The 57,037-nt window shown below is 27.7% G+C and carries 75 protein-coding genes (1 of these 75 cut by a window edge); 60 read left to right on the top strand and 15 right to left on the bottom strand.

Features of this window, described 5'->3' with window-relative positions; genetic code table 11:
* From IC219_RS18740 to IC219_RS18690, 11 genes are all read left to right on the top strand, one after another.
* Positions 1–332, top strand: partial view of a baseplate J/gp47 family protein gene (locus IC219_RS18740; RefSeq protein ID WP_227831798.1) — the 3' end only. 721 nt of this gene lie to the left of the window's left edge; only the last 332 of its 1,053 coding nucleotides appear in the window; its start codon lies beyond the left edge, outside the window; the stop codon is at positions 330–332.
* Position 333: 1 nt separating this feature from the next.
* Complete coding sequence (locus IC219_RS18735; RefSeq protein ID WP_227831797.1) at positions 334–951, top strand: putative phage tail protein; 618 nt, start codon at positions 334–336, stop codon at positions 949–951.
* Positions 952–1,731: a phage tail protein gene (locus IC219_RS18730; protein WP_227831796.1), complete on the top strand. Its 780-nt coding sequence runs from the start codon at positions 952–954 to the stop codon at positions 1,729–1,731.
* Between the two features lie 16 nt (positions 1,732–1,747).
* The gene (locus IC219_RS18725) at positions 1,748–3,556 is read left to right on the top strand and encodes a hypothetical protein (protein ID WP_227831795.1); all 1,809 of its coding nucleotides are present in this window, start codon (positions 1,748–1,750) and stop codon (positions 3,554–3,556) included.
* 15 nt (positions 3,557–3,571) lie between these two features.
* The gene (locus IC219_RS18720; protein WP_227831794.1) at positions 3,572–3,865 is read left to right on the top strand and encodes a hypothetical protein; all 294 of its coding nucleotides are present in this window, start codon (positions 3,572–3,574) and stop codon (positions 3,863–3,865) included.
* Positions 3,865–4,032, top strand: a complete 168-nt coding sequence (locus tag IC219_RS18715; RefSeq protein WP_227831793.1) for a hypothetical protein — start codon at positions 3,865–3,867, stop codon at positions 4,030–4,032. Before IC219_RS18720 ends, IC219_RS18715 begins: the two co-directional genes overlap by 1 nt.
* A gap of 147 nt (positions 4,033–4,179) precedes the next feature.
* Complete coding sequence (locus IC219_RS18710; protein ID WP_227831792.1) at positions 4,180–6,048, top strand: glycine rich domain-containing protein; 1,869 nt, start codon at positions 4,180–4,182, stop codon at positions 6,046–6,048.
* Between the two features lie 299 nt (positions 6,049–6,347).
* Positions 6,348–7,991 (top strand): glycine rich domain-containing protein, encoded by a 1,644-nt coding sequence (locus IC219_RS18705; RefSeq protein WP_227831791.1) that lies wholly within the window; start codon positions 6,348–6,350, stop codon positions 7,989–7,991.
* A gap of 136 nt (positions 7,992–8,127) precedes the next feature.
* Positions 8,128–8,358, top strand: coding sequence for a hemolysin XhlA family protein (locus IC219_RS18700; protein WP_227831790.1), 231 nt, complete (start codon positions 8,128–8,130; stop codon positions 8,356–8,358).
* A 12-nt stretch (positions 8,359–8,370) separates the two neighbouring features.
* Positions 8,371–8,628: a phage holin family protein gene (locus tag IC219_RS18695; protein ID WP_227831789.1), complete on the top strand. Its 258-nt coding sequence runs from the start codon at positions 8,371–8,373 to the stop codon at positions 8,626–8,628.
* A complete protein-coding gene (locus IC219_RS18690; protein WP_227831788.1) occupies positions 8,628–9,425 on the top strand; it encodes an N-acetylmuramoyl-L-alanine amidase in 798 nt (265 codons plus the stop codon). The genes IC219_RS18695 and IC219_RS18690 overlap by 1 nt, the downstream gene beginning before the upstream one ends.
* A 165-nt stretch (positions 9,426–9,590) precedes the next feature.
* Here IC219_RS18690 and IC219_RS18685 read toward each other — a convergent pair whose 3' ends face one another.
* The 5 genes from IC219_RS18685 to IC219_RS18665 form a co-directional block, all read right to left on the bottom strand.
* Positions 9,591–9,956, bottom strand: coding sequence for a hypothetical protein (locus IC219_RS18685; protein WP_227831787.1), 366 nt, complete (start codon positions 9,954–9,956; stop codon positions 9,591–9,593).
* Complete coding sequence (locus tag IC219_RS18680) at positions 9,956–10,762, bottom strand: ParA family protein (protein ID WP_021382772.1); 807 nt, start codon at positions 10,760–10,762, stop codon at positions 9,956–9,958. Before IC219_RS18680 ends, IC219_RS18685 begins: the two co-directional genes overlap by 1 nt.
* Positions 10,763–11,128: 366 nt before the next feature.
* Complete coding sequence (locus IC219_RS18675) at positions 11,129–11,572, bottom strand: hypothetical protein (protein WP_227437160.1); 444 nt, start codon at positions 11,570–11,572, stop codon at positions 11,129–11,131.
* A gap of 452 nt (positions 11,573–12,024) precedes the next feature.
* Entirely contained in the window at positions 12,025–12,729 is a 705-nt protein-coding gene (locus IC219_RS18670; protein ID WP_227437162.1) for a DUF4367 domain-containing protein, read from the bottom strand.
* The gene (locus IC219_RS18665; RefSeq protein WP_227437164.1) at positions 12,722–13,264 is read right to left on the bottom strand and encodes an RNA polymerase sigma factor; all 543 of its coding nucleotides are present in this window, start codon (positions 13,262–13,264) and stop codon (positions 12,722–12,724) included. The genes IC219_RS18670 and IC219_RS18665 overlap by 8 nt, the downstream gene beginning before the upstream one ends.
* Positions 13,265–13,555: 291 nt before the next feature.
* Between IC219_RS18665 and IC219_RS18660 the strand changes: the two genes are divergently transcribed.
* Entirely contained in the window at positions 13,556–14,068 is a 513-nt protein-coding gene (locus tag IC219_RS18660; protein ID WP_227831786.1) for a nitroreductase family protein, read from the top strand.
* Between the two features lie 45 nt (positions 14,069–14,113).
* Positions 14,114–14,425 carry a hypothetical protein gene (locus IC219_RS18655; protein WP_227831785.1) on the top strand — a complete coding sequence of 104 codons (312 nt, stop codon included), beginning with the start codon at positions 14,114–14,116 and terminating at the stop codon, positions 14,423–14,425.
* A 250-nt stretch (positions 14,426–14,675) separates the two neighbouring features.
* Here the strand turns inward: IC219_RS18655 and IC219_RS18650 are convergent, their stop codons facing one another.
* The 6 genes from IC219_RS18650 to IC219_RS18625 all read right to left on the bottom strand — a co-directional run bounded on the left by IC219_RS18650 (position 14,676) and on the right by IC219_RS18625 (position 21,159).
* Positions 14,676–15,059 carry a hypothetical protein gene (locus tag IC219_RS18650; protein WP_227829911.1) on the bottom strand — a complete coding sequence of 128 codons (384 nt, stop codon included), beginning with the start codon at positions 15,057–15,059 and terminating at the stop codon, positions 14,676–14,678.
* Between the two features lie 818 nt (positions 15,060–15,877).
* The gene (locus tag IC219_RS18645) at positions 15,878–16,027 is read right to left on the bottom strand and encodes a type I toxin-antitoxin system toxin (protein ID WP_227829910.1); all 150 of its coding nucleotides are present in this window, start codon (positions 16,025–16,027) and stop codon (positions 15,878–15,880) included.
* A gap of 204 nt (positions 16,028–16,231) precedes the next feature.
* Positions 16,232–17,446 carry a replication initiation protein gene (locus tag IC219_RS18640; RefSeq protein WP_227437176.1) on the bottom strand — a complete coding sequence of 405 codons (1,215 nt, stop codon included), beginning with the start codon at positions 17,444–17,446 and terminating at the stop codon, positions 16,232–16,234.
* Between the two features lie 106 nt (positions 17,447–17,552).
* Positions 17,553–18,698 carry an IS200/IS605 family element RNA-guided endonuclease TnpB gene (tnpB, locus tag IC219_RS18635; RefSeq protein ID WP_227831784.1) on the bottom strand — a complete coding sequence of 382 codons (1,146 nt, stop codon included), beginning with the start codon at positions 18,696–18,698 and terminating at the stop codon, positions 17,553–17,555.
* 1,310 nt (positions 18,699–20,008) lie between these two features.
* The gene (locus IC219_RS18630) at positions 20,009–20,203 is read right to left on the bottom strand and encodes a hypothetical protein (protein WP_227829909.1); all 195 of its coding nucleotides are present in this window, start codon (positions 20,201–20,203) and stop codon (positions 20,009–20,011) included.
* 248 nt (positions 20,204–20,451) lie between these two features.
* A complete protein-coding gene (locus tag IC219_RS18625) occupies positions 20,452–21,159 on the bottom strand; it encodes a hypothetical protein (protein ID WP_227831826.1) in 708 nt (235 codons plus the stop codon).
* A 654-nt stretch (positions 21,160–21,813) separates the two neighbouring features.
* On the opposite strand from IC219_RS18625, the gene IC219_RS18620 reads away from it, so the two are divergent.
* The 6 genes from IC219_RS18620 to IC219_RS18595 all read left to right on the top strand — a co-directional run bounded on the left by IC219_RS18620 (position 21,814) and on the right by IC219_RS18595 (position 27,132).
* Positions 21,814–22,332 carry an FxLYD domain-containing protein gene (locus tag IC219_RS18620; protein WP_227831825.1) on the top strand — a complete coding sequence of 173 codons (519 nt, stop codon included), beginning with the start codon at positions 21,814–21,816 and terminating at the stop codon, positions 22,330–22,332.
* Positions 22,333–22,489: 157 nt separating this feature from the next.
* Positions 22,490–22,885, top strand: a complete 396-nt coding sequence (locus IC219_RS18615; protein WP_227831824.1) for a hypothetical protein — start codon at positions 22,490–22,492, stop codon at positions 22,883–22,885.
* A gap of 306 nt (positions 22,886–23,191) precedes the next feature.
* A complete protein-coding gene (locus IC219_RS18610; RefSeq protein ID WP_227831823.1) occupies positions 23,192–24,553 on the top strand; it encodes a jacalin-like lectin in 1,362 nt (453 codons plus the stop codon).
* 349 nt (positions 24,554–24,902) lie between these two features.
* A complete protein-coding gene (locus IC219_RS18605; protein ID WP_227831822.1) occupies positions 24,903–25,712 on the top strand; it encodes a LytTR family DNA-binding domain-containing protein in 810 nt (269 codons plus the stop codon).
* A 421-nt stretch (positions 25,713–26,133) separates the two neighbouring features.
* Positions 26,134–26,757: a TetR/AcrR family transcriptional regulator gene (locus IC219_RS18600; RefSeq protein WP_227831821.1), complete on the top strand. Its 624-nt coding sequence runs from the start codon at positions 26,134–26,136 to the stop codon at positions 26,755–26,757.
* 6 nt (positions 26,758–26,763) lie between these two features.
* The gene (locus IC219_RS18595; RefSeq protein WP_227831820.1) at positions 26,764–27,132 is read left to right on the top strand and encodes a hypothetical protein; all 369 of its coding nucleotides are present in this window, start codon (positions 26,764–26,766) and stop codon (positions 27,130–27,132) included.
* Positions 27,133–27,817: 685 nt separating this feature from the next.
* On the opposite strand, the gene IC219_RS18590 is transcribed toward IC219_RS18595, so the two are convergent.
* Positions 27,818–28,201 carry a BlaI/MecI/CopY family transcriptional regulator gene (locus IC219_RS18590; RefSeq protein ID WP_227831819.1) on the bottom strand — a complete coding sequence of 128 codons (384 nt, stop codon included), beginning with the start codon at positions 28,199–28,201 and terminating at the stop codon, positions 27,818–27,820.
* 552 nt (positions 28,202–28,753) lie between these two features.
* On the opposite strand from IC219_RS18590, the gene IC219_RS21850 reads away from it, so the two are divergent.
* A complete protein-coding gene (locus IC219_RS21850; protein WP_255613047.1) occupies positions 28,754–28,876 on the top strand; it encodes a hypothetical protein in 123 nt (40 codons plus the stop codon).
* Positions 28,877–28,890: 14 nt separating this feature from the next.
* Here the strand turns inward: IC219_RS21850 and IC219_RS18585 are convergent, their stop codons facing one another.
* Positions 28,891–29,277 (bottom strand): helix-turn-helix domain-containing protein, encoded by a 387-nt coding sequence (locus IC219_RS18585; protein WP_227831818.1) that lies wholly within the window; start codon positions 29,275–29,277, stop codon positions 28,891–28,893.
* Between the two features lie 145 nt (positions 29,278–29,422).
* On the opposite strand from IC219_RS18585, the gene IC219_RS18580 reads away from it, so the two are divergent.
* From IC219_RS18580 to IC219_RS18565, 4 genes are read left to right on the top strand one after another with little or no spacing between them, the layout of a single operon-like run.
* Positions 29,423–29,599, top strand: coding sequence for a hypothetical protein (locus tag IC219_RS18580; RefSeq protein ID WP_227831817.1), 177 nt, complete (start codon positions 29,423–29,425; stop codon positions 29,597–29,599).
* Positions 29,580–29,795, top strand: a complete 216-nt coding sequence (locus IC219_RS18575; protein ID WP_227831816.1) for a hypothetical protein — start codon at positions 29,580–29,582, stop codon at positions 29,793–29,795. The genes IC219_RS18580 and IC219_RS18575 overlap by 20 nt, the downstream gene beginning before the upstream one ends.
* A 30-nt stretch (positions 29,796–29,825) precedes the next feature.
* Positions 29,826–30,692, top strand: coding sequence for a conserved phage C-terminal domain-containing protein (locus IC219_RS18570; RefSeq protein ID WP_227853369.1), 867 nt, complete (start codon positions 29,826–29,828; stop codon positions 30,690–30,692).
* Between the two features lie 12 nt (positions 30,693–30,704).
* A complete protein-coding gene (locus IC219_RS18565; protein WP_227483686.1) occupies positions 30,705–30,962 on the top strand; it encodes a hypothetical protein in 258 nt (85 codons plus the stop codon).
* On the opposite strand, the gene IC219_RS18560 is transcribed toward IC219_RS18565, so the two are convergent.
* Positions 30,955–31,143 (bottom strand): hypothetical protein, encoded by a 189-nt coding sequence (locus tag IC219_RS18560; RefSeq protein ID WP_227831814.1) that lies wholly within the window; start codon positions 31,141–31,143, stop codon positions 30,955–30,957. The two genes, IC219_RS18565 and IC219_RS18560, sit on opposite strands and share 8 nt — an antisense overlap.
* Positions 31,144–31,728: 585 nt before the next feature.
* On the opposite strand from IC219_RS18560, the gene IC219_RS18555 reads away from it, so the two are divergent.
* The 8 genes from IC219_RS18555 to IC219_RS18520 all read left to right on the top strand — a co-directional run bounded on the left by IC219_RS18555 (position 31,729) and on the right by IC219_RS18520 (position 33,973).
* Positions 31,729–32,043: a hypothetical protein gene (locus tag IC219_RS18555; protein ID WP_227437208.1), complete on the top strand. Its 315-nt coding sequence runs from the start codon at positions 31,729–31,731 to the stop codon at positions 32,041–32,043.
* Positions 32,030–32,245 carry a hypothetical protein gene (locus IC219_RS18550; RefSeq protein WP_227437210.1) on the top strand — a complete coding sequence of 72 codons (216 nt, stop codon included), beginning with the start codon at positions 32,030–32,032 and terminating at the stop codon, positions 32,243–32,245. The genes IC219_RS18555 and IC219_RS18550 overlap by 14 nt, the downstream gene beginning before the upstream one ends.
* 25 nt (positions 32,246–32,270) lie before the next feature.
* On the top strand, positions 32,271–32,546 hold the full coding sequence (locus tag IC219_RS18545) for a hypothetical protein (RefSeq protein WP_227437212.1): 276 nt from the start codon (positions 32,271–32,273) through the stop codon (positions 32,544–32,546).
* A gap of 16 nt (positions 32,547–32,562) precedes the next feature.
* Positions 32,563–32,727 carry a hypothetical protein gene (locus IC219_RS18540; protein WP_223195723.1) on the top strand — a complete coding sequence of 55 codons (165 nt, stop codon included), beginning with the start codon at positions 32,563–32,565 and terminating at the stop codon, positions 32,725–32,727.
* A 16-nt stretch (positions 32,728–32,743) separates the two neighbouring features.
* The gene (locus tag IC219_RS18535) at positions 32,744–32,956 is read left to right on the top strand and encodes a hypothetical protein (RefSeq protein ID WP_227437214.1); all 213 of its coding nucleotides are present in this window, start codon (positions 32,744–32,746) and stop codon (positions 32,954–32,956) included.
* A gap of 11 nt (positions 32,957–32,967) precedes the next feature.
* Positions 32,968–33,117, top strand: a complete 150-nt coding sequence (locus IC219_RS18530) for a hypothetical protein (protein ID WP_227437215.1) — start codon at positions 32,968–32,970, stop codon at positions 33,115–33,117.
* A 77-nt stretch (positions 33,118–33,194) separates the two neighbouring features.
* Complete coding sequence (locus IC219_RS18525; protein ID WP_227437217.1) at positions 33,195–33,428, top strand: hypothetical protein; 234 nt, start codon at positions 33,195–33,197, stop codon at positions 33,426–33,428.
* 104 nt (positions 33,429–33,532) lie between these two features.
* Entirely contained in the window at positions 33,533–33,973 is a 441-nt protein-coding gene (locus tag IC219_RS18520; RefSeq protein WP_227831813.1) for an RNA polymerase subunit sigma, read from the top strand.
* Between the two features lie 300 nt (positions 33,974–34,273).
* Here IC219_RS18520 and IC219_RS18515 read toward each other — a convergent pair whose 3' ends face one another.
* Positions 34,274–35,005 carry a hypothetical protein gene (locus IC219_RS18515; RefSeq protein ID WP_227437222.1) on the bottom strand — a complete coding sequence of 244 codons (732 nt, stop codon included), beginning with the start codon at positions 35,003–35,005 and terminating at the stop codon, positions 34,274–34,276.
* A 211-nt stretch (positions 35,006–35,216) separates the two neighbouring features.
* Here IC219_RS18515 and IC219_RS18510 point away from each other — a divergent pair, with 211 nt between their 5' ends.
* The 28 genes from IC219_RS18510 to IC219_RS18380 all read left to right on the top strand — a co-directional run bounded on the left by IC219_RS18510 (position 35,217) and on the right by IC219_RS18380 (position 57,030).
* Positions 35,217–36,356, top strand: coding sequence for a Fic family protein (locus tag IC219_RS18510; protein ID WP_227483677.1), 1,140 nt, complete (start codon positions 35,217–35,219; stop codon positions 36,354–36,356).
* Between the two features lie 316 nt (positions 36,357–36,672).
* The gene (locus IC219_RS18505; RefSeq protein ID WP_227437225.1) at positions 36,673–37,248 is read left to right on the top strand and encodes a hypothetical protein; all 576 of its coding nucleotides are present in this window, start codon (positions 36,673–36,675) and stop codon (positions 37,246–37,248) included.
* Positions 37,249–37,258: 10 nt separating this feature from the next.
* Positions 37,259–37,447, top strand: a complete 189-nt coding sequence (locus tag IC219_RS18500; protein WP_227437227.1) for a hypothetical protein — start codon at positions 37,259–37,261, stop codon at positions 37,445–37,447.
* Between the two features lie 252 nt (positions 37,448–37,699).
* On the top strand, positions 37,700–37,903 hold the full coding sequence (locus tag IC219_RS21845; RefSeq protein WP_255613048.1) for a BRO family protein: 204 nt from the start codon (positions 37,700–37,702) through the stop codon (positions 37,901–37,903).
* Positions 37,857–38,378, top strand: a complete 522-nt coding sequence (locus IC219_RS18495) for a BRO family protein (RefSeq protein WP_255613049.1) — start codon at positions 37,857–37,859, stop codon at positions 38,376–38,378. Before IC219_RS21845 ends, IC219_RS18495 begins: the two co-directional genes overlap by 47 nt.
* A 14-nt stretch (positions 38,379–38,392) precedes the next feature.
* Entirely contained in the window at positions 38,393–38,935 is a 543-nt protein-coding gene (locus tag IC219_RS18490; RefSeq protein ID WP_227437229.1) for a hypothetical protein, read from the top strand.
* A gap of 3 nt (positions 38,936–38,938) precedes the next feature.
* Positions 38,939–39,583: a tyrosine-type recombinase/integrase gene (locus IC219_RS18485; RefSeq protein ID WP_227831812.1), complete on the top strand. Its 645-nt coding sequence runs from the start codon at positions 38,939–38,941 to the stop codon at positions 39,581–39,583.
* Between the two features lie 203 nt (positions 39,584–39,786).
* The gene (locus tag IC219_RS18480; RefSeq protein WP_227437234.1) at positions 39,787–40,239 is read left to right on the top strand and encodes a helix-turn-helix domain-containing protein; all 453 of its coding nucleotides are present in this window, start codon (positions 39,787–39,789) and stop codon (positions 40,237–40,239) included.
* Between the two features lie 221 nt (positions 40,240–40,460).
* On the top strand, positions 40,461–41,018 hold the full coding sequence (locus tag IC219_RS18475; RefSeq protein WP_227483675.1) for a recombinase family protein: 558 nt from the start codon (positions 40,461–40,463) through the stop codon (positions 41,016–41,018).
* A 302-nt stretch (positions 41,019–41,320) separates the two neighbouring features.
* The gene (locus IC219_RS18470; protein ID WP_227831811.1) at positions 41,321–43,060 is read left to right on the top strand and encodes a hypothetical protein; all 1,740 of its coding nucleotides are present in this window, start codon (positions 41,321–41,323) and stop codon (positions 43,058–43,060) included.
* 22 nt (positions 43,061–43,082) lie between these two features.
* Complete coding sequence (locus tag IC219_RS18465) at positions 43,083–44,360, top strand: phage portal protein (RefSeq protein WP_227831810.1); 1,278 nt, start codon at positions 43,083–43,085, stop codon at positions 44,358–44,360.
* Positions 44,338–45,093 (top strand): minor capsid protein, encoded by a 756-nt coding sequence (locus IC219_RS18460; protein WP_227437242.1) that lies wholly within the window; start codon positions 44,338–44,340, stop codon positions 45,091–45,093. The genes IC219_RS18465 and IC219_RS18460 overlap by 23 nt, the downstream gene beginning before the upstream one ends.
* A 58-nt stretch (positions 45,094–45,151) precedes the next feature.
* A complete protein-coding gene (locus IC219_RS18455) occupies positions 45,152–45,754 on the top strand; it encodes a DUF4355 domain-containing protein (RefSeq protein ID WP_227831809.1) in 603 nt (200 codons plus the stop codon).
* Positions 45,755–45,778: 24 nt separating this feature from the next.
* Positions 45,779–46,702 carry a hypothetical protein gene (locus IC219_RS18450; RefSeq protein ID WP_227831808.1) on the top strand — a complete coding sequence of 308 codons (924 nt, stop codon included), beginning with the start codon at positions 45,779–45,781 and terminating at the stop codon, positions 46,700–46,702.
* Positions 46,703–46,713: 11 nt separating this feature from the next.
* Positions 46,714–46,995, top strand: coding sequence for a Rho termination factor N-terminal domain-containing protein (locus IC219_RS18445; RefSeq protein WP_169470313.1), 282 nt, complete (start codon positions 46,714–46,716; stop codon positions 46,993–46,995).
* The gene (locus IC219_RS18440) at positions 46,988–47,359 is read left to right on the top strand and encodes a phage head-tail connector protein (protein ID WP_227437250.1); all 372 of its coding nucleotides are present in this window, start codon (positions 46,988–46,990) and stop codon (positions 47,357–47,359) included. The genes IC219_RS18445 and IC219_RS18440 overlap by 8 nt, the downstream gene beginning before the upstream one ends.
* 11 nt (positions 47,360–47,370) lie before the next feature.
* The gene (locus IC219_RS18435; RefSeq protein WP_227831807.1) at positions 47,371–47,718 is read left to right on the top strand and encodes a hypothetical protein; all 348 of its coding nucleotides are present in this window, start codon (positions 47,371–47,373) and stop codon (positions 47,716–47,718) included.
* Positions 47,718–48,074, top strand: coding sequence for an HK97 gp10 family phage protein (locus tag IC219_RS18430; RefSeq protein ID WP_227831806.1), 357 nt, complete (start codon positions 47,718–47,720; stop codon positions 48,072–48,074). The genes IC219_RS18435 and IC219_RS18430 overlap by 1 nt, the downstream gene beginning before the upstream one ends.
* A gap of 8 nt (positions 48,075–48,082) precedes the next feature.
* On the top strand, positions 48,083–48,532 hold the full coding sequence (locus tag IC219_RS18425; protein WP_021382820.1) for a DUF6838 family protein: 450 nt from the start codon (positions 48,083–48,085) through the stop codon (positions 48,530–48,532).
* Positions 48,533–49,588, top strand: a complete 1,056-nt coding sequence (locus IC219_RS18420; protein ID WP_227831805.1) for a phage tail sheath subtilisin-like domain-containing protein — start codon at positions 48,533–48,535, stop codon at positions 49,586–49,588.
* 15 nt (positions 49,589–49,603) lie between these two features.
* Entirely contained in the window at positions 49,604–50,044 is a 441-nt protein-coding gene (locus IC219_RS18415; protein WP_021382790.1) for a phage tail tube protein, read from the top strand.
* Positions 50,045–50,059: 15 nt separating this feature from the next.
* The gene (locus tag IC219_RS18410; protein WP_021382789.1) at positions 50,060–50,476 is read left to right on the top strand and encodes a phage tail assembly chaperone; all 417 of its coding nucleotides are present in this window, start codon (positions 50,060–50,062) and stop codon (positions 50,474–50,476) included.
* A 26-nt stretch (positions 50,477–50,502) separates the two neighbouring features.
* Positions 50,503–50,652, top strand: coding sequence for a hypothetical protein (locus tag IC219_RS18405; protein WP_227831804.1), 150 nt, complete (start codon positions 50,503–50,505; stop codon positions 50,650–50,652).
* A gap of 3 nt (positions 50,653–50,655) precedes the next feature.
* A complete protein-coding gene (locus IC219_RS18400; protein ID WP_227831803.1) occupies positions 50,656–52,518 on the top strand; it encodes a phage tail tape measure protein in 1,863 nt (620 codons plus the stop codon).
* The gene (locus IC219_RS18395) at positions 52,515–54,044 is read left to right on the top strand and encodes a hypothetical protein (RefSeq protein WP_227831802.1); all 1,530 of its coding nucleotides are present in this window, start codon (positions 52,515–52,517) and stop codon (positions 54,042–54,044) included. Before IC219_RS18400 ends, IC219_RS18395 begins: the two co-directional genes overlap by 4 nt.
* Positions 54,045–54,090: 46 nt before the next feature.
* Positions 54,091–54,567, top strand: a complete 477-nt coding sequence (locus IC219_RS18390) for a DUF4352 domain-containing protein (RefSeq protein WP_227831801.1) — start codon at positions 54,091–54,093, stop codon at positions 54,565–54,567.
* A 61-nt stretch (positions 54,568–54,628) separates the two neighbouring features.
* The gene (locus IC219_RS18385) at positions 54,629–55,261 is read left to right on the top strand and encodes a LysM peptidoglycan-binding domain-containing protein (protein WP_227831800.1); all 633 of its coding nucleotides are present in this window, start codon (positions 54,629–54,631) and stop codon (positions 55,259–55,261) included.
* A gap of 239 nt (positions 55,262–55,500) precedes the next feature.
* Positions 55,501–57,030 (top strand): NlpC/P60 family protein, encoded by a 1,530-nt coding sequence (locus IC219_RS18380; RefSeq protein ID WP_255616584.1) that lies wholly within the window; start codon positions 55,501–55,503, stop codon positions 57,028–57,030.
* Positions 57,031–57,037 lie beyond the last annotated feature (7 nt).

Raw genomic sequence — 57,037 nt, 5'->3', positions numbered from 1 at the left:
CTGAACATATAGAAGAAGAAAAACCTATTGGACCTACTGTTACAATTGTTACACCAAGTATTTTTGATATTACTATTAGTGCGACTTTAACACTTGAAAATGGATATGATATTGAATCCATAAAAGTTGTATTTTTAGATATTATAAATTCTTATTTAATAGAAAATTCAAGAGAGATTATTTATATAAAAATAATAAGTTTATTAGCAAGCATAGAAGGAGTGCATGATATAAAAAATCTACTTATCAATGAAGATATTAAAAACATAATAGTTGATGAAGAAAAAGTTCCTGCTGTTTCAAATGTTACATTTAATATCGAGGTGAGTTAAATTGAAGTTAATTGACCATTTACCAAGTTTTGCAAACAATGAAATTGATATACAAATTCAAGATGCACTTGAAAATGAACTTCTAACATTACTTGATGAAAAGAATGATTTATTAGATCAGTTTTTTATAGATACAGCAACTTGGGGACTTGACGATTGGGAAGATCTATTAAAAATAAAAACAAATTCTAAGTTGGATTTTGATACTAGAAGAAGTAATGTAAAAGCTAAATTAAGAGGTAAGGGTACAACTACAATAGAAGTTATAAAGGCAATCTCAGAGGCTTACGCAAAAACCAATGTTGATGTAGAAGTACTTAGTAATCTATTTAGTTTTACACTTAGTTTTATAACAAATAATTGTAATTATAACACTATCTTGGAGTTAGACAAGAAAATAGAAGAAATAAAACCATGTCATCTTGAACATAAATTCGAGATGATTTTATTCAATAAAAATGACATGTTTGCGGGTTCTACAATGAATACAGGTGAAACAGTTACTATATATCCTTACAGTCCAACAAACTTTGAAAGTTTTGGAGAATTAACTATAGCTACAGGTAATGATAGGAGTATGGAAAAAGTAACTTTATACCCAAAGCAGGAGGTGATATAATTGGCAGAACAAAAATATTATACCCTTTTAACAAAGGTAGGTAAGGCATCTATTGCAAATGCTACAGCACTTGGCAATAAAGTAGATTTAGTTAAATTACAACTTGGCGATGGAGCAGGAACAGAATATAATCCAACAGAAGAACAGACAACACTTAAAAAAGTAGTTTGGGAAGGTTCTGTAAACAATGTAAAAGTAGATGAAGAAAATCCAAACTGGATAGTAATAGAAACTGTAATACCAGGTAGCGTTGGTGGATTTATGATAAGGGAAGTAGGTATATTTGACTCGTTAAATCAATTAATTGCAGTATCTAAATATCCTGAAACATATAAACCAACTGCTGATAGTGGAAGTGTAAAAGACTTAGTTATAAAAATTATTTTAGTAGTATCTAATACTTCAAGTGTAAATTTAAAAGTAGACCCAACTGTTATACTAGCAACACTTAAAGATATACAAGAGTTAGACACTAAAATAGATACAACTAAAGCGGAGTTAACAAGCAACATAGAAACTACTAAGACAGAGTTAAATGAAAAAATAGGAGATACAACACTACTTGAAACAACAGATAAAACAAATATAATTAGTGCATTAAATGAGGTAAAAACTAGTGTAGATAGTATAGAAACAACAGCAGATAAAACAAGTTATAATAATGCAACAAGTAATCTTACTGCTACTACTGTGCAAGGGGCATTAGATGAGTTAAGTACTAGTGTAAATACAACTAGAGTTAGTTTAATAAATAGTTTAAAAGAAATGTTACCAATATAAGAAAGGAAGTGATTAGATGTATTTTCCGGGATTAATTGTTCCACAACTTAAAACAATAGAAAAACCATCAACTTCTTTAATAATATATCCTTTTGACTACTGCAAAGAAAAAGCGTGGGGACCTGGAGGGTTATATACAATGTTGGCATGTAAATTGCCAGATGGGGAAACTATTGTATGGGGTAGAACAGCAAAATTTACAGTATATCCAGGTAATAGCTATAAAATTATCTATACGTATCTTTTTTCCCCAGACAGTGGAGGAAGCGAACGTTATACACAAGAATTTACGATAGAATGTCAATATAAATCTACTACACCAAGTATAAGTGGAGTAGATGGTTCGCTTGGCTCTAAGAGTAGAGGGTTTGGTATAAACTACACAATAACAAATGAAGATAGTTACACATACACAGTAAAAGCATATCTAAATGATGTATTATTTGATACGAAGCAAGCAGTAAAAGATACTCAATACACTATAAATGTACCCGACTCCCTTGTCTTGTCACTTCAATTAAACTCTACCAACAAGATTAAAATAGAAGTCACAGGTGGCTATGGGGTATCTGCTATATATAGAAATTATACATTTACAAAATCTAATAATGCACCAAGCATAAGTGGAACAGATGAAAATATAGGCAATAAAAGCAAGGGATTTACTTTAAAGTACACAGTAAACGACTTAGACTATAGAGATACTGTAAATGTTGTTACTAAACTTAATTCTACTATTTTAGAAAATATCACAAATATAGAAAAAAATAGAGAAAAAGAAATTGTGCTAACGGATGAAAGAATATTGGCTCTTCCTATTGGTTCTAGTAATACAATACGCATTGTTGCAACAGATAGCAATGGAGCAAGTTCAAGAATATATACATTTACTAGGAGCAATAATTTACCTCAAATAACAGTAAATGAATTTAATAGTACACAAGTAAAATTTATAGTATCAGACTTAGATAATAATTTAAATAAGATAGAGATATTTTTAGATGATACTCTAAAAGAAACTATAACATCAGACTTATATCTAGAAAAAACATTTAACTATACATTAGAAGATAATGCAATACACACAATTAAGATAAAAGTAACAGATACAAATGGAGCAAGTGAAAGGTTAGTAAGTGTGTCAAACGGAGTACAACCACCACAAATTGATGATTCACTTGAGGATATAGCAAATACTGTATCAATAATAAAAAATAGTTTTATAAATGGAAAAACACATATTATTAATAAATTAGCATTAAAAAATGTAAATGCTACATTAAATAATACACTAGTAGAAATAGGAGAAATGATAGGAACAGCATTTAGTTCATCAGACGCTAGCGTACAAGATTTGATGAACCAGTTAACACAGGCTAATAACACTATAACACAGCTAAATACTAGATTTAAGGTTTCTAGTGGACGAACTGATTCCGTTTATACAGGTGCTGTTGAGAAAGTTCTTGTATACAATGCAGCATATGAAAAACAATTTTATAATTGGATTACTATTAGCAATTTAAGTTTTAAGCCTAATATTTTTTATGCTGAGTGTGATTATGTTAATAGCTTTACTAAAAGCAAAAACAAACTCTTTGTTTTTGCATGTTGTGATGTACCTACTTTCTCTAATAAAGATTTTGTATTTACTTGTGATATAAATTTGAAAACCACTGATAATGATTATACTACTACTTCTCATGGTCTTTACTATAACAATAAGCTTGATGTTAAATTTACTGATAATCTTATTCATATACCTGCTTTTACTGCTGTTAATGCTGATGCGACTTATTTTTGGCGTGCTATTAAAATTTATTAATTAGGAGGTGATAAAGTGAATAGAGCAAATAGAATAATCTATGACCAAACAGGTAAAATATTACTCCAAACAGGAGAAGCAACAGGTGATTTATTAGAGCATGATGAAATAACAGAATTACATTGTATTGATGTTCCGTATGGAAGTATTGATTATGCTAAAAACAGAGTTATAGGTATAAATATAGAGACAAAAGAACCAATTTTAGAAGAAATACCAGTATATATAACAGATGAGGAAAAGAGAATACAAGAGTTAGAAAATCAGATTTTATTAAATGAAAATGAAAAAGTAGGAGGATTATTATAATGATAAATGAAATTGTAGTAAGAATATTAGCAGAGAGAATATTAAACAAAGGATTAAATCCATTGAAAAATCGAGAATTTAAATTAGATGACGTGACTAACACGGAGTACAGAAAAGCAGTAGAGGATTATATAATTAGAGAAAGTGGAGTAGTAGAAGGAGCATAACCTACAATATAGGAAATGTTCCTTTTTTATTTCTTAAAATATATAAATTCATTTACATTTTGCCTACACTTCATCTACACTTTGCAGACGTTTATGGTTTTAAAATTAGGTACAATGAAAACATAAATTAAGAAAGAGGTGGATTAAATGGCAACAGTTTATGAATTTAATTATACAGGAAGTGAACAAAGTGTAACATTAAAACCTGGTAAATATAAATTAGAATGTTGGGGCGCTAGTGGAGGTGCATTTGGTGTCGACACTAGAACTGAGTGTGCTAAAGGAGGTTATGCTAAAGGAGAAATTACGCTAAAAGAGAAAACTGATTTGTTGATTTGTGTTGGTCAATCGGGCTTTGAAAAAGTTCCTCGTGATTCATCTTTTACTAGAAGTGGTTATAATGGTGGTGGAAAAGGTAATGGAATTGGTAATAGTGCATTTAAATGGTCATCTTTTGGTGGTGGAGCTACAGATATAAGACTTCCTCATGGTAGTACGCCATGGAATGATTCAAAAGGTTTGTTGTCACGTATACTTGTAGCTGGTGGTGGTGGAGCTACTAAAGCTGATGTTTCTAATGCAAGTCAAAGAAGTTATTTAGGTGGTAATGGTGGTGGCATTATAGGTGGTAGAGGTTTTAGTAATGATGGTAATTTTTCAAGTGGTGGGACACAATATGAAGGTGGTGTATGTGGAGCTTTAGTACATAGTGGTTCATTTGGTAAAGGTGGTGGTGATAGTGATGTAGGTGGAGGTGGTGGTTGGTATGGTGGAGCAGGTGAAACTAGATATGGTGCAGGTGGTGGAAGTGGTTACGCACTAACTAAAGATAACTATAAGCCACCTGGTTATATACCAACATCTGAATATTATCTTGAAAATGTAGTCATGACAACAGGAGGCAATACTACAAAAGCAGATGGTTATGCTAAAATAACATTACTTCAAGCATTACCTTTTTTAACTGTATCCTCTTACAACTCTACTACAGCAACATTTAAGGCAGACCACACAGACCCTACATTATTGACTAAGATAGAATACTTTATAGATGATGTATTAAAAGAAACAATCACAACAGATTTAGCATCAGAGAAAACAATTAATTATACATTAGAAGATAACGCACTGCACACACTTAAAATAGTGGTTACAGACAGTACTAATGCTACAGCTGAAAAAGTTGTAAGTATAAGTAAGAATATAATGCCATTAGAAAATGATGCAACTCTACAAGATATAACTAATAAAATCAAAGAAATGAAAGATGGTTTAAAAAGTGGAAAAAGAAGTATTATAAATGTATTAGAATTAAAGGATATAGATGCAAGCTTAAACAATACATTTGTTGAATTATCTGAAAAAGTAAAAGACTATTTTGATAGTGCAGATTCATTTTTTCAAGAAACAAATAAAGGAAAAGAATTGATTGCAAATGCTATTGGTTTACCTGCAACTAAAGAAAATACTTTTTCAGAACTAGCTACTTATATTAATGAAAATAAAGCTAAAATTGTAGATACTCTTGTTAAAAAACAACAGTTAGTTACAATCGAAGACCCTTGGGAAATAATAGCTAATATTATAAAAGAATTATATTCAGTTACATATAGCTATAGTACAAACTCCATAATAAAACAAGAAAGTTTTACAAGCCAAATAGCTAATTCTACATATCCTCCTGGAGGTGGTGGTAGTGTTAGTAATTATACTTATTGGCTTGGGTATACTTTTCTTAATGATGCTAACAAGATTAAAGTTCATATTGATTGTCACAAAGATAATACATCTGGGAGTGGTTATAATGAAATACGTATAAATTTTAAACATACTAGTAATGGTAAGGTTATTAATTCATTTACATGTGATCAATCTAACTCTATTGACAAAGAAATAACGGACATCAAAAAAGGTGATTATTTTTATTTTGAATACTATGTTGGAGGAGTCATTGGTAAAACTTATAGCTGTGGAGCAAATGCAAAAATATATGGAGTTATTAATTACATAAAATAATATTAATAAGACTTAGGTAATTTCTAAGTCTTATTTTAATACAAACAATTAAGTTTTTTATAAGTAGATTTCAAGAGACATAAAATATAGAAAAGATATCTACAGATTAAGTATGGTAAACATAGAGTCTAAGGTAGAGTAAAAGGTATTATGTGAAAATTTAAATTTCTTTGCAAACATTCAAAAAAATATATAAATTCACTTACATTTTGCCTAAATCCTATCTACACTTTTTAGATTTTTATATATTTATATTTGTGTACAATAAAACTATATAGATTAAGAAAGAGGTGAGTTAAGTGGAAAAAGTATACAAATTCAATTACAAAGCAGAGGGTCAACCTGTTACATTACCACCTGGTAAATATAAACTTGAATGTTGGGGTGCAAGCGGTGGTGTTATTGCTGACCTCACTAGTACTAAGAATAAAGGTGGATATGCTAGTGGAGAACTAACATTAAAAAGAGAAAAAACATTATATATTTATACTGGTCAATATGGTGGTGCCACTGGTATTAATAGTATATTATGCTCTTTTAATGGAGGAGGTTCAGGTTCAATTGTACATGGTGGTGGTGCTACTGATATAAGACTTGTTGGTAGTGGTGGTGGTACATGGAATTATTCGCCAGGATACTACTCTCGTATAATTGTTGCTGGTGGTGGTGGTGGAATTGTTATAGGATATAGTGATGGTAATGGTGGTGGAGAAAAAGGCGATAATGGTAATGGCAGAAACAATTCTTTTTCTCCTGGTGCTACACAATATGATGCTGGCAGAGGAAATAGTAGTTCATCTGATGGAAATTTTGGTCTTGCTAGTGGTTTTTCTAATCAGACCGTAGGTGGTGGTGGCGGTTGGTTTGGTGGCGCAAGTGGTTCAAAAACCTCTTCTATTGCTATTAATGCTGGTGGTGGTAGTGGTTATGTTCTAACTAAGGATAGTTACAAACCTAAACAATATACACCTACATCTGAATATTGGATGGAAAATCCAGTTCTAACTACTGGAGGTAATGATAATGGTGATTATGGCTATGCGCAAATAACATTGTTACAAGCATTTCCTATTATAGATATAATTTCTTATTCATCTGCTCAGGCTACATTTAAAGCTAATCATACAGATAAAACTTCACTAGAAAAAATAGAAGTTTTTATAGATGATATATTAAAAGAAACTATAACAACAGATCTTTATGAGGAGAAAACTATTAACTACACTTTAGAAGATAATGCACTACATACATTAAAGATAATTGCTACTGATAATGTTAGCGCAATTGCTGAAAAAGTTGTAAGCATAAGCAAGAGTATAGTACCATTAGAAAACGATGCTACTCTAAATAATATAACAAGCAAAGTCACTGAGATAAAGGATGGTTTAAAAAATGGTAAAACCTCTATAACAAATGTACTATCGTTAAAAAACATTGAATCTAGTTTAAACAATACTTTTGTTGAATTATCAGAGAAAATAAAAACTTCTTTTGATATCTCTGATACTAATATAGAAAAGTTACAAAATCAACTTACAGAAAAAAATAATACTATAACCCAACTTAATAATCAAATAACAAATCTTCAGAGTCACATTGGGAAAATAGCTACTTTTAATGGTAACCTTGCTATGACTCAAGACTCTGCAAACTCAGGCTCTTGTTATATTAACGTTTCTTTAGATTTTAAACCAGATATTGTTATCTATCAAATGTATGATTACAATGAAAGCAGTGGTGGTAGAAGGAAATATTGGGGTATTGGTGGTAAAACTCAGATTCCTTTGTTTATTCAAGATTATCTTCAGACTAATAAAAATGGAAATGTTTATTATGATAATAATATAACTTTTACTTCTAATGGTTTCAAACTTGATTGTAATAAGGTTTCTTATGCATATAATTGCAAACTACAACAATATATTGCTATTAGATATACTTAAATTTAGACGTTTTAATAGTTTACACATAATAATATTGTAAATAAAAAAGTAGTATATTATCTACTTATATTTATGCAATAAAAGAAGGCTTAGTACTTATTTAAGCCCTCTTTTTATGCTTATTAAGGAGGCTTACATGAATGAAGAACTTTTCAAAGAAGATTTAAAGCGCCATGAAATAAGAATAAATAAACATGGAGAAGAAATAGATGATTTAAAGATAGCAAATATAGAGTCTAAAGCAGAGTTAAAAGCATTGTGTGAAAACTTAAATTCACTTACAAGTATGTTAAAGTGGTTAATTGGTACAATGATTACAACTCTAATAGGATTCTTTATATTTGCAGTTCAAAAAGGAATATTTTAAGGAGGAAAATAAATGAATAATTTAATAAGTTTTATTCCTGAGCGATTACTTTTATTGGTAGTTGCTCTTAATGTATTAGGATTTGGATTTAAGAAATACAAACAGTTAGATAATAAATATATTCCAGTTATATTGCTTGTATTAGGTATAACATTTTCCATATGGATGTTAGGATTTAAACCAACTTCAATCTTACAAGGTATTTTATGTTGGGGAGTAGCAATAGGAGCTAATCAAGTTTACAAACAACTAAAGGATGGTGACAAATAATGAAGGTAGCGATAGTACCAGGACATACACTATCAGGAAAAGGTACAGGAGCAGTTGGATATATAGATGAAGGAAAAGAAAATAGAACCTTAACTGATTTAATAGTAAAATGGCTAAAATATGGCGACGCAACTGTTTACACTGGTAAAATTGATAAGTCTAATAATTATCTTTCTGAGCAATGTCAAATAGCCAATAAACAAGACATAGACTTAGCAGTACAAATCCACTTTAACGCAAATAGTACAACCTTAAACCCTATGGGAACAGAAACACTATATAAAACAAATAATGGGAAAGTATATGCTGAAAGAGTTAATTCAAAGTTATCAACTATATTTAAAAATAGAGGCCCTAAAATAGATGTAAGAGATCTTTATTGGCTTAGACATACTAAGGCACCAGCAATATTAATAGAAGTATGCTTTGTAGATAGTAAAGCTGATACAGACTATTATATTAGGCATAAAGATATAGTTGCGAAATTAATAGCAGAAGGTATATTAAATAAAGACATAAATGCTAAAGGTGAAAATAAAATGTATAAACATACAGTCATTTATGATGGAGAAGTTGATAAAATATCAGCAACAGTAATTTCTTGGAATTATAAAAAAGAAGAATGTTTAGTTTGTGATATAAAAAATTACAAACCATATCAAACTGAAAATTTATATGTTGTTGGAACAGGAGCATGTAATAAGATCGGCTCATTGAGCAAAGAAAAATATACAGCTCTAAAAGGTGCCGATAGATTTGATACTCTTCATAAAGCCTTAAATTTTATAAATAAATAGTTTAATTTTCTTAATATACAATGTATAAACTATTTTAGTTCATACATTGTATATTAAATTATATAACAATTTATTTCTATACTTATTTATAAATTTTATATTTAATGTATATTATAAGTTATTATTTAAATTATAATATACTTACTTTCGAATTTAAATAATAACTTATTTTCTAGGTCCTTTATTTTTATTTCTTTTATCGTATTCCTTTGCTATTTTATCTATGTTTAATTCTTCTGGTAAATGCTCTTTAGTTGCCCTTACATTAGCCCTAATAAACTCATTTATTACTTTATTTAATGTAGTCTTTTTAAGGTGTGCTATAGTCTTTAATACTTTCAAATCCTCATCATCAATATATAATGTAACTTGTCCTTTTTTAGTCTTTTTGTTTTCTTTTAAATCTAGCAAGTTTATCCCTTGAAGTTCTGTGTGTTCATTAAATTTATTTTCAATTTCTTTATTGATTTCATTTTTATAGTCTTTTTTAGGTATAGATATTTCTTCTTCTTCTAATTCAAATTTACTCATTATAATACCCCCTTATTAGTAAGCTCTTCTATTAAATCATTTAATTCTTCTCTAACTTTATGAGCCTTTTTTATCTTCCTACAATAGTCATCTATACTTAATTTATTTAGCACACAATTTTTTACTATAGTGCTTTCACTTATTTTTACATCGGATAAATCTTTTTTTATACTATCAAACCTATCTAAATAATCCATAAATATATCTCCAGAAGTTAACTTTCTTGAAGTAAAAGAATTTATTACAACTGCTCTTTTTGCCTCATTAGTTTCTCCCATATCTTCTAGATCTTCATTGTATTTTTGATAAAATAGTTCACAACCTCTTATACTTGCTATATCTTGAAATTCAAGAGGAGTAATAATACTATCTGAAATGAATAAGAAATTTCTAGCAATCAAATCATATGAAGGAGATAAATCTATTAATATATAATCATAATTTTTAAGCGTAGAAATATTTTTCTTAAACCACTTAAAAGCAACTTTCTCTCTACTAGTTTTTATAGTTAAATACTCTGATAAAACAGATAAAGATAAATCACTTGGTATTAAGTCTACATTTGGATAATCTTTTAATGGAGATTTTATTATTAATTCTTCTGCACTTATATCATCCTTAAATGCATCTAGAATTGTTTTTTTATTATGTACTATTTTATATATGAATTGTGTAAAGTTTGCTTGGGTATCTCCATCAAGTATAAGTATTTTTTTGTCTTTTTTTGATAAATTAAGAGCCATTAGATATGCTAATGTCGTTTTCCCAACCCCACCTTTTACATTAAATAAACTTACTATTTTCATTTTAATCCTCCTGTGAGTTCTATTGATATATGATATTATATCACACTTCCGACTACATTCGGGTTTTTTGTAAAAAAATTATATAAAACTTATAAATAATTTATCATATAATTTATAAAACAATTTATTTATAAGTTTTACTCAATTACTCAAAGATAACACAAATATAAAAGGAATAGATATTATCTATTCCTTTTATATTTGTGTTATATGTAAAATTACCTGAAGTTTATTACTTTTTAAAAATATCAATTACAAGTATAAGTATTATTATTAATAATAGAAAATTAGCAGACTGAATTAATATAATTGGCCATTCAAGATATATTATTTATAGTCACCTCATCTTATGTATGCAATATTTTTTTAATATCTTTTTTCACTACTTACTATATTTTTGCTTTCAGAATTTGCTTTTATTGTAGAATGAACTCTGTAGTATCCTCTTCCTATAGTTTTTGATTTAGAAAGAGTACATGAACTATTTCCTGAAGCATTCCAAGTTTGAATTGTTGACCATGTTTTTCCATTGTCATTACTTTTCTGTAACCTAGCAATAATTGATGTACTTTTCACATTTGATGAACCTCTAATGGAACAGATTACTCTCGCTGTGTTTCCTGAAATATTTAAAGTACAAGTACCAGACTTAATATAAGACATTTTTACCATAGTATCATCTATATAGTCTACAGCTGAATATTGTTCAATATTCTTGTCTTTATATTCATCAGCAAATATAGGCATCGCAATTGCTGATGAACATATTAAAGCGCACATACTACTTATAATCATTTTTTTCCAAACCATAAAATCACCCCTTCATTTGCTTTTTATTATTTTTTACTTAATATATAACGAATAAAGAAGTGATTTCTGGACACTTATATAAAATTTTTTATTAAATTTTTATCATAATTACAAAATAGATATTCATAGCTATAATAGTTATAAATACCTAGAATACTATATATTGTAACTATCCCCCAATAAACATATATAAACTTGTAATTATATTAATAAATCATAAATACCCAATTTAGATCAGGTTTTACTAATAAATAGGTTCTTTGAGTTTTAAATCATTTTTCTAATATAAAAGGCTTATTGCTTTGTCTTGTCTTAGTTATAATAGCTAAGATATATTTGTATTTGACTTACATTCCATTTTTTAAACTATAAAAACCACCTCTTTTTCTTATAAATTTTTATAACATCAAATATATAACGAATAAAGAGATGGTTTTTGGACACTTAAGAAATTATTTTATGCTTTTAGCCATTTTTAATAAAATATTTTTATATAATTCTAAATCCTTATTATTTTGATAATCTACATTTAACAGATATATAAAGTTGTTGTCATTCCAAAATACTTGTAAGAAAGTTTCTTTTTCTATATATTTTGCCTTATACCCATTTATAAATATATCTTTAACTTTTGCATTTTCTGTATCTAATATAATAGAATTCGTATCAATTTCAGTACTTGTATATTCTATTCTTATACCTTTTTCATTTTCATATGCAATCATAAAATTATCAACCCTATCTGCTTCTTTGAATCCTTCTGGGATGTATCCTGGTTCTTTAATCTTAAGGTTTTTGATTTCAATATTTTCCTTATTTGAAAATACAAAAGAAGTTAAATCTTCATATACTCTTATTACCAATTCATATAAACGTGTACGCAATGCCTCACTACTCATAGTAATAGTAAATAAACTAGCTAAAACTATTAAAAATACAATAGCTGTTCGTTTTGAATAAAAAATAATCTTATTTGTAAGACTACTTCTTTTTTGCTGCTTAATAAGTTTTTTCATCTTTCGTTCAAAACCTTTTGAAAAAACATGATTTAATTCATCATCTGAAGGAAGGCTGTCAAGAATAATTTTTGTCGCGATTGGGATACTTTCTTGAAGCATATCATCTGTAATATCAAAATCATCTTTTTTATTACTCAATATTTCCAACCTCCATTTCTTCTAATATTTCTTTTAATTTTTTCCTAGCACGTTGAATCCTCTTATATACATTCTCCTCCCCTAAATTTAATGCATTTGCTATTTCTTTATTTGAAAAACCATACTGGAACTTTAAAGAAAGTACTTGAAAGTAACTTTCATTAAGTTTTGCAAGTGCTATAGCTAAATTACTTTCACATACTTTATCTTCTATAGAAAAATTTATCGCCCTGTTTTTATACTCTTCTTCAATATCAGATACTTTTTCCCTTTTTCTTTTTCTGTAAAAGTCTATAGCAATCCTTTCTACTATTATAACGATAAAAGCCTTCGTTCTTGGACTATCTACTTCATCAATTTTATCTATATTTTTAATTATTCTTAGAAAAGCATTATGTACAGCATCTTCTGCTAAATGATCATCCTTTAATATTTTATTGGCCACATAAAACATTATCTGTCTATATTTTTCATATATCTTTTCAAACTTGATTTTATCTTCTTCAAACTCAAGCATTGATAAATAAATTAACATTTATAATTCCTCCAAAGTAAATATCTCGAATCAATATTTTAGAGTCTAATTATAACATATATGCATATATAATTCTATTTAAATAGAGTATTGTTATACCTGTATTTAGAACTAATATTACATGTTTTAAATTATATATTAACTTATAAAATAATTTATTTTTTATATTACTTTATAAATTCTATTATTCTATAAAAAAATAGGTGTTTATTTTTTTATAGAATCTATAGATTGAATTTAAAGTAATGATATTATATAAATATAAATAATTTTATTTAAAGGAGAATCTATATGTTGGAAGTTATAAAAAATAGACGTTCAATAAGAACCTATATAGGTAAAAAAGTAGAAGAAAGCAAAGTAACTGAAATACTAAAATCAGCTATGCAAGCACCATCATCAAAAAACGCTCAACCATGGGAATTTATTGTAGTAGATGATAAATACCTCTTAAAAGAACTATCAGAGTCACAGCATAGAGCAAAGCATATAGAATTCGCACCGCTATGTATAGTAGTACTTGGAAATAGAGATAGATTCTTGAAGCCTGGTAAATGGATGCAAGATTTAGGTGCTTGTACACAGAATTTATTGTTAGAAGCTACAAATCAAGGATTAGCTGCTTGTTGGATAGGTGTTTTTCCTAAAAATAAAGTAGTAAATAAGGTTAGACAAACTCTAGATTTACCAGCAAAATTAGTACCTTATGCCATAGTATCTATAGGATATAGCGAAGAAACAAATGAATTTATAAATAGATTTGATAAAGATAAAATACATATAAATATATATAAAGATAGATAATATTTAGTAATATAAATGAAAATACATAGTAAAAAGGGGGCTTTTATGAATAAAATACTTTCTATGATATTACCAAGCATGATAATACTTGCAATAACTCTATGGGGTCGGGCTGAAAAAAATATATTACTTGGATTATTTTTACTGTTTCCAATCATCTTTGTTATACAAGGGATAATGTATTCAGATTTCAAAAAGGAATTGCTTCTAGGATTCATTTTATCATCTATAGCATTTATAGTACCTGTAAATTTAATGTATAACATGGGAAATTGTATAGATTTATTAATAGTTTATAATATGTTGGGTATTGGAAGTTTCTTAGTTAAAAAGAAAATATCTTCTAGGCATAATTAATCCTTTTCAAATTGATTTTTGCTAATTTTAACAATAATCTTTCATGCATGAATTTCACTTTTATAGATTGTATTTTTTATCTTATCTATAAAATTAATTCTAATATGGTTCAGTTTTTAGTTGACTTCATACAAAAATAGAATATAACTTATATAATAAGTTATATTCTATTTTTTATACTAATTTAAAAATAATTTTAATTATAAATTATTTTCAAATTTATAATATCTTTTTTTATCACATTCAATTACTATTTTTTCTTTAAATTTATAGTTTCTTCATTTCCATTCCAAGATATAATTACTTTATAACTAGATTCTCTATTTGAATAAAGACCTGATCTTTGTATTTTTATTGTCTTTTCTCGGCCTGCTTCTAAAACTTCTCCATTTACAATTACAACTGCATCTTTACCATCTATAAACTCATATGAACAATCGAATTTTTGGTCAAATACTTTTTTACTATCTTTATATTTTATTTCTAATTCTGATCGTTCTTCAGTAGTCACAAACTTAGCTGTCCAATGTTCAGACTCTCCAATAAAAATATTTTCATCATCTGTTTTACTAAATATAAAAAATATAGAGATTGCAAAAACTATAAAAATACCTAAAAAAAGTTTTTTTACCATATCAATCCCTCCTTTAAATAATTACTTGTATTATATCATTAAAATGACTTATTTCTAATATTTTTCTTAATATTCTAAATATTTTCACTTTTTTATTTTATTACAATGAAGTCTATGATATAATTTAAAAAAGGGGTATTTTCCAATAAAAAAGTTATTTTAAACATATTATTAAAATTTTGAAGGTTGTTGATGATTATGAATAAAAAAAATATATTCAATGATATGTTTCTTATTATTTATCCAATTATAATATTAATATCTATGTTTTTTAACTCATTATTACATGAGCAGATAATAAGATTTAATATTAATAAACTTCAAGTTATGGTTTTTATATTAGTTTATTTTTTAATATTTGCATTATTTATATATAAGTTTTTTATAAAAAAAGAGAGTTTTCATATAATATCTTTGATTATAGGCATGTTTTTGATAATAATCATACAAATCCCACAAGTTTTATTAATGATTTCACATAATTTATTCAGTATTGTTTATGGTCAACTTCAATTAGAGATATTTATGTTTGGAACACTTTTAACTTTATATATAGTGATGATTATAATGTATTATAAAAAAAATCATAAAAAAATAAGAGGTTAATACCTCTTGTTTTTTGTTAGATACAAAAACGAACTCTATTACAATTTATATTATATTAAAGTTACAATTATTATAAGTAATCTTGATTTTTTTATGTGAATTTTAAAATTATGTAAAATTGTATCTTCTTATTAATTTTGTGATATAATAAAAGCAAGAAGAACTACAATCTATTTAGCAGTAGAGTGGAGTTCATAATTTTAAAATTAAAACTATTTTTTGCGGAATTTGATTTTTAAATCAAATTCCCAGCCACTCTTTCGCACAGAGTGGCTTTTTACTTTCGCAAATATTTTACTAATTAAGTAAAATATCCAACTAGCAATAATGCCAGCAATTACATTAAGTAAAAATTCATTCATACCAACACCTCCTTTCTTCTGGAGGCTATATCTTTCGTTCGTATGAACTCCACTCTATAGATTATATATTTTATTCTTGCTAAAATTTATTATACCATAATTTGGTACCTAACTAACTTCATTTTAATAATGATTAATAAGTTATATATCAATTATATTTTAATTTATTATATAATTTAATTAATAAATTAAAATATAACTTGTTTAAAAAGTTATTCTATCTTTTTCTTTTTCACATTTATCATAGACTACTTTGAATGCCTTGTATTTTTTCTCATCAGGTTTAATTATTCTTTCAAGAAAAGTAACAGGATTCATATCAAGTATTTGCATTTCTTCTAACTGTTCCTCGGTTAAACTCATTTCTATAAGTTCTACTTCAATTGCATTTTCTTTTGCTTTTAAGTAAGATATTTTATTTCTTAAAATCGAAGAAAATAATTCATAATTTGTTGCAACTATTTTAGAAGAGTTGTCCTTTTTTAAAGCAATTTCTTCTGCTTCTAATAATAGTTTATAATATTTTGGTTCACTAAAATTGTATTCTCCAAATTCTATCTTAAATAGATTTTTCAGTTTATCACTCAGAGAGATTTCTTCTGGTATAAAAAACTCTTTTTTATTTAAGTTTATATTTTTATTTTCAAGCCTTTTTTCAATAACATCTTCTTTATTTTCATATGATGTTTCTATATTTTCCTTTTTCTCTCTTATGGAAAATTCTATTGATTCAACACTTCTACCTTTTCTTATTGGTTTATATTCAACAAATATATCTGACTTCTCATTAATCTGTTCTGTACTCTTTTTTAATACATATTTATCAAGATCATAATATCTTTTGTATTTATCTTGTATTTCTAGAAGTTCTTTAAAGTAATCTAATTTAAAAACTATTCCTTGCCTTGTCCCACTCCATTGTTTTAATAACTCATAAATTCGCATAGCAAAAAAAGTTGTAAAAGAATAAATACTTGCAAAATCTAATTTAGTAAAATTTTCCTCTATTGCTTGTATATATTTAAATATATGCTCGTCTATTATTAGAGTTATTTCGTTATAATCCAAATCCCCTTTTATAGCGTACCATTGAGTTCTTATAAACTGATCTCCTATAATTACACGAGGTTGATTGTTTTGGATTCCTTCAATTAGATTTTTAAACTCCTGTTTAGTTATATTCTTATCTACTATTCCACTATAGTCTTTGTATATAGTATCGAATTTGAAAGAGATCTCTCTTGAAGAATAATTCCTCTTTTGAATTATTTCAAAAAGCTTATAAACAAATTTCTGTTCAGAAGCAGAAAGAGTATATTTTCCTTGTATAAGATTATTGTGTTTTACAAGACTATTGTAGTCTTTAAATATTTCTTTTTTATCATATTTATTATAAATAACTCTTTTTACATTACCCATATATCTTAATACATGCCTCCTTCTTTAGTTTCTATTGAACTACTCCACCTTAACTACCTTCGGTAACGTTTGAATGTGGAGATTCCTATTCGATAGTACTTTTGTACTAAGCATCCATAGGCTCTAAGGGCTGTTCCATCCCCACTAATCTTAATCCTTCTTTTAGTATATTTATGCTGGCATTTATATCTCTGTCATGCTGTGTATTACAGTCTGAACAAACCCACTTTCTAAGTGATAAGTTTTTTACATCTTTATTTCTATGTCCACATACACTACATAACTGACTGGATGGATATGTATTTCCTATTACAGAGATTAATCTTCCATACCAAATAGCTTTATACTCAAGTAATCTTCTAAATTCATACCAACTAGCCTCACTTATTGCACCTGCTAATTTATGATTCTTAATCATATTACTTACTTTCAAATCTTCTAAACAAATTATTTGGTTTTCTCTAATTAGTTTAGTTGATATTCGATGTAAGTAATCTTTTCTTTGATTAGCTATTCTTTCATGTATCTTAGCTATTTTAATTCTTTGCTTATTCCAATTATTACCAAACTTCTTCATCTTTGATAATCTTCTTTGTTCCAGTTTCAATCTATAGTTAGCTTTTTTTAACCATTTAGGATTTTTAGATATGCTTCCATTAGAACATATTGCAAAATCTTTTAATCCCAAATCTATGCCAATATACTTATTAGATTCCTCTAATGGTTTTATGTCAACCTCACAACACATACTAACAAAATATTTACTTGTAGATGTTTTTGATACAGTAGCATTTAATATTCTACCATTTATATTTTGAGTCACTTTAGCCCTAATCCATTTCAATTTTGGTAACTTAATTAAATTACTTTTGATAGTTATATTATTATTTACACACTTACTTTCAAAACTTCTTTTAAGATTTCTCTTACTTTTGAACTTTGGAAAACCTTGTTTATTACCTTTTTTAATTTCTCTAAAGAAGTTCTTATATGCATTATCTAAATCATCAATAGTAGCTTGCAAGCTAGTTGAATCAACTTCTTTAAGCCATTCATATTCTTTTTTAAGTGATGGAAGTTTTTTAATTAAATCATACTTTGAATGTGATTTACCTTCCTTTTCATATCTTTCTTTTTGAAGTGCTAACATGTGATTATACACAAATCTTGAACATCCAAAAGATTTTTCTATCATTTCTTTTTGAGTTTGATTTGGATATATTCTAAATTTAAAAGCTTTCATCTGTATCATTTCTTAACCTCCTTTAGTTTATGTTAGCATATTTCAGGCTCGCATCTCCACCCTACTTACGTTGAGGATGGAGTATTTCGCCTATCTTGGATAAAACAATAATACATTTTTAGTTACAGTTATATATTAACCTATTTTTCACGAAAAATATATTATTTTTCGTTTTTAGTTTCCCAAATGCTCGTTTCTTCATTTTTTGAAATAATTTATTTGAAATTAATTATTAAAAATTTATCTTTAAATATACCAAAATATTGAAATTTAAATGTTTTATAAGACTTTTTATTTTTTATATCTACAAAGATTTTATTTTTTACGCTTTTATCTCAAATTCATAAATTCCCAAACACTCGTCATTAAAAACTCCCAAATGCTCGTTGTTAAATTCCCAAACACTCGTCGTTAAACTCCCAAATACTCGTTGTTAAATTCCCAAACACTCGTCGTTAAATTCCCAAACACTCGTCGTTAAACTCCCAAATACTCGTCGTTAAACTCCCAAATACTCGTCGTAAATTCCCAAGTACTCGTCGTTCGACCTCTGTACATAAGTAATTTCAATGCTTCCAAATCGCCTAAAATAATAAAATATAAAATAAATAAAATGTTTTTAAAATAGAATAGAATAGTAAAGGGGAAAACGTGAATACTTTTCTATTCTGTGCTGCTTATAAAAAATATAAATACCTTTCTTTTATAAATTATCAAGTTATATAAATAATATCTAAATTCTTATTACTTATAAAAACATTTTAGATAAAAGATGCTTCTCTCGAATAAATTTAAAAGGGCTTTTTAAAGAGTTTAAAAACGTCTGTAACGTTTTTAAATAATAAATACAATAATTTACTTTATGATAAGGACAAACTACCTTAAAATGGCAATAAAATGCAATACATTATATATTGGATAATAATAGAGTTATATCTAATTAGACAACTCAATCTTGTTAATGAAAGGTTAATAATTTAAAAAAAGATGTGTTATTGAAAAATCATAAAATATATAACAGTATCTTATCTAAGAGGAACTTAAAAAGGGAGGAAAAGCAATGGATGTTTTTTTTTGGGCATTAATTAAAACATATATAATTCAGATTATCTTGGTTATTTTAGTTTTTTTTATGGCTTTTATACAAAGTAAATTCAAGTTTAAAAATAAGTCTTTAAATTTTATAAAATAAGTTATTTTAATCTCTAATAAATTAAATATATAAAATAAATGCCCTTAAAATCTATTTATTCAGATTATAGGGCATTTATTTTATATAAAAAATGACTAAATTTAAAAACTAGTATACATAAATTTAGTTATTTTTTCTGAAAGTATTTTAGTAAGTTAATAGCTATAATTACAAATGCAAAACAAATATATACTTTAACTAAAGTTGTTAAAATCGGTTGTATGGAAATATTTTTTATTCCTACAAGCCAGATTAAAAGCAAAAGAATAATTGCCACTATATACATACATCCATTTACAATTTTTAATGTATTCTTTTTCATAAATATCATCTCCTATACCCTAATCTTATATATTTGATTTTAACTAAAATTTTACTATCTCAGACACAAAATTTATTTGATAAAAAAAGTTTAGGGCTATGTTCTATAATTTTTTTAGGACACTTAAAAGAGGGGTTTAAAAAGGCTGATTCCCATACAATATTGAGAATCAGCTTTTAACTGTTTCTTAAGTAACATATTTTTACAACCTTAATAAAAGTGCCATTTTTTTCTTTAAATAATGCTTATTACACAGTATATTGGTAAGTGTATGTTCCAAATCTTTGATTAGTACTTGATACAAAAGACCAATTATATTTATAATTTTGTTTTGATCCTGTTGTTGCACGATAAAGTGTTCTATGCAATGTTCCTCCAATAGCATTACTTGCTAATACACTTAAAGCACCTGAACCCATAGCTGCTAGGACACCAGCTGCACCTAGAGTAGCTAGATATACTGCTATTGCACCAGCTACAACAGCAACTGTTGTTCCTTTTGACCAAGAAATTTTATTATGATAAGTGCCTTGAAGTTTCCAATTAAGTTTTGATAAAATATTAGAATTGTTAAGTTGAGGATCGTTTTCAGAAACTGTTTTAACTTCACCTAATTTTTCATTATCTAAATAAAAAGTTGAATTTTTCTCATTGTATGTCAATATGTTTGATACAGAATTAGTTGTGTCTGTAATTAAAATACTTCTTTGACCCTTACTATCATAATAATATTTGTATGTATAATTTATACCTTCAATATTTATATTTTCTGTTGCGTTTTGTGAATACAGATTACTTTCATTTTCACCAGCAAAAACTTTACTAGGAATTACTGTAACTATCATAGCAAGACAAATAGATGTTGCAATACACTGTTTTATTATTTTGTGTCTATTAGAGATTGTAGTAATTGTTGATTTAAACATTTCATTAATTAAATTTAATATTTTATTCATTTGTTTTCCCTCCTGTATTATGTTTACATTTTAAATATAATCATCAAATTTTTTATTATTATCTGATTATGTTTTTTCCATTGCATTTTTTTTTGATAAAAGATTATTATTTCTTTTATTCTTCATGTAAATCCTCCTAACTATAAAAAATTTAAGGTTTTAAATTAACCTTTACATATTAAAACGTACATAAAATAGATTTCTGGACAGAAATTTTAAAAAATTTATATTTTTAAAATTAAATCTTAAAAATATAGTTTTATATTACCTAAATATGATGTAAGTGATGAGGAATATACATATCTAATGATTTTATATGCTTTTTATTAAAAATTATGTGAACACGAAAAATGTCTAAATAAGTATTTATAAAATTTCCAATTTTATGCAAATAAGATTTGATTTAAAAAATAATTTACATAAATATTAATACAGACAATTTCAAAAAAATAATAAAGGTTTTTAAATAATAAAGCTTAAAAAAGAATGGTATAAAAGCTAGGCAATTAAGGACAAGTATCTATTAAATATAACAAAATATATGGGACATACCTAAAAAAAAGTCTTTAGTAGCATGATATTACAGCTTTAGACATTAGATATATACTATAATATGATTGAGGTTATCATAAAATAATTAGAGGGGGAATTAAAATGTCAAAGATGATCAAATGTAAAGCATGTTCAAAAGAGATAGCATCTAATGCTAAATCATGTCCTAATTGTGGGGCTAAAAACAAAAAACCATTTTATAAAAGAGGTTGGTTTATAGTTATAGTAGTATTTGTTTTATTATATGCTATTGGTACTAGTGGAAGTGGTGGAAATGATGATACTGCTAAAGGAAATGATGATGGAACAAATAAAACAGCTAGTGTAGATAAGCCAGAAGAACCTAAGAAAGAAAAATATGAAATAGTTGGAGATATAACATCAGAAACTGATAGTATGGCAACATATATAAAAGGCGTTATTAAAAATAACAGTGGTAATGATATATCATATGCACAAGTAACATTTACTTTATATGATAAAGATGGAAACCAATTAGGTACTGCAATGGATAATATAAATGATCTTAAAAAAGATGGTACTTGGAAATTTAAAGCTATGGGAATGAATACAGATGGAGAAATTGCATCTTATGAGTTATCAGAAATAACTGGTTTCTAGATTAATAAAAAAGATAATTAGAGTAAAATTGTTTTATATTTCTCTACTTAAGTAGAAATGATGGAAAGCTATGAACTATAGAAATGAAACTCTATTTTTCATAGCTTTTTATTAGATAAATAGGTTGTAAATAAGATAATAATAGGAGTGATTTTCAATGCTGATAAATTATTTCGATAGAGGTTATTTTAAACAAATTTATATTACAAGCATTCTTGTGATAATATTTTCGATAATAGGTGCATTCAAAGTAACTTTTCTATTCTTGTTACTTGCAGGTTTTTATCTTGAACAAACATATAAATTTTTAATAAAATATAAAAATAAACTTTATATTTTAATTAGTGATGATGATATTTTGATTGATAATAAATATCTTTTTAGAGGTAAAAATGCTAAAAATCATATAAAATTTGAAGATATAGTAGGTATTAATAAACAAGATAATATTATCGAAATTTTTACGAATGAAAACTCTTATTGTATATATTTGAAGGCTTTAAGCATTGAGAGTGAAGAATATCTAATAAGTAGACTAAAATCATTTTTTTAATACCATATTCTATGTAAAAAATAATATTAATATATTTCATATTAACTAAATAAAAAGGAGCTGTTGCATGAACAATTATAAATTGATGTGTAACAGCTTTCTTTTTTGTGTAGATTAGCTTATTTTTAAGAAATAAGTTTCATTATAAGTGTAACAGATAATGAGGTGCGCGTAATTGATTTGAATTGTATTTGTCTGACCCCATATTCGCTGTTTATTCCGCCAAATAGGTCATCTGTTCCAAACAATTGAATTTGATTGATGGATTTAATAAAATTATAAAAAAAGAAAAGGAGGATACTTTATATGCCAGATTTGAATTTGAGAAAAACTGTTTTAATTGATGCCAAGGCATCGGGCGCTATTGAATTTGATGACTTCCGTGAGTACGAGGAACTCAGATGTACATTTCCTAATGCAATTTTTATTTGCTATGGAGAAGCTATTGATCTTATAGGTACTTGTTATGCCCAGGTTGACTTTCCTATGCATGGAAAATACCGCGGAAATGAAGCACACTTTGAATTTTTGCCTGGAGAACATATTATTAAAATTACAGGAATGATAGCAATGTATTGGAATAAATCGTTTATTTTCAATCTGACTTTTCATACTGATATGGGGCGTGACGTCGGAATAAAAAATCAACAGAACGGGCGAACAGTTCAGGGGAAGCCTTTTACAATTGAATTTGACAAAGGGTATGCTTTGGCGTGTCTATTTGGAAAGACAGCATCACCAATAGAAGGTGGTAAGACTTTACCTAATTACTCATTTTTATCTGCAATAGGAGCCTATCAAAGACGTATAGAATGTATCACACAAGCGGAATTTACTGTCTATGCACAAGGAGTAAAAGCCCCTGTGGCGGAGTGGATGATGGATCACACTGGAGTATGTGCAACAGTCGGTCATTATACACCATCAGGACAATGGGTTGCTGATACTGATACTTATCGTTTTGGTTGTCATGGCAGTGTTCCAGCACCAGAGGCAAGGTATATTGAAACAGGACATGGAAGTTTGGAGGCCGCCATTATACTTGCTTGCGGTGAACCTAATGCGAAAAGAGCTAATAATGATTTTATTACACCAAGTGACGATTGTGGAATTGTTTACTTAAAGGATGGTGTATGCCATCAAATGACGAATCGCCTGATGTCAGTTACCGGAAAGGTTTTTCCTGCTGATAAAGTTTGGTGTTCCAAGTATAGCATTTGGAAATTCGGTTTATTCGGATATGGATGGACTGAATGGAGAAATTCCTGTTATTCTAAATTTGATGAAGTGTATCTTGCTGAGAAGTTTGAAGAAAATGTAAGTGCCGCTACTTTGATGTCTTCAACTGACGATCCATTGACTCAAAAACTGATATCTTTAGAGGACAAGGGTCATCAACTGGATATTGCGATTATAGAGCGTACCAAAGTGATGTTGGAAGACTGCTTTGGAAGTAATCTGAGTAAAGAAAAGACAAATTCATTGATTCAAGTTGCTTCTCAGCAAAATAAAAGTATAGATTTATTAGAAGAAATGGACGAAGAAGAAAAGAGTAAAGTCTTTGTAGAAGAAATGAAGAGTACACTTCGAGCTTTCAATGAAATTTTAGGTGCAGAGGATTTCAAAAAATTCTTTTATGTATCTCTGGATGAAATTTTAAATAAGTAGAATCAAATAAAAATGGACTAGATAAGAATCTGGTTACACAGTATACTTTCAAGGTTCGGGAACAAAAAAACAGAGTGTATCCCGTTTGAGGTTTGGGTGAGCTACACTCTGTTTTTAACAAAATTATAATTACGATATTGAATTCGATAGAGGCTATTCAAGCTAAAGACTGTAAAAGCCTTCCAGTAGGAATGAGGATTCTTCTATGAAAGATATCTTCTTGCCCCAAAGATGATGAGTGACATTTCTTACGAGTTTCAAAGTAGCAAAAATATTTAAACTATTTGCAAAGAAATCTAATCTGCGACAAAATAGTAATTGAAATATTTAATCAGAAGGAGGGTGTTCAATGGAATTGACAATGGAAAATGTGGCGGAGTACACTGAGTATATGCTTCGTGAATATTATCACCTCAACACAGAGCCGTTCTTTTCTGCATTGGATACTGATGTCATGTGGATTGGTCCAGGCAATTTGTTCGTGTTTGGTGAGGCGGCAGTAAAAAGTTACTTCAAAGATGGATTTATCATGCCGAATATAGAGATGGAGAATACTGAATTTTATGAGCTACAGCCCGAAAAAGACAGCAGTATCGTAGTCGGGCGTTTTTCCTGTCACACCGAACAGGACGCTGATAAAGTGGCAGCGGCCAATCAAAGAGTGACGATTCATTTTAGACAGTACAGCGAAAAAAAGAGTGTAAAAATAACACATATGCATGTATCAAACGAGTGGAACGAGTTGGTGGATGACGAGGTCTTTCCTTTCAAGGTCAGCGTACAAACGTATCGCTATGTACAAAAGCTGGTGACGGAAAGTGGTGTGAAAAAGTGGTACAAAAAAATAGAACTGCGCAACGACATGGGTCTACAGTATATTGATCCAAATATGGTAGTATATGCGGAAGCGATTGGTAAGTATACAGTCGTTCATTTTGTGGACAAGATAGTAACGATTAAACGGCTTATAGGCGAAGTAGCGCTATTATTCCCGGAAATCTTTTGTAGGCCACACAGGGGGTATCTGGTTAACTGTGAATTCATTGTCTCTGTGGAACGCTATAGAATTACCATGGTTACAGGCACAATGATTCCCATCCCAGAAAAAAGATATTTTAAGGTGCGGGAGGAAATTGCTGCGATTATGCAAAAGGTATGACACTTTAAAGAGGAGCATTTGGAATAAAAAATAACATATAAAAATCCAAAAAGGAGTTGAATTTAAAATTTGATTAGAAAAAAATCAATTTTAAGGCAACCCCTTTTTTACAATTAAAATTTAAAAATAACTTATTAATCGAATCATATTGTATTTATGTGGATTTGTTTGATGCTGGTTTTTGTTTTCGGCATTTCAATGTGATAACCAAGCTCCTATACTTTCAAGAGTTAGTGGTCTATGTTGATTATCCTATTCTCAAAATCTATATTCATTTCATTTGGTTCACAAAGTTTAAAAATGTGAAGCCCTATTCCTAACAACATGAGAATATAATTTAGTGCTCTTCTTGACAAGTGAGCAGTTGTTAACTATAATTATAGTTAACGATTGCTCACTACATTTATTTATGGAGGTTATTATGCCAAAAAATGAAACACGTGATACAAAGAAAGTTATTTTAAAAGTTGCACTAAAATTATTTTCTGAACGAGGCTATGATGGGGTTGGTATCCGCGACATATCAAAAGAAATCGGAATAAGGGAAAGTGCACTTTATAAGCATTACAGTGGAAAGCAAGATATTTTTGACTCAATTCTCAAAGACATTGAGCATCGTTATCAAGAAGAATTTTCTACTATTCTCCCTGAAAACATGACCAATATTTTCTCAGAAGAAAATGATGTAAGAGAGGAATTATTCCGTATTAGCATTACAATGTTTAATTTCTATCTCAAAACGGAGTATGGTTCTCAACTGCGTAGAATGTTGACATTAGAACAGTATAGAACTTCTGAAGCAGGTAAGTTTTTTAGGGAATTGATAATAGATAAAGGTTTAGATTATATATCAGGTGTGTTCACTAGTTTAATAAATGATGGAGTTTATATTGATGCTGACCCAATGGTAATGGCCTTGCAGTTTTATTCACCTTTATATTTGCTGTTATCAAAATACGACAATCAGCCTGAAAAACACGAGGAAGCGATATCCTTTTTAGAAAAACATATTATGATATTCAATAAAATCTATTTGAAGGGGTGATAAACGATGAAAGGAATTGGAATATTGGTAGCAGAGTGGTTTATAACTGGTTTAATTGTTTATGCAGGACTATCTGGTAAGCAAATATTATTTATTAATGGACCTAGATCAGCTGTTATTACTTTGGGAACAATCGGATTTGCAATGTGCATGATTATGCCAACAATCGGTAAATTTATCAGCAATTCACCTGCTCACCCACTCACAATTATGGGGTATATTTTTGGTGCAATAGCATTACTAACCACAGTAACTCAAATATTCAAATGGAATATTCCTATCATCTATGACCCAAAAACTGCACTTTTTGTAGTTGCTGGATGCATTGTCATAAAGTCAATTATTGGCAGGTTTGCACTGTTTATAGTTAAATAAATGGCTGTAACGCTTTTAAATAATAATCTTAAAGATTTACTGTTTTATATTAACTAAGTGGAAAACATAGTGGTTTAAAACCACTATGTTTTTATATAAAGTAAAAATAGAAATATAAATTAAGAAAGAAGTACATATATAAGTTATAAAATAAATTAAATAATAAGTTTTATAAAATGCATATATAATTTTAAATAATTTTGTTTCTCTATATTTAGTTCATTTAATAAACGAAAATTTTTATTAGATAAATTATGCTATAATAAATATATAAATATGCAGTGTGTGATATTTTGAAAATAAACGTTATAATGATTGTAAACACTGAGTTACAATATGCTTTTTAAAAATATCAAAAAACACTATTTTGCGCTCACTGCAAATTTATATATTTTCTGTATCTGAAAGTATTGAAAATGTCCAGTTTATTTTGGGCTTTTATATCAACTAAGTGGTATGTAAATAATACATATTCTCTTGTTTCAGAATCAACTTCATAGGTTTTATATTAACTAAGTGGTATGTAAATTGTAGTAACCATTCTTCATTTAAATTTAAAATATCGCGTTTTATATTAACTAAGTGGAAAATAGAGTAGTTTCAAGCTACTCTATTTTTATTTAAAGTAAAAAATGAGAAATAAAAGTATAATAAAATAGAGAATCAAATATAATTATCTGGTTCTCTACTTATCTTCTTCCCAATCCTCGATAAACTTTTCTAAACTTTTTAATTTATTTTCAGATACTTCTTCATCATCATGTAATGCACTTATAAAACTTTCAAATGAATTTTTATGAAAGAAACTAAAGAAACTCTTAGTTTCAACTTTCAAATACTCTTCTTTTTCTATTAATGCTTTGTAATATGTAAATCTATCTTTTTTAACAACTTCTAAAAAACCTCTACTAGTTAATCTTCTCAAAAAAGTCAGCATAGTTGACTTTTTCCATTCATATTTCTCACCTAACGTTCTCAAAATTTCAGTAGATGCAACTTCTTCATCTTCACTATCCCAAATAAACATCATTACTAGAAATTCTGATTCTGGTATCTTTTTTATATTCATAAATTACACCTCGCTTTCAAAAGTATATCTAAAATACTATAACAATAGAGTTGACTATACAATACTAAATATCTAAAAACATTATTAAAATTTTTTCCAATTAATTTTTCTTTAAAAAAAATTTAAGAAAGAGTAAAAAAAATAAAATATTATCATAATTTATCAATATAAAAAGAAATATAATTATAAATTTTTATTTTTATGTATTGATAGTATGCAATTCTATTTTTGTAAAATTAAATTTTAAAAAAATATTTAAATGAGTAAGATTTAACATTTGCTTAATGTTGAATGAGGTGTTACAATTGTAACATAAAGAGGAGATATATCGAAATAATACATATAAAACTACATACGTAAAATACTTTTAAAATAATCACAATTTTACTTTCAGATCTTAAACTCATCTTAGGACATGACATATACAATCAAAATATAAACTATATCAGTTTTAAAAAAACTTAAAAATTGAAGAAAGGAGTCTGTTGTTTTTCAGAAGTGGAGTAATTGCAAGAATATAAATCAGAATATTTTGAAAACAGGGGGCAATTTATGGGAGATTTAGAAAAGGAAAAATATGAAATAATTGAAATTATAAAAAAACTAAATATTGATAAAGATAAAAGGAATTTATTGATGATAAAAAATTATATCATTGGCCTTTTAAAAAAATAGAAGAATAGCAATTACTATTCTTCTATTTCTAATAAAGAATCTATCATTTTATCAAATACAGTTAGATATTTTTTATTCAATTTGAACATTTTAGTTATGATTTCTCTTTCTACTTTATTTTCTATTTTACTTAGTTCACCAACTAAATGAGCAAATTGTTCATCTAATTCTTTGATACAAAACATTTCTCCAATTCCATTTTTAAGCCAATTTTCAGACACACTCCAAACTTTACAAATATCATTTAAAGTTCTTTCACTTGTATTTCTTTTACCATTCTCAATCAGAGATATTGTGTTTCTTTTTAAATTTAGTTTATTAGCAAACTCCTCTTGACTTAGATTGAGATTTAATCTCAGCTCTCTTATTCTTTTGTTTTCTAATTTTATTTCATCTATCATTATTATCCCTCCATATGAACATTATATTTTAATGATGCTTACAAGTCAACAAAAAATAAAAGGTGAAGTATTACAAAATAGTTGACTTGTAAGCAAATATATAATATAATTGTATTACAAAATCAACAAAAAAGAGGTGGTTAAAATGACAGATATAAATAAGATTAGAGAAGAAATATATGGAAAGTTAGAATTACTTAGTCATGCAAAACTAAAATTAGCATTAAGCAAAATAGACATATTAAAAGAAATTCAAGACATTGAAGATATAAATAATATACAAAATCAAAGGAGTGATAAATTTGAAAATCTCAGATTTTAATAGAAAGCAGATAGGAAAAGCTATTCAATTGCAAGATGTAAGATTTAGCACAAAAACCGATTGCATTATTGTAGAAATAGAAAAGAATGAAATATTAGTTATGCATTACGAAAAAGAAATAGAGGAAATAATATACAAGGCTATAAGCGAAGAGGATTTAATATTCAATGATTACAAATTCGAATTATTGTCTTAAAAATAACTTAGCATGAAGGAGGTGTAGATTTTGGAACTTCTGAAAGATTCTAGAAAAAAAGAGTGGTTTTGGATAGAAAATTCGCTTATAGATAATTTAGACTTATCTACATATGAAAAGATGATTTATATAGTATTAGTTAGACATCTAGATGATGAAAGCACATGTTTTCCAAAAAAAAGCACTATAGCTAAAGAGGCAGGTTGTAGTGAAGCAACTGTAAAAAGAACTATCAATAGTTTGGAAGAAAAAAAGTTAATAAAAAGAGTATTTAGAAAGGATAAAAAAACAGGAATCAACACTAGTAATTTATATTATGTAGCTAGCTCGAAACTAGGGGCTCACACAGAGCCTAGGTTCACACAGAACCCGGGGGGGGCTCACACAGAGCCTAGGGGGGGCTCTGACAGACCCGCAAACAATACACATATTAACAATACCCAATTAACTAATAATATATATAGTCCTGCAGAGCAAAAAGAAGGTAAAACAAATGACAAAGTGATACATAAAAGAATTATTGATTATTTGAATGAAAAAGTAGATAAATCCTTTAAGAGTACGACTAAAAAAACAAGAGACTTAATTAATGCGAGACTAAAAGAAGGGTTTGTTGAAGAAGATTTCTACAAAGTAATAGATAATAAAGTCCACACATGGTTAGAAGATGATAAAATGAACGTCTATTTACGCCCTGAGACGATCTTTGGCAACAAGTTTGAGTCTTACTTAAATGAAGTGCCACGGATGGCTAAAAATGGAAATGAGAGTGTCAAACAAAATAAAGAAGTGAGTAAAAATAAATTTGCCAATTTTGAACAAACATTTACTCAGTATAGTAACAAAGAGTTAGATGAAATTATAAAGAAAAGTCAAAAGGCGAAATTTGAAAAATGAGAGGTGCATTAAATGAATGAGAAAATAGAACTTACCGAAAAAGAACTACATTGCATAGCAAGACATTTGCAAAATGAAGTTATGGAGATGGTGTTTAGAGGGAATAGAGAAGCCCCCACATCATGTGAAGTTTGCGATTACTTGCAAGAATGTGAGGGCGATTTTACTTGTATGTATCATTCCTTTACTAAATTAAGCAAAATAACAGGTGTAAAAGTGACTGCATTTAAGTATTGTTTTCCAGATGAAAATCCCAAAGCTACTATCTAAGAAGTTTCTTTAGAATAGGACATTCTTCATTAGAAGAAGAGTCGCAAATATGACTTCCATCACATCTAGTTGACATTAACTTAGATCCAAAAGTACCTGGAGGAGCTGAATATTCGCAAGTGAGAGAAATAGTTTCGTTTATTACAGGACATTTTTTGTTTATAACTCGATATTTGCTCATGTTATCACCGCCTTATAATTAATTTAAACATACTGTCAATATGCTCAAATTAATTATAGCATGTAAATTATCATGGTGTAGAATGGACTCTAATTTAAACTTCTAGTAAGAAACTTAATTTTAAAATTAATGAAACAATATTAAATTATGATATTTAAAAGAAAGATTAAATTAGATATAAAGAGTCAGCAATAGAAATAATAATTTCTAAAAGAAAAAAGAGGATAAAGAATAGGAAGTTTTACAGAGTAATAAATTTGAACAAAATTCAATATTGAAGAATATAAAAATTCAATATTGAAAAAAATCATTTTTCAATATTGAAAATCGGATTTTGAAAAAGTATTGAATTTCAATACTAAAAAAAGTCTAAAAATATAGTATTTGCAAGGCTTATATAAATTGATTTCCTGACACAATTAGCACAGATTTAGATATGCTAGCAAAAAAACTTAAAAATAGTGCAAGGATAAAAGGACTATATAAATTTATAAAAAGTTTTAAAAGTGTTATTAAATTATAGCTAAAGTTTATTAATTAATTTCCTCGTAGGAAAAATAACTTTTAATAGAAAGAGATACAAAAATGAAATTAGAAAATATATCAAAAGAACAAAAAATAGCTATCCTTCCTATAAATGAAGCGATAGAAAAAACTAAAGAAGATGAAAAAGATATAAACAAATACTTAAGAGAAATAAAAAACTGTAAAGAAATAAAAGTAAAAATTATAAGAAAAAACGGAAACAAAATAGATGTTACATTTGTAAATAAATATATGAAACAGTGGCTGGATGAAGAAATTGAGATTTTGATTAATGTCATGAAAAATGAGGTTGTTCAGTTAAAAAAAGAATTGCTTAAAATGCAAAAAGAAGGTGAGAAAAATGAACAGAATTAGTATCACACAAGCACTAGCAAAGTTTGATAGTTTGCTAGACAAATATGATAATTTTCCGAATTATGTATACACACTTGAGTATAGAGGTAAGTTCTACGAGTGGATAAAGTACCTTGAAAGAAAAAATGAACTAAAAAAGTTTAGGATAGTTAATGCTATAATTTTTGAGCTAAATGGAGAAGAAGCACCATTTTGGAATTAAAAAATGCATTAAGGAAGGAGAGTACATGATATTTAACATTGTAATTTTGATATTATGTTTTGATGCAGTTTTCAGTATTAGAAACAATATCAGACTAAGAAAAAGTATTAAATTAATAGAGCAAGATGTAAAAGAAATTAATAGTTTTAAAAATAGTTTATATAAAAGTGCTAATTCATCATTAAATATTGCAGTCAGAATAAATAGAGTTTTTAATGACGCAACTAAGACAGTAGAAAATACTAAAAAGATAGAGAATGAATGTCAAAAGATATATGAGCAATTAAAAAAAGATATATAAAAAAGGGGTATAGTTCATGAAGAAAATATCACATATGAACATATTAGAAAAAACAGAATTCATTAATAAAATAGCATCAGAAATAAAATCTGAATCTAAGTCAATGAGTAGATATGAATCATTATTAAAAGCAACAGAGGTCGTAAAAGAAATGGAAAAAAGAGAAGAATATATATCTTAAAGAGGAGAATTGAAAAATGGTTAATAGAGAAAAGGAATACATAGTAAAATTCAGAACGAAAGGTACTAAGGTTAGGGGTAAACAGTGTGAAATAGCATTTTCAACTATGGAAAATGCAGAACATTTTTATGAGCACCTTTTAGACTTGAAAGAGAATTATGATATTGAGATTTCAACTAGAATAGTAACTGATAATAGAATCATTAGAATAACTAGAAAAACAGTTTAGGAGAGAGGTCTTTGAAAAAGTTGAAGATAATTGGTGGTAGGGAAAATGAGTGTCCAATTTGTAATGGCAATGTATTTAAGATTGAAACATCAATTGGAATAGTTTGGCAATGTAAAGACTGTGGTTGTATGTATCAAGACTTTAAATGTAAGAAAAATTAAAGGAGGAATTTAAGATGAAAGAAAATATGAAAAGCCTTATTTAACATAGTGAAAATATAAAGAATTTGAAGGAAAGCATGGAAAGTACAATAGATGAGTTAATTAATCTAAATGTTGGAAGTAGTGGAATTGATGTATATAGAAAAATTATGCAAGAAGAAATACATAAAGAAACTATAAATGTATGTAAAGATAGTAAAGAAATAATTATTATCAAGAAAAGAGAAGAAGAAAAAATGCTAAAGGATATAGAAAAAAATGAAAGTAAAATTGAAGATTTTTTTAAGAAAATAGGCTTTGGTAATAAGTAAAATTCAAAAAAGAAAAAGGAGCATTACTTCACGCTCCCGTTTGTCAAAACTCTAAAACTGTCATCACAAAATCATTATAACATAAATGGGAGTGTGAAGTAACATTGGCCAATAAAAAAGATACTTTGTTCAGTAGTACAGAGGGCAAATTATATAGTTATAAAAAAGCAAAAGCAGAAATAGAGAAAATAGGTATCGATATAGAAATAATAAAAAATGACTATAGAGGATGCAGTAGTATTGAAATTAAAGAGAAATCAAGTAGAACATATAACACTAAAAGTGTAGTTGAGATAGAAGTTGAAGAGAAAGAAAGGAAAGTACTATTAAAAGAAAAAGAGAAAAGACATAAGGAATTATTAGTTGAAAAAATAGATAATGCAATGAAGATATTAAGTGAAGAAGAAAAGAAAATAGTCCAATATAAGTATTTTTCAAATAATAGGACATCTTGGGAATATGTCGGTAGAATGATTGGATTTTCAACAAGTAAGTGTAAACAGATGAGAATAGAGATTATAGATAAGATAAAAGGATTACTTTGAAATACATTATTTATAATTAGTAAAAATAAAATTTATAATATAGATAATTAAAAATAATATAAAAATTTATTATTGCTAGTTATGATTTTATATCAGTTGAAGGATAAGAAAAATGCTCAAGATTTATGTAAATAAGATACTTTTGTAAATCTTGAGCATTTTAATGTTTATAAATTAAATGGAAGAAGCTATTTATAGTGACTATATTGTGTAAATAGTCTTAAGATTACTAGAAGAAGTAAAGAAATACATCTTATATGTACTAGAGTATAAAAGAGATTGGAATCAAAGTCGAGTAAATTAATTAGAATTATTTTTATTCATATTTAAACTATTCAAATTGTTTTCCCAGTTTTTTATCTCCTTTTTAATTTCTTCACTTAAAGTATTACTTGAAGACATTTTCTTTAATTTATCGTTCAAGGATTTCTTTTGTTCCTCTGAAAGATCTGTTTTTATTGTAGGATCAATAATATCTATTACATCTTTTACATCAAAATCAACAAATTTGCACAATTCTTCTAAATGATCAATTAGAAAATCTAGACCTTCATATGACCATTCTTTATAATTTTTCCCGTTCTTTAATATGAATTCATTAACTTCATAACTTTGATTTGCTAATTCAAAGAATGAACCTGAAGGATCCATTATATCATTTATAGAGTTTTCATAGTTAACAATATTAATTTGTCTTATTAATTTCTCTTTTTCTGTTAAGTTACTATAATTCTTGTTAACAAAAGCAACTAATCCAAATTCAAAATTTAAAATTGAATCTTTACGCTGTTTTACTGAATCTTCTCCAAATTCTCTAAGACCTTCTAAATTTTTATCAATGGCCTTGTCTCTAATCTCTATTAATTGTTCTATACTTAAATCTTCTAAGTTTTTAGGCACTATTTCTTCATTATTTTTAGTAACTTCTTTTAATTTATCATTTGTATTTCTATTATTGAAAACAAATATAGCAGTGAATAAACTTAAAACTATTACCAATATAATTAAACTTATGTTTTTCTTATTTAGCATATTAATCCTCCTTTATGGCAATGTATATATAATTATAACGAAGAATGAATTGATTTTTAGACACTTTTATATAATCTTTAAAAATTTTATATATTAAGTAGGACTTGATTGCAATTAACAGAAATAAAACTATAACTTATAAAATAAACAATCAAAAATGGTGTAAAAACTAATACTTTTTGTTAATATTAATAGATAAAGATAAACTAAGGTGGTGATTAAACTGACAATAGAAGAATACAAAAATAAATACTCTACTGGAAATAAGATTATACTTTCCTTAAAGAGTTTTGATGATAAAGAACTATACTATCATGAAACTTATAACATATTAAATTCAATAGATGAAATAGATAGATTAACATCAAGCAAGATATTTAAAATAATAGAAGATAAAAATGATTTAGCCTTAGAGTCTTATTATTCTAGTGTAATTGAAGGTGCCTTTTCAACTAGAAAGATTGCAAAATCTATAATTAGAGGAAAGATGAAACCAAGTAATAAAAGTGAGTACATGATTTACAATAATCATAGAGCCTTAGAATATGGATTAGATAATTTAGATAAGTTATATAGTCACAAATTTATATATGACTTACATCATATATTGGGTGAAAACTGCTTGGATTCAGAAGAATATGAGTATAGAACTGAAAAAGTATATGTATGTGATTCAAAAGGTGAAATTATACATACAGGACTGGATCCTTTGGAAATATATAATTTTATGGATGAATTAATAACTTTTATGGAAAATAGTAAGGTAAATGATTTAGTAAAGAGTGCAATAATTCATTTCTATTTTGTATATGTTCATCCTTTTAGTGATGGTAATGGAAGAACATCAAGAGCCTTATCTTATCTATATTTAATTGATAAAGGATATGATACTTTCAAGGAGTTTTCAATATCATATATGATATCTAAAAACAGAACTAAGTATTATAAGGCTATACTAGATGTAGAGAATAAGGGATATAATTTAACTGTATTTATAGAGTTCATGTTAAAGTCCATAATACAGTCTATAAATGAAATGAGAGACATGCATGATAGAAAGTCTTTAGAGAGTGTATTGAAAGAAGAGTTATTTGAAAATGATATTACTCTATCAGCAACAGAAGAACATATATTAAAATATATCTGTAGTAAAGATAACTATTCTATGACATTGGAAAACTATATTAAAAAGAATAAAAGTAGATACTTAAAGGCTGGAATAAAGGAAATTGAATTAGTTGACCAGTTGATGGAAGTGCTTAATAATCTTGAAGAAATAGAACTTTTATCAAGAGAAAAGGACGTATATAAAGTTAATGAGAAGTACTTAAAAATGCTTGAAATAAGTTAAATTGATAGTATATAAAAATAGAAAATGTACATGGATATATAATAATAAACCCTCTAAGAATGAGTTTTCTTAGAGGGTTTTATTTTTTACTCTTAAAATAAAAAAGATTTTTATTTTGTCCAAAATTCATTTTATTATGCGTTGTATATATAAATAGACTTCTAAAGGAGGATTAAATTATGATACTAAATAAAAATATTATGAAATCGGACAGAGTTTGACTGTGAAGTTAAGCAAAAGAGTATTTTTAATATAACTAACAGGTTATATGCAATTGTTTGTAGAATAAATATTTAAGTAAAGGTGGTAAAATATTATGTTAAAGAAAAAAATAATAAGTTTTTTAATGGCAGGAATCTTTGTTTTATCTAGTGGATACAATTTGGTTTATGCATCTACTTTTGAAGATAATGAATACAAACAAGAACTTGTTGATGAAAACGAATTTACTATTATTGATAGTAATGAAAATGAAATGATTGTAGATAAAAAAGGTAATAACACTTATGTTTCAACAAAAGTTACGCCTGGTAGTTGGAAAAATGTTAAATATATAGGTCAAAAATCACGTAAACTAAGTTCTCCTTATACAAGAGAAAGAATTATCCAAACTATTCAATGGGGATTAGGTTATCTTTCTGGAGGGTCATCTTTTTTATTAGGTTTAGCTGAGAGTATTTATAGAGAAAAAGTATATGATATTACTAAATATGGAGGCGTATATACAAAAACATATTATAGAAGACAAATAACTGACATTAGAAACAGTCATGCTAATGTTCCTGTTCCATACAGATATGAATATGTTACATATTTTTATAGTTCATCTAACTTTAAAAAAGTTGTATATACTGAAAGAGTAGGAGATGGTATAAAACTAGCAAATAACTAGGAGGAAATATATGAATAATAAGAAAAAAGCATTCTTGATTTCTGGCGCTATAAACGTAATTTTATTAATCATTGTTTTTGCATTGTTTAGTTATAACATTATAGAAAATAGTACAAGAAATATGATAATAACTGTGATTCTAATTTTTATTTTTGAAATTATAAAAATAAAGATACTAGAGAAATATTATAATCTATAAACAAGAAATATCTTTCCTAAGAGCATATTGTAAAGTATGCTCTTAATTTAGTTATATAAATTTAAATGTAAATAATGTCTTTTTTATAGACGATTTATGTACGATTTGTGACCGATTTGTGTACGATTTATGTCTTTTAATCATGATAATATTGTATTATGAAAAAATATATTTAATAAAAAATGGCTTGGAATTTATATTCTAGGTCTTTTTTTATATAAAAATTCAATCATTAGACTAGGAGGGCGTAGTATGTTGAAAGTTTTGCAAGAGAAAAATATAAGAATGATATGGTCAAAGGATGGTAGTGAGGTTTGGTTTAATGCAAATGATGTAGGAGAAGAATTAGGCATAGTAAATATTCGTGATACTTTAAGAAATATAGATAGAGAATATAAAAAGAAATTTAATGAGTCTACTGTCGGAGATTCCGACACTAGAAATTTTAAAAAGTAAATTGCCAAACTTTGGTACCATATTCATTACAGAAGAAGCAGTATATAATATGTCATTTAGAAGTAATAAACCAGAAGCAAAACTATTTACAAAGTGGGTTTCTAAAGTACTTAAACAAATTAGAATACATGGTTATTATATTGCTACAGAAAAAGACCAAGAATGGATAAACATAAGAACAGAAGGCAAAAAAGTAAGAAAAGACTTCACAGATGAAATACAAGAGTTTGTTTATTATGCTCTTAGTCAAGGGAGTAATAAGCCTCAAATGTATTATAAACATTTCACTGAACTTGTAAGAAAAAAACTAGGAATACCAAAAGATGTAAAAAGAGATGAGTTAAATCAAAGTGAATTGTTTGATATACAAGCACTCGAAAGAGTTATTTCTATGAAGTTACCTAAGTTAATAGACAAAGATATGAACTATAAAGAGATATATAGGAAAATTAAAGAATTAATAGATATAATTTAATGCTATCTAAATAGATGGTATTTTTTTATGCAATAAAACAAGTATTTTTAAAAGAGGTGTTTGAAATTAAACGAGATATAACAGAGGAAATTTTAAGTGCTGCATATATACCATATAATCTAAAGTATTATGACAATGTAATGAGAGAAACTCCAGGTATGTATGGAAGGGAATGTTCTTTAGACTTTATAAAGAAAAAACAAGAAAAACTCCTGAAACTAAAAAAGAAGGTTAAAAGTAACTATCATTCCAAGATTGATAAGTTAGATTTGTATTTAAAAGTTTTAGAAGAAAGTATAATTGATGAATCTGATCATGTTGAATTAGTTACGTTTAAGTTATATTTGCAGTTAGAAAATGTGGTGAAAGTAACTAGAACTGTAAATGACTTAGGATTTAGAATAAAGACCAGTACTTATTCAAAAGAGAGAAGATACACTACAAATGATATAACCTCTATAATTACAGATTCTTTTGCTAATGTAGATGAAGATTTAAAAATGTTAGTTCAAGAGAGACAAAGAAAAAATTACTATGGGAATAAGGAGTGTTTTTAATGAATGGAAGCACATAAAGGACAAAAAGTTAATCCTATAAAAGATATTGAAGATGTATTTAGACTTTTAAATTTTTTAGAGGAATGGAATGAAAGAAATTACTTGTTAGCTCTATTTGGAATGTGTACTGGACTTAGAATAGGGGATATATTAGCACTTAAAGTCGCAGATGTAACAGATGTAAAATTAGATAAAAAAGGGAAGAAGATAGGAGTATCTAAGGATTGGATTAGAGTTATAGAGGAAAAAAGAGACTATGATAGAGAAGTTTTCTTATCTGATGTAATAAAGGGGGCTATAGAAAACTATACTCAAGATAAACCTGGAGAGGAGTTCTTATTTAAAAGCGGTAAGAGAAAAAAGTTTAATAGACCTATTCAAACAAGGCAAGCAGGAAGAATAATAAAAGGAGCAGCAGAAAAGGTAGGGATTAAAGAAAATGTTGCAACACACTCTTTAAGAAAGACATTTGCAAGACATATTTATGATGAGGAAGAAAATAAGACTTATGCTTTAGAACTTATAAGAAAGATATTAGGCCATAAGACTATAGAAGTAACAAGACGATATATTGGAATAGATAAAGAAGAAGAAGTAAAAGCAATAACTAAATTTACTAATAAATTAAAGAAAAGAAAAAGAGATTAGAATTGTTGTAAATTAGATCTAAATTTCATATGTTACGTTTTTCAGCAATAGGACATTACAAAAGTGTAAAGGCCTTTAATAATAGAATTTCCAAAGAATAGAATAGATTTATTAAGAAGTCTGAAAATGTATATTGAAGGTCATTTTTAGAGAGGTTAAAACAAATGTATATGTAATAGATATTTAAGTAAAGGAGTGATTTCTTGAGTGAAAAAGATGTTGATATAGTTAATACAGGATATAGAAGATTAGAAGAATTAAATCAAGAAGAATCAAAGTTAGTATCTCTCTTGATTTCAGGCTTTAACGTGACAGATGCTGCTAACTTAATTGGTATCAGTAGACAAACTGTTTATAACTGGATGAATAGAGAACATGTTAGGAAAGAAATGGACAGGCGTAAGCAAGAGCTGGCAAGCCAGGGGAACTCAATAATATTAAAAGATATAGAATCCTATGTTAATAATATTAAGGCATTGGCCAAAGATAATAGTGATAAGAGAGTAATGTTAGCAGCCAATCAATATCTTATAAATCGTATTTATGGTAATCCTACAAATACAGTTATACAAGAAGATAATGGTAATGGTATGGAAACTGGTGAAACAGAAATAGAAGCAGCCATAGCTAAGATAAGAATAAGAACAAAAAAATAATTCTTAATAAGCATTATTTTGATTAAAAAACTACCATTTTACAAATATTTATTGTAAAAATAAAGCATGGTGTAAATTTACATTGTAATATATGTATTTTGGTGTAAAAATAAAATCAAAATCTTAATTAATTTACAAAAAGCACGATAAGTCTTTGACTCTAATTTTACATTTATGCTATAATATTATTTATAGAGTAAACATAGGTGGAGGGGTCAAAGATGGTAGTAGGTTATATGAGAGTTTCAACAGCAGAACAAAATGAAGATAGACAATTAGTTACAATGAAAAAGCATAATACAGAAAAAATATATCAGGAGAAAATAAGTGCCAAAGATACTAAAAGATCACAACTAAACGCAATGTTAGATTTTGTAAGAGAAGGAGATACAATAATTGTACATGACTTTAGTAGACTTGCTAGAAGTACTAAAGACTTATTAGAAATAGTTGAGCTCTTAGAAAAGAAACATGTAAAATTAATTAGTGATAAAGAAAATTTAGATACAAGTACACCTACAGGAAAACTTATGCTTACAATGCTTGGTGCAATATATGAATTTGAGAGAACAAACATGCTAGAAAGACAAAGAGAAGGTATTGCTATAGCTAAAGAACAGGGTAAATACAAAGGACGTAAAGAAGTTAAGATAGAGAACTTTGGTAGTTATTATGATAGATATAAGACTAGAGAACTTAATAAGACTCAATTGGCTAAAGAATTGGGAGTAAGTAGACCAACATTAGATAGATTAATAAAGAGCCATGAGAGTAACTAAGAAGAGCAATATATATGTTAAGTTAATTTTAGTGGGGCAAATTCATAGAATTATGCCCTTTAATTATGTCTGAAATAATTATAAATAACTGTTTTTAAGTATAGAGGGTATCCTTCTATATTGAAAAAAGTATTTTTTATGGAAAATGAGTTCTGGAAATTTTCTAGCAAAATTTAAAAACCAGAGATACATCTTGAAGAAGGTGATTTTATTATGGAAAAAATTATACTGTTCATTTTATTAATTATATTATTAACTGAACCTAACAAGAAAATAGAAGAGATAAAAGGATGTAAATACGAGTGGATAATTTAGAAAGAAATATACAACTTATATTTAGTTATCTAGCAAAGACTTTTATAAGAAATGGAGCAACTATAAAAGACGCTGAAAAAGAAGCTAATGAGATTATAAAAGCTAATTCAAACAATCTTTGGGGAGTTAATGGTCTTGCCTATCAACTTGGGAAAATAAATTTAGAATTTTTCTGTATGTACTTTATGCAAGATACCTATCTACCAAAGGAAGATAATGCTGCTGCACCTATAGCTAAAGTTCATCATGAGTTATGGGAAGATATACAAGAATCTATAATTGGAGATGGATCACAACAATTGGGAAGAATTTATCCAAGAGGTACAGGTAAAAGTGCATTTGGAGATTTGGCAACAACTGTATGGTCACACTGTTATAAACATAAAATGTACACATTAATTTGTTCAGATATAGGTTCTACAGCAGAAAAATTTGTGAAAGATATAAAGAATGCTTTACTTGAAAATGAGTATATCAAAAAAGCATTTGGAGTACTTTTAAATGACAATGATAGAAAATACATTTGTAATAGTACTCAATTAGAATTAACTAATAAAACCTTTATTGAAGCAATATCATCTTCATCACCAATGAGAGGAAGAAAATACAATAATAATCGTCCTGATCTTATCATACTTGATGACTATCAATCAGAGGAAAATGTTAGAACAGAAGATGCTAGAGAAAAAAAGTTTAAAAGATTTTCTGATGACGTAAAATATGCTGCACAAAAACCAGTTATAAGAAATGGTAAAACTATAAAAAGAGGAACAACTTTTATAGCATTGGGAACTTTGCAACATAAAGAATGTTTCTATAGTAGGCTAAAGAATTTACCAACATGGAAGTTTAAATGTGAAAAAGGAGTTTTAGTTGATAATGTAGATGAATTATTTAACTCTGGATTATGGCTAAAATTCAAAGAACTATTATTTGATTTTAAAAATACAAATCATCTTGAAGATGCTAAAGAGTTTTACTGGGATAATGAAAAAGAAATGAAATTTCCTATATTGTGGCCAAGTTTTTGGGATTGTTTAGATATGGCTTTAAGTTATTATGAAAATCCAACCTCTTTTAAACAGGAAGTACAAAATGATGTAAATTCAATAGGTGAAAAATGGTTTAAAACAGTAAGAACTGAATCTAGGGAATGTATTGAAACACATAACTTCAAAAAGACAATGCTATTATGTGATCCAGCATCTGCTGGTGGGTCTAAACATGACTATAGTGCTTTTCTTGTTGGGAGTGAGTCAGATAATGGTTTACTATATGGGAGATTAGCAGAACTAGCTAAAATAAATGCTAGAACTGATTTTGATAAATATATAGACCATATGATTTATTTATTAAAAGTGTATCCAGATATAACACATGTTTATATAGAAAAAAATACATTTAATGGTGCAGATGCTAATCAATTAGAACTTAAAATAAAAAATGATGATATTCTTTACTACAGAGATATAGAAATCATTAATGAGCACCAAAAGAAAAATAAGGATGATAAGATATCTACTTTAATACCTGTTTTAAATAAAGGTCAAATGATTTTTGCAGAAGAAGATAAGGAATTTACACAGCAAATCCTTGATTTTACAGGACAAAAGTACTCTCTACATGATGATGCACCAGATATATCAGCAGAATTTATAAATAGGATTTTTAATATTAAAGTAAATGAAAGTATTACACTATTAGATAGAAGAAATTTAGGTCTTTGATTGTATGGAGGTGATACATTAAGTGAAAATAGATTTAAATTTATTAAGAGAGATATATGATGATTGGAGTTTAAAAAAGCAAGAATACAACACTATGTATAAGTATTATAAAGGTGAAACAGATGCTATTAGTAACTATAAAATGGTTACCAAGAGGTCTAATAATAAGATAAACACTAATTTCTTAAAAAAGTTTATTAATGAAGAAGTCGCTTATTCTCTTGCAAATAAAATTACCTATACAAGCAGATTGGGTGATGAGAAGATTATAAATGATTTAGAATACTATACTTGCCATTGGAGTAAAAAGCATGATTCAGATTTATTGAGATATACACTATTATTTGGATTTTGTTATGAACTTTACTATGTAAAAAACAATGAAATGAAAGTAAGAATAATAAAACCAACAGATGGCTATCATTATGAAAATGAAGATGGAGAGATTATCTATTTTTTTAGAGAATTTAAAAAAGATTTTAAAGATGATATTTATATAGATATATATGATAAAGAATACATATATCATTTTGATTCAAATTTCAAAGAAGTTGAAAGCCCTACAGTAAATAATATATTTGATGGCAATGTGCCAATATCAATTTGCAAAAGAAGTGAAGAACTAGGAAAAAATACAATATTTAATGATATAAAAGGGTTACAAGATGCTTATGAAACTAATTTAAGTGATATAAGTAATGAAATTAGTGATTTTAGAAATGCTTATTTAACCTTCTCTGGATGTAATATTAAAGAAGAAGATTTGCCAAGAATGAAAGAACTTGGAATACTTCAAGTTAATGGAGATGGAAAAATAGAGTGGCTTATTAAAGACATGAATGATACATTTGTTCAAAATACACTATCTTCAATAAAAGAAAATATGTATGAAATTACATCTCATATAAATCACAATGAGAAAATGCAAAGTAATACATCAAGCCTAGCAGTTATAGCAAGATTAATAAGTACTGAATGGATTTGTAGTCAAAATAATGATAGTATTGCAGATACTTTATCTAATAGACATAAACTATTATGTATTTGGCTTAATAAGAAATATGGTTTTGACTATGATTATAAAGATATTAAGGCTAAATTTACCCCTAAGATACCACGTGATGATTTAGTTGTAGCAAATATATTAAGTCAACTTGGAGATAAATTATCTACTGAAACCGGATTATCTCAACTAAGTTTTATTGATAATCCTCACGCAGAAATGGAAAAGTCTAAAAAAGAACAGGAAATAGTTTCAGAGGGAGAGATATTATTAGATGAATCAAAAGATTATAACTAAATTGACTGAAGATATATATAAATCTGCTGAAAATAGGACAAAACCATTTTATAAGTATCAAAGAGAAAACAGAGATAAACTTCTACTAGAAATAGCAAAGATATTGCTAACACATGATATTATCAATGAATATTTAAATATTAATAATAAAGATAAGAAAAATCTAAGGTCAAAACTTAATAAAATTATAAATGAGTATTCTAACAATTATGATGAAGAAGTCAAGGATATAGAAACTATTTTATCTGATTCATCTAAGAATAAATATTCAAATTTGATAATTTTATTGGGAGTAATACTGAAGATAGAAGATATGAACAATAAAGTTATAAATAAGATAGTGAATAATAAGGTTGATGGAAAACATTGGAGTGACAGGCTTTGGAATAATAAAAAAGGTATAGAAGAATCTCTTAAAAAAGAAATAAAGAATTTTTTAAATGGAAAAACTTCTGTAAATAAAATAGAGAAAATAATAAGAGATAAATATTCAACTGGAGCAAGTCAAACAAGAAGGTTAGTAGAATCTGAAGTATCTAGATGCCAAAATGAAGTGAATGAGTACTTCTTTAAAACCCAAGGTATTATAAAAGTAATGTACTGTGCTGATTTAGATTCTAGAACATGTAATGATTGTAGTATGTATAATGGTCTAACTTTTTATGTAAATGAATCAAGACCTTCATTACCACAACATTGTTATTGTAGATGTGAATATATACCTATTCTTTAACACATATTGATTTGATATGTGTATTTGTTATGTTTAAATTTATAAAAAGGAGAAAAATATGCAAAAAAGAGAAATGATAGAGCTATTACAAAATATAGAAGACGAATCAGAGATAGATTCTTTATTAGAGAATTTAGACTTGTTTAAGTCAAAAGAACTTAAAATACCTACGATAGATGAATTTAAATCCTTAATTTTAAGTGATTCAAACTTTAAGTCTTTTATGGATAAAGAAAACAGTAAATATTATAGTGAAAAGTTAGAGCGTTTCAAGAAAAATGATATGCAAACACTTATAAATGCTGAAGTTCTAAAAAGAACTTCTACAAATGAAACAGAGGAACAAAAGGCTATAAGGGAACTAAATGAAAAATTGGATAGATTAGAAAAAGAAAAAAGACACACAGAAATGATTTCTAAATATAAGGATATTCTAGTTGAAAAGAAAATACCTACAAACTTAATTGAATATCTACTATCTGATGATGATGAAAAAACAAATGCAAATATAGATATCTTTGAAAACTCAATGAAAAAATATATTCAATCTAGAGTAGATGAAAGGATTAAAGATGGTTCATATACACCACCTGGAAAAGAAGGCGATAATGAACTATCAGAGGTTAGAAAGCAGATAAAACAAGGTTTAAATAGTTTCTAAAAAAAGAGGAGGAGGATTTTATAAATGGCTAATGTATTACAATATGTAACGCTTTTTCAACAAGAATTAGATTCACAAATAGTGGTAGGTTCAACTACTGGATGGATGGAGAAAAACTCTGGTCAAGTTATATATGATGGAGGTAGAGAAGTAAAGATTCCTAAGGTATCTATGGATGGTTTAGGAGATTATGATAGATCTAAAGGATATGCTCCAGGAGCAATAACACTTGAGTATGAAACTAGAAGAATGGAAATGGATAGAAGTAGAGAGTTTATGCTTGATTCAATGGATGTAAATGAAACAAACTTTGTTGTAAATGCCTCTTCTGTAATGGGATTATTTCAAAAGCAACATGTTATACCAGAAATAGATGCATATAGATACTCAAAGATATTTTCAGAAGTTTCTAAGGTTGATGAACGTGTAAAATATTCTTATGAAGTATCTGCTGCTAGTATTTTAAGTGAATTAAAATATCAGATAGCATCAATTCAAGATTCAACTGGTGATATACCTCTTATTATTAGTATGTCTAGTATAGTGGCAAGTATCTTAGAACAGTCTACTCAACTTGATGATATTGAATTTGGTGATGGAGATATAAAAAGAATTGTAAAATCTATAGATAATGTACCTATAATAAAAGTTCCATCAAAAAGAATGAAAACAGAATATATATTCATGGATGGGAAAACATCTGGTCAGACAGCAGGAGGTTTTAAGGAAGGACCAAAAGCACTAGATATAAACTGGTTAATAACTCCATCATCTGCTCCAATTGCAATATCTAAGACAGATAAACCAAGAATATTCACTCCAGATCAAAATCAATCAGCTGATGCCTATAAAATAGATTATAGAAAGTATCATGATTTATGGCTATTAGATGAACCAATAAAACTTTGTAGAGCATGTGTAAAACAAGCAAAGGCTACTCAAGAGTAGAGGTGAAATAAATGTTTGTATTAAAAAAAGATAACGTTATTAGACTTGCTAATAATGAATATGAAAGTAATAATCTAGTATCAAAGGGATTTAAAATATATTTAGAAGAAGTGACTAAAGAGAATATTGATAAAAAAGAGGAAAAAATCGAAAAAGTTAAATCAATCTCTAATGATTTGTTTAATCTATCTAAACCAGAACTTATGGAAATTGCTAAAGGTAAAAATATAAAGGGATATTCAACTAAAACTAAAGAAGAATTAATCCAATTACTTGATGAGTACAATGCTTGATAGTATTAAGTTAATTTTAGGAATAGAAAATGATAGATATGATAAATTAATAATCCTTTATATAAATAAAATAAGTGAAATGGTTTTAGAATATTGTTCTAGACAGGAATTAAGTATAGCACTAGAAGGGTTTGTGGAAGAAAAAGTAATATCAATATTATCTTCAAGATTTGAGGAACTTAAGAAAAACAGTGGACTTGATAATCTAGAAAAAAACTTAAAAGCTATAACTAGAGGTGATACAAAAATAGAATATAATACTTTAACATTGCAAACTGCTGAAAATAGCATAAGTTCATCATCTTTTTTAACTGATGCTGATAAAAAATTTCTAAGTCCATTTTGTGTTGTTAATATGTACTAAGGGGTGATTAAGTGACAGAGGCAGATATATTAGAAATGACCTATCTTGATAAAATGACTATCATCAGAAAGTCAAAAGGTTGGAATCAAGAAACATGTTCTAATGATTTTAGTAATATTATTATAGCTGAAGATATCCCATGTGCAATTTCAAGAAAAGAAGAAGCTATTGTAAATGGTGATATTGGAGCTATAGTCATAAATAGAAAGTTATTTTGCAGACCAGAAGTGGATATAAAAACAGGCGACACTATAAATGCAACTTATAGTCATGGAGAAGAAGCTATATTTAAGGTTTCTAAGGCAAATATATATCCAAGCCATATGGGAATACCTATTACAGAAGCGGAGAGAATATAATGGGAATAGATAATTTAGGAGTTTTTGAAGCATTAGCCTTAGATTTAAAGTTAAATGCATCAAATTTCAATAGAAAAATCAAGAAGTTTACAAAAGAAACTGGGCAAGAACTAGCAGAAAATATAAGAGATGAAACACCTGTGAGAACTGAAAAGTTAAAAAATGGATGGGAAGAAAATCAGCCTGAATATGATACTTATATTGTTGAAGATAAGGTTGAATATGCCACACTCGTAAATGATGGCCATGCAACTAAAAATGGTGGAGTTGTTCCTGGTGTATTCGTGGTTGAAAAGGGAATTGAAAAAACAAAAGAAAATATGACAAGCGCAAAAGCAAATTTATTTGATTGGTAGGTGATTGGTTGCTTACAAACAGAGATATTATAATAGCAGTTAATGAAAGAATAGAAAATGAGTTTAGAGATACAGATATTTTTATTAATGAGGATAATATACAAGGCTTTGAGGAGGCTTGTTTTTTTGTGCAACTTTTACCTGTTTCTAATAATATTGCAAATAAAGTTTTAGATACTAAAAAGATATTCATAGATGTTGAATATTATCAAAAGGCTAGAAAAAATAAATTAAATTTATATGACATACAAAGTAGATTAGAAAAAATATTTAATAGAAGCATTAGAGTTAAAGATAGGAGTTTAACTATAGAGAATATATCTCCATCAATTGTAAAAGATTCTGTAGGTTATAAATTAACTTTCCTAATTACTGTATCTTATTTTGAAGAGATTTACTTTAGTAAAGAAACATATGAAACTATGGAAAGTGTAGATTTAAAGATAGGAAGTGATTAAATGGGTTTACCAGAAATTAATATATCCTTTATTCAAGCTGGAAAAACTTTTGTTAAACGTTCTGGTGGTATTGTAGCACTTATTTTAAAAGATACAAAGAATACAGGATTGATTGAAATACAGGAAATAGAAGATATTCCAAATGGCTATTCTGCTGACAATTTAAACTATATAAAGATGGCAATGAGAGGAAATATATATCCTCCAAATAAGATATTAGTCTACACATTAGATGTAGATGAATCAATAGATGATGCTCTAGACTTTCTTGAAACTTGTGAATTTAATTACCTTTGTATGCCAGAGGAGACAGAGCAAGAATTGCCTAAAATCAAAGCATGGATTAATAAGATGAGAGAAGATAATAAAATAAAGGTTAAGGCTATAACTGCAAATAATGTAGCAGATTATGAAGGTATAATAAACTTTACAACAACTGATATTGAAATTGATGGTAAGAAATATACTTCAAATGAATTTCTACCAAGGTTAGCAGGTTTTATCTCAGGAACTCCATCAACTCAGTCTATAACATATGCAAATATACCAGAAATAACTAACATACCAAAACTAACAATGGTTGAAGCAAATACAAAAATAAATAATGGAGAGTTAATTCTAATAAAAGAAAGTGGCTCTATTGTTGTTGCTAGAGGGGTCACATCCTTTACAACAACTACAGATTCAAAAGGTGATATATTTAAAAAAATTAAATTAGTAGATACATTAGACCAAATTCATAATGATCTTAAAAAGATAATTGTAAAAAACTATATAGGAAAAGTTCCAAATACTTATGATAATAAGTGCTTACTTATAGTTGCAATACAATTATATCTTCAAGAATTAGAAAAAGATGGTCTCATTGATCCAGGTTCAACAGTAGAAATAAATTTAGATTCACAAAGAGAATGGTTAAAAAAACAAAATATAGATACATTCAATATGGAAGAACAGCAATTAAAGGAGTATAACACAGATACTCTCGTTTTTTTAAAAGCAAAAATTAAATTAATAGATGCTATGGAAGATGTGTATTTAGACATCTCTATGTAGTTTGGAGGTTAAAATTTGAAAGCTAAAATAGACCCAAGTAGAATAATATCTGGTACATTTGGAGAATGTTGGCTAGATGGGAGACAATTAACATCTGTAAAAGGGTTAGAAGCAAAAGTTGAATTAGAAAAAGAAGAAATTAAAGTTTGTGGGCAGTTAATGGTTGGACAAAAACTTATTGGAGCATCTGGAAAGGGCTCTATAACCTTATTTAAAGTGAGCTCTTTATTTGGAGAATATGTTGAAAGTATGCTAAACGAAGGAAAAGCATTCAAATTTACTGTAATAAGTAAGTTACAAGATCCAGATTCTTATGGAGCTGAAAGAGTTGCACTTTATGGTTGCATGCTTGATGATTTAACTTTAGCAGACTGGGAAGCAGGAAAACCAGGAGAAATAGAAGTTCCATTTACTTTTGAAGGCTTTAAATACTTAGATAAAATTACAGAAAAATAGGAGGATTTTTATTATATGAACACAGTTGAAAAATTATTAAATATGGATGCAGGTAAATTAAAACTGCCATCTAGTATATATGAGCTATATTGCAAAAAATTAGATGATACCTTAGAGATTGAATGTAATGCTATTGATCCAGAACGTTTTGATGAGATAAGAATGAATTCATTGGACGTAGATAGTGGTAATTTAGAAAATGTTAATGTCTATGAACTTAAAGTTAACACAATACTTGAGGCATGTCCTATTTTTAGAAATATGGAAGTTGTAGAAAATATGGGCTTGGCAACCCCTAAGGATCTTATAAAAAAATTACTCTTAGCTGGAGAAATTGATAATCTATATGAGGAAGTTAATAAAGTAAATGGCATAGATGCTGAGGGAGATAAAAAAAGACAGAAGGAAAAAAATAAAGAAATAAAAAACTAATTAAAACGGATGGAGAAGTTAACTTAATGTACTTATTATTTAAGTATAAAGGTATAATGCCATCCGTTTCTTATCGTATGCTAAAAGGTGAAAAAGAAATTGTTAGTGTTTTTATAGATCAAGAGTTGGATGAAAAAAGAGAAGAAATAAAATCTAGTGCCAGGAGGTTATTTTAATCTATGAGTTCTAGTACAAAAGTTTTACAAGCAGTAATAAAAATGAGAGATGAAGCAAGTTCAACTTTAAGAAGAGTAGCAGCTAATACTAGAGCTTTGCATGATTCATCCTCTCAAGCATCAAGAGCATTAAATAATGTCCAGAACAATTTAAAAAGTGTTGGTACAAGTGCATTAAAAGCAGGAGGACTTATAACTGCTGGAGTTGGTGGAGCATTTGCTGCTGCAACAAAAGTTGGGACAGAATTTGAAAGTGCTATGTCTCAAGTTAGGGCTACATTTGGAAATTCCTTAAAGCCAGGAGACTTTGAAGCTATGTCTAAGGCTGCTAGAGATGCTGGAAAAGCTACAACTAAGACTGCTGCTGACTCTGCTAATGCACTTCAATATATGGGACTTGCTGGATGGGATGTTCAAAAATCAATGCATGCCTTAATGCCAGTGCTTAACTTATCAGAAGCAGCATCTATGGACCTTGGTTTAGCATCTGATTTAGTAACTGACAGTATGAGTTCTATGTGTTTAGAAGTTGATAAGGTCAGTAAAAGTGGAAAAGTACTAGCTGGTGCTGGATTAAGTGAGTACTTAGATAAGGTTGCAAATGCATCTACTAAATCAAATACAAATATTCAACAGCTAATGGAAGCATTTAATGTTGCAGGTGGTACATTTAGTAATTTAAAAGTTCCCTTATCTGAGGCAACTGCTATCATGGGAATACTTGCAAATAGAGGAGTTAAGGGTACAGATGCAGGCCATGCTTTAAACTCAATCATGATAAATCTTACAACAGGTGCAGGGCAAGCAGGTAAAGCAATGAAAAAACTAGGTGTAAGTGCATTTGATAACCAGGGTAGATTTAAAGGTATGTCAAATGTACTTAAAGAAGTTGCAAATAAAACAAAAGATATGACTGATAAACAGAAGAATTATTACTTGGCAGCTATAGGTGGAAAAACTCAATTAAAAACGTTACAAAAGTTACTTGATGGAGTTGGAAATGAGTATGATAGTTTAAAGAAAAAGATAGATAACTCAAAAGGTGCATTAAAAACAATGTCTGATGTAATGAAGGACAATACTAAGGGTGGACTTGCAACCTTAAAATCAGCCCTTGAAGAAACAGGAATCACTATTTACTATCAACTAAAGCCAGCAATAGCATCTGTAGTTGATAATTTAACTAAAATGACGGTTTGGTTCAATAACTTAAGTGAACCAATAAAAAGAGTTATAACCAATGTAATGCTTTCAGTTGGAGCATTTGGTGTACTTTTATTAACTATAGGAGCAGTATCTTTAATTGTCTCAAAGGCTATAGGAGTATTTAGTTTCTTCGTTCCAATAATACTAAAAGCAAAAGTTGCTTTCAGAGCTTTTGTAATTGGGATGAAACCATTAAGTGCAGTATTTTTGGCTGTAATGGGTCCTATAGGATGGACTATAACAGCTATAATTGCATTGTCAGTAGCATTTACTGTTGCTTATGCTAAGTCTGAAGTCTTTAGAAATAAAGTTAATTCATTAGTAAAATCATTTGTAGAATTCGCAAAACCTATAGTAAGTTTTTGTATGCCTGCACTTAAACAATTAGGTGAAAAATTTAAAGAATTATTATCTTCACTTGGACCATTATTTGCATCTATATTAAATTTAGGTAGTGTGATAATGAAGGTGTTAGGGCCTATCTTAATTGGTGTAATAGGGTTTCATATAGCAAAATTAGTTTTAATTTTATCTACTTTGGCAATGGCATTTAGAGCTGTTGTAGATACTATAACTAATGTATTAAATGGTCTAGCATCTATTTTAAGTGGTATTTTTGATTTAATTATAGGTATTGTCACAGGTGATAGTAAAAAATGATGGATGGAGTTAAGCAAATATTTGATGGTGGAGCTAAAATTATAAAATCAATTTGGAAAGGTTTCATAGATTTTATAACTGCTCCAATAGAAGCAGTGGCTGATATTGTAGATAGTTTATTTAAGGATAAAGCGAAATGGCTTACAGATAAATGGAGAGATTTAAGAACCTTCTTAGAAAATCCAATTGAAGCAACCGCAAAAATATCTACTAAAACAAATGTGAATATACCTGGAAGTAAAGCAGCAGATGCAGCTGGAAAATCTACACCAAATACAGGTGGATTAAAACAAACAATGGCAAATTTAAAAGGTTCATTTAGTGATTTTAAAACTTTTATTAAACCTATGACAGATTCTATAAGTCAAGGAGTTGAATCTGGAAAAACTAAATTTACAGAACTGCAAAATAAAATATTAAATGATGTTAAACCTGCACTAAAAGTATTAGAAGATTCTGGAGTAAATCTAAAGAATAAATTTAAAGAATCATTAACTTCAATAAAAGACAAATTTAATGAATTAAAAGATATACTAGTTGGAAATATCAAGACAAATATAGATAATCTAGTAAAAGCATTTGAACCTTTAAAGCCACACTTAGATAATTTAAAAGAATGTTTTGATAAAGTTAAAAAAGCCATTACTGATTTTTTTACTCCAGCTAAACAAGTTGGAGATACAGTAGACCAGGTAAGCCAACCAATGGATAATATGAAAAAGTCCACTGATGGTATAAAGTTAGCATTTCAAAACTTAGGTCAAGCACTTGCACCTGTTAAAGCTTGGTTTCAAGGATTTATGCCTTTCCTATCACAAATAGGGCAACAATTATTACCAGCTATAGGAATAGCAATAGCTGGTGTTGTTGGTGGAATAATTTTAGCGTTTATATGGTTTTTAAATACATTAACAGCAATAATAACAACTGTTTCTGGAATTATAAACGGAATTATATCTTTTATATCTGGAATTATAAATGTTGTAATGGGACTTATAACAGGAAATGCTGACCAGACAATGGATGGCCTTAAACAAATATTTGATGGCGGAGTAGGTATAGTTAAATCTATATGGAATGGTTTGGTTGATTTAGTTAGCGGAATACTAGAACCTGTAATAGATCTTGCTGATTCATTTTTTAAAGATAAAGTTAAAGGAGTAAAAGAGACTTGGAATAAACTTAAAGAATTTTTTAAACATCCAATTAAAGGAACAATAGAAATATTTAAAAAAGGTCCTAACTTACAAATAGGGAAAGGTGCAGATGCTGCTGGAACTAATACAAGAGGAGCATTTGGTATAAATAGAATTCCTAGAAATGATTATCTAATTAGAGCACATGAAGGAGAAAAACTTTTAACTAAACAAGAGGCCAATCAATATAAGAGAAATAGCTCAAATGGAAGTTTATTTCTTGATAAGTTAGCAGATACAATAATTATAAGGGAAGAAGCAGACATAGATAAAATTGTAAAAAAACTAAACAGAAAAATATCTCTTGCAAATGCTGGAGGCATATTGTAAATTATCGTGCTATAATTGTAGTATATAATTTACAGGGGGTTATTTTATGAATAAAAAAATACCAGTATTAGCAATATCAGTTGTACTATCTTTAAGTTTAGTTGGATGCAGCACAAATGATTCAAAAAATGGAGATAGTAAACCTAAACAAAATACTGAAGAAATTAAAAATCATAAAATAGGCGAAGTTGTTGATTTAGATGGAGCAAAGGTATCTGTTAAAAATGTTAGAAAGCTAGAATCAGATAGTAATGTATATGCAGTTGAAATTGAAATCACCAATACAGGAGAAACAGATCTTGAAAGTGATTTCCTTCAAAACTACATACTAAAAACAGATGATAATACAGTTGGAAATGCAATAAATAATCAAGAATTAAATGGAGAATTACTATTTGACACAATACATCCAGGAGATACTTTAAAAGGCGAAATAGCATTTGAACTTACAAAAGATACAAAGCCAAAAACAATTGAAATTGCTTATGAAAATGTGGGGAAATATACAGTATTTGATTTATAATAAATCAACATTTAAAAGGTGCTTATTTTTTAAGTACCTTTTATTTTTTTAGGAGGATATAATGGAAATTTGGTTAAGGCAAGCAAATAACTCTTTTAGATTCCCTATTTTACCAACTTCTTTTGAGATAAATGGAAATACAACAATAAATACATCTAACATATTAAACATTGGAGATATTGCAGTATTTGGAGGGCTAGGACTTAAGAGTATAGAAATAGCATCATTTTTTCCAAGTCAAGAATATAGTTTCTGTAATTATAATGGATTCCCAAAACCTTATGATTGCGTAAATTTAATACAAGGTTGGATGAAAGAGGGATTTATATTAAGATTTATAATTACAGAAACTAATGTAAACTTTGAATGTATCATATCAGATTTTAATTACAAAGAGCAAGATTGTTCAAGAGATGTTTATTTTACCTTAAGTTTAAAAGAATATAGAAGAATAAAAATATCTAAGGTCAATGCTAAGGATGGCGATTTATCTTCTAGTATTGACCTACCCATTACAAAAGGATTTGAGACTAAGCAAAAAACTCACAAGGTCGTTGAAGGTGATACTCTTTTTAAGATAGCTAAGAAGTATTATGGAAATGGTGACCTTTGGCAGAAAATTTACGAAGCCAACAAGGATAAAATTAAAAGCCCAAATATAATACAAAATGGATGGATTTTAATAATTCCATAAAAGGATGGTGATTTATAATTAATAAAATCAAAATACAAGTTCATATAAAAAACGGAAATATATATAATATAACTGATTTAGTAGACAAATGTACCTGGTCTGGAGATTATAGATCACCATCAAGAACACTTGAATTTTCTATAATTCAATCATCATCTGATATTAACTTTAGGCAAATAGATATTCCAGTGGCAAGTACAATTTGTTTCTATGTAGATGATAAAGAGATTTTTAGAGGCATGATAATAGACAGATCTCTTGATTCAAGTAATAACAGTATTGATTTTACTGCAAAAGATATGGGTTTTTTACTTTTACAAAGTGAAGTTTCATATAATTTTAAAGATAAATTAGTTGAAGATATTGCTAAACAAGTTTTTGTAGATAATAAACTCCCACTAGGTAATTTGCCTAAGACTGAGGTTAAATACACTAAGATGTTTATTGGCGTAAATGGATATGACACCATAATGAGTGTTTATACAGAAGCAAGCAAAACAACAAAGAAAAAATATATGATAGAAGCCAATCTTGATAAATTTAATGTCATTGAAAAAGGAATTGTTACTCTAGATATTACCTTTGAAGAAGATTTTAATCTTATTAATACAACTTTTTCAGAAAGTATGGAGAATGTGAAAAATAAAGTACTGGTTGTTGATCAGTATGGCAATAAGGTTAACGAAAAAATAAATGACTCTATATTCAAAAATGTTGGAGTAATTATGCAAAAGGTAATACAACAACAAGAAAATGACACTGTAGATATAGATAATGAGTTTAAAGACATAGAAAGAACTTGCTCTTTAAAAGGATATGGTGATATAAGCTGTATAACTGGTAGAGGTGTAAAAGTAAAAGATTCATATACAAAATTAATAGGACTTTTTTATATAGATACAGATAAACATATTTGGCAAAATGGAGATTATCAGATTGAACTTGAACTTAACTTTCAAAATATTATGGATGAAAAATCTGCTGGTCAAGATGAACAAAAAGAAGATGGCAGTTCAGAGTATACTGGAGGAACAGAGTTTCCTGCTGAATTTACTGCCTATTGTCCTAGAAAATCTGAGGGTGGAGATACAGATTGTAGAAAGAAAAAATTAGACCCTTCTAAAAAGACATGTGCAGCCCCTATGGTTGGCGCCTTTAAACAATCTTACTATACAAAAGATTTCTTAGATAAACATCCATTATTAAAATATGGTGATGAAATACAATTAGTTACAGGAGTTTCAAATCGAGATGGAACTTACAAAGTAAATGATGTCGGCTCTGCAATAATCATAGAAAAAGATGGAACATATCATATAGATATTTTATTTGGAAATGTGGAAGATATGATGGCTTTTGGAAGAAGAAAAGGAAAAATAGTCATAGGTGGTTATGCTGGAAACATGACAGCAAGAGCAAAAGCGGTAATAGCAGAGGCAAAAAAACATCTAGGCAAACCATACAAATGGGGTGGTAATGGACCAAGTAACTTTGACTGTTCTGGACTTATGGTATATTGCTTTAAAAAGGTTAATGTTAATTTACCAAGAACATCTAGTCAACAATCTAAAGTCGGTAAAAAAGTAGAACAAAGTAATTTGCAAGCAGGAGATTTAGTATTTTTCCATAATCCAGTTAGTCATGTTGGTTTATATATAGGTAATGGAGAATTTCTACATGCCCCACAAACAGGTGATGTAGTTAAAATAAGCAAAACAAGCAGTAGTTATTACACTAAAAACTTTTCTACGGCTCGAAGAGTTTTATAAAAAGAGG

This window comes from Clostridioides sp. ES-W-0018-02, from assembly GCF_020658175.1.
Taxonomy (GTDB): domain Bacteria; phylum Bacillota; class Clostridia; order Peptostreptococcales; family Peptostreptococcaceae; genus Clostridioides.
This window is presented reverse-complemented; position numbering and strand designations above follow the sequence as displayed.

What these genes read in the sequence shown, in the direction of transcription:
- IC219_RS21845 (WP_255613048.1), top strand. Translation starts at nt 37,700, where the DNA reads ATGTTGAAAGTTTTGCAAGAGAAAAATATAAGAATGATATGGTCAAAG.
- IC219_RS18565 (WP_227483686.1), top strand. Translation starts at nt 30,705, where the DNA reads ATGAATGAGAAAATAGAACTTACCGAAAAAGAACTACATTGCATAGCA.
- IC219_RS18685 (WP_227831787.1), bottom strand. Translation starts at nt 9,956, where the DNA reads ATGAGTAAATTTGAATTAGAAGAAGAAGAAATATCTATACCTAAAAAA.
- IC219_RS18615 (WP_227831824.1), top strand. Translation starts at nt 22,490, where the DNA reads ATGCTGATAAATTATTTCGATAGAGGTTATTTTAAACAAATTTATATT.
- IC219_RS18550 (WP_227437210.1), top strand. Translation starts at nt 32,030, where the DNA reads ATGAACAGAATTAGTATCACACAAGCACTAGCAAAGTTTGATAGTTTG.
- IC219_RS18525 (WP_227437217.1), top strand. Translation starts at nt 33,195, where the DNA reads ATGGAAAGTACAATAGATGAGTTAATTAATCTAAATGTTGGAAGTAGT.
- IC219_RS18535 (WP_227437214.1), top strand. Translation starts at nt 32,744, where the DNA reads ATGGTTAATAGAGAAAAGGAATACATAGTAAAATTCAGAACGAAAGGT.
- IC219_RS18445 (WP_169470313.1), top strand. Translation starts at nt 46,714, where the DNA reads ATGTTTGTATTAAAAAAAGATAACGTTATTAGACTTGCTAATAATGAA.
- IC219_RS18540 (WP_223195723.1), top strand. Translation starts at nt 32,563, where the DNA reads ATGAAGAAAATATCACATATGAACATATTAGAAAAAACAGAATTCATT.
- IC219_RS18590 (WP_227831819.1), bottom strand. Translation starts at nt 28,201, where the DNA reads ATGAATATAAAAAAGATACCAGAATCAGAATTTCTAGTAATGATGTTT.
- IC219_RS18475 (WP_227483675.1), top strand. Translation starts at nt 40,461, where the DNA reads ATGGTAGTAGGTTATATGAGAGTTTCAACAGCAGAACAAAATGAAGAT.
- IC219_RS18695 (WP_227831789.1), top strand. Translation starts at nt 8,371, where the DNA reads ATGAATAATTTAATAAGTTTTATTCCTGAGCGATTACTTTTATTGGTA.
- IC219_RS18700 (WP_227831790.1), top strand. Translation starts at nt 8,128, where the DNA reads ATGAATGAAGAACTTTTCAAAGAAGATTTAAAGCGCCATGAAATAAGA.
- IC219_RS18560 (WP_227831814.1), bottom strand. Translation starts at nt 31,143, where the DNA reads ATGAGCAAATATCGAGTTATAAACAAAAAATGTCCTGTAATAAACGAA.
- IC219_RS18585 (WP_227831818.1), bottom strand. Translation starts at nt 29,277, where the DNA reads ATGATAGATGAAATAAAATTAGAAAACAAAAGAATAAGAGAGCTGAGA.
- IC219_RS18715 (WP_227831793.1), top strand. Translation starts at nt 3,865, where the DNA reads ATGATAAATGAAATTGTAGTAAGAATATTAGCAGAGAGAATATTAAAC.
- IC219_RS18645 (WP_227829910.1), bottom strand. Translation starts at nt 16,027, where the DNA reads ATGAATGAATTTTTACTTAATGTAATTGCTGGCATTATTGCTAGTTGG.
- IC219_RS18380 (WP_255616584.1), top strand. Translation starts at nt 55,501, where the DNA reads ATGATAATAGACAGATCTCTTGATTCAAGTAATAACAGTATTGATTTT.
- IC219_RS18420 (WP_227831805.1), top strand. Translation starts at nt 48,533, where the DNA reads ATGGGTTTACCAGAAATTAATATATCCTTTATTCAAGCTGGAAAAACT.
- IC219_RS18410 (WP_021382789.1), top strand. Translation starts at nt 50,060, where the DNA reads ATGAACACAGTTGAAAAATTATTAAATATGGATGCAGGTAAATTAAAA.
- IC219_RS18725 (WP_227831795.1), top strand. Translation starts at nt 1,748, where the DNA reads ATGTATTTTCCGGGATTAATTGTTCCACAACTTAAAACAATAGAAAAA.
- IC219_RS18595 (WP_227831820.1), top strand. Translation starts at nt 26,764, where the DNA reads ATGAAAGGAATTGGAATATTGGTAGCAGAGTGGTTTATAACTGGTTTA.
- IC219_RS18495 (WP_255613049.1), top strand. Translation starts at nt 37,857, where the DNA reads ATGAGTCTACTGTCGGAGATTCCGACACTAGAAATTTTAAAAAGTAAA.
- IC219_RS18620 (WP_227831825.1), top strand. Translation starts at nt 21,814, where the DNA reads ATGTCAAAGATGATCAAATGTAAAGCATGTTCAAAAGAGATAGCATCT.
- IC219_RS18665 (WP_227437164.1), bottom strand. Translation starts at nt 13,264, where the DNA reads ATGTTAATTTATTTATCAATGCTTGAGTTTGAAGAAGATAAAATCAAG.
- IC219_RS18455 (WP_227831809.1), top strand. Translation starts at nt 45,152, where the DNA reads ATGCAAAAAAGAGAAATGATAGAGCTATTACAAAATATAGAAGACGAA.
- IC219_RS18405 (WP_227831804.1), top strand. Translation starts at nt 50,503, where the DNA reads ATGTACTTATTATTTAAGTATAAAGGTATAATGCCATCCGTTTCTTAT.
- IC219_RS18580 (WP_227831817.1), top strand. Translation starts at nt 29,423, where the DNA reads ATGACAGATATAAATAAGATTAGAGAAGAAATATATGGAAAGTTAGAA.
- IC219_RS18490 (WP_227437229.1), top strand. Translation starts at nt 38,393, where the DNA reads ATGGTATTTTTTTATGCAATAAAACAAGTATTTTTAAAAGAGGTGTTT.
- IC219_RS18505 (WP_227437225.1), top strand. Translation starts at nt 36,673, where the DNA reads ATGTTAAAGAAAAAAATAATAAGTTTTTTAATGGCAGGAATCTTTGTT.
- IC219_RS18430 (WP_227831806.1), top strand. Translation starts at nt 47,718, where the DNA reads ATGGGAATAGATAATTTAGGAGTTTTTGAAGCATTAGCCTTAGATTTA.
- IC219_RS18600 (WP_227831821.1), top strand. Translation starts at nt 26,134, where the DNA reads ATGCCAAAAAATGAAACACGTGATACAAAGAAAGTTATTTTAAAAGTT.
- IC219_RS18440 (WP_227437250.1), top strand. Translation starts at nt 46,988, where the DNA reads ATGCTTGATAGTATTAAGTTAATTTTAGGAATAGAAAATGATAGATAT.
- IC219_RS18395 (WP_227831802.1), top strand. Translation starts at nt 52,515, where the DNA reads ATGATGGATGGAGTTAAGCAAATATTTGATGGTGGAGCTAAAATTATA.
- IC219_RS18660 (WP_227831786.1), top strand. Translation starts at nt 13,556, where the DNA reads ATGTTGGAAGTTATAAAAAATAGACGTTCAATAAGAACCTATATAGGT.
- IC219_RS18655 (WP_227831785.1), top strand. Translation starts at nt 14,114, where the DNA reads ATGAATAAAATACTTTCTATGATATTACCAAGCATGATAATACTTGCA.
- IC219_RS18485 (WP_227831812.1), top strand. Translation starts at nt 38,939, where the DNA reads ATGGAAGCACATAAAGGACAAAAAGTTAATCCTATAAAAGATATTGAA.
- IC219_RS18515 (WP_227437222.1), bottom strand. Translation starts at nt 35,005, where the DNA reads ATGCTAAATAAGAAAAACATAAGTTTAATTATATTGGTAATAGTTTTA.
- IC219_RS18680 (WP_021382772.1), bottom strand. Translation starts at nt 10,762, where the DNA reads ATGAAAATAGTAAGTTTATTTAATGTAAAAGGTGGGGTTGGGAAAACG.
- IC219_RS18400 (WP_227831803.1), top strand. Translation starts at nt 50,656, where the DNA reads ATGAGTTCTAGTACAAAAGTTTTACAAGCAGTAATAAAAATGAGAGAT.
- IC219_RS18690 (WP_227831788.1), top strand. Translation starts at nt 8,628, where the DNA reads ATGAAGGTAGCGATAGTACCAGGACATACACTATCAGGAAAAGGTACA.
- IC219_RS18385 (WP_227831800.1), top strand. Translation starts at nt 54,629, where the DNA reads ATGGAAATTTGGTTAAGGCAAGCAAATAACTCTTTTAGATTCCCTATT.
- IC219_RS18610 (WP_227831823.1), top strand. Translation starts at nt 23,192, where the DNA reads ATGCCAGATTTGAATTTGAGAAAAACTGTTTTAATTGATGCCAAGGCA.
- tnpB (WP_227831784.1), bottom strand. Translation starts at nt 18,698, where the DNA reads ATGATACAGATGAAAGCTTTTAAATTTAGAATATATCCAAATCAAACT.
- IC219_RS18640 (WP_227437176.1), bottom strand. Translation starts at nt 17,446, where the DNA reads ATGGGTAATGTAAAAAGAGTTATTTATAATAAATATGATAAAAAAGAA.
- IC219_RS18450 (WP_227831808.1), top strand. Translation starts at nt 45,779, where the DNA reads ATGGCTAATGTATTACAATATGTAACGCTTTTTCAACAAGAATTAGAT.
- IC219_RS18460 (WP_227437242.1), top strand. Translation starts at nt 44,338, where the DNA reads ATGAATCAAAAGATTATAACTAAATTGACTGAAGATATATATAAATCT.
- IC219_RS18390 (WP_227831801.1), top strand. Translation starts at nt 54,091, where the DNA reads ATGAATAAAAAAATACCAGTATTAGCAATATCAGTTGTACTATCTTTA.
- IC219_RS18625 (WP_227831826.1), bottom strand. Translation starts at nt 21,159, where the DNA reads ATGAATAAAATATTAAATTTAATTAATGAAATGTTTAAATCAACAATT.
- IC219_RS18710 (WP_227831792.1), top strand. Translation starts at nt 4,180, where the DNA reads ATGGCAACAGTTTATGAATTTAATTATACAGGAAGTGAACAAAGTGTA.
- IC219_RS18500 (WP_227437227.1), top strand. Translation starts at nt 37,259, where the DNA reads ATGAATAATAAGAAAAAAGCATTCTTGATTTCTGGCGCTATAAACGTA.
- IC219_RS18555 (WP_227437208.1), top strand. Translation starts at nt 31,729, where the DNA reads ATGAAATTAGAAAATATATCAAAAGAACAAAAAATAGCTATCCTTCCT.
- IC219_RS18675 (WP_227437160.1), bottom strand. Translation starts at nt 11,572, where the DNA reads ATGGTTTGGAAAAAAATGATTATAAGTAGTATGTGCGCTTTAATATGT.
- IC219_RS18605 (WP_227831822.1), top strand. Translation starts at nt 24,903, where the DNA reads ATGGAATTGACAATGGAAAATGTGGCGGAGTACACTGAGTATATGCTT.
- IC219_RS18545 (WP_227437212.1), top strand. Translation starts at nt 32,271, where the DNA reads ATGATATTTAACATTGTAATTTTGATATTATGTTTTGATGCAGTTTTC.
- IC219_RS21850 (WP_255613047.1), top strand. Translation starts at nt 28,754, where the DNA reads ATGGGAGATTTAGAAAAGGAAAAATATGAAATAATTGAAATTATAAAA.
- IC219_RS18650 (WP_227829911.1), bottom strand. Translation starts at nt 15,059, where the DNA reads ATGGTAAAAAAACTTTTTTTAGGTATTTTTATAGTTTTTGCAATCTCT.
- IC219_RS18630 (WP_227829909.1), bottom strand. Translation starts at nt 20,203, where the DNA reads ATGAAAAAGAATACATTAAAAATTGTAAATGGATGTATGTATATAGTG.